The organism is Bradyrhizobium sp. CSS354, assembly GCF_029051725.1.
Lineage (GTDB): Bacteria > Pseudomonadota > Alphaproteobacteria > Rhizobiales > Xanthobacteraceae > Bradyrhizobium.
Window position 1 is genome coordinate 1 of record NZ_JAACFU010000029.1, and the last position, 51,301, is coordinate 51,301.

The window sequence follows — 51,301 nt, forward strand, 5'->3', positions numbered from 1 at the left end:
GTGGTGCGGGCGGAGCCGGTCGTCGCCAACAACCCGCCGCCGGCTCCGCCCGCACCACCGCCACCTGTGCTGCCGAAACCAGCCGACGCAGTGGCAGCACCGGCTCCGTCACCGAAGCCGCAGGTCGAGGCTGCCTTGCCGCCGGTACCGCCGCCGCCACCGCCTGTGAAACCGGCCGATCCCGTCACCGCTCCGAGCATGGAGAGCGGACCGAGTGCGGCCGTCCTGGCCGAGGACCCCACCATCAAGGGGCTGACCGCCAAGATCGCGGCCAATCCGGACGACGTGAACGCGCTTTACCGGCGCGGCCAGGTCTATGCCAGCAAGGGCGCCTACAGCCTGGCCATCAAGGATTTTGACGAGACGCTCCGGATCAACCCGAAGGACGTCGAGGCTCTGAACAATCGCTGCTGGACCCGCACGGTGGTCGGTGACCTTCAGGGCGCGCTGAAGGATTGCAACGAGGCCCTGCGGCTACGGCCGAACTTCGTCGACGCGCTGGACAGCCGGGGACTCGTCAACCTGAAATCGGGGGCGGTCAAGAACGCCATCGCCGATTTCGAGGCAGCCCTGAGGATCAATCCGCGCCTGACCTCCTCGCTGTTCGGACGCGGGATCGCCAAGCAGCGCAACGGCTCGGCCCAAGAGGGTGCGCTCGACATCGCCAATGCCAAGGCGATGGACCCGAACATTGTTCAGGAATTCGCAAGCTACGGAGTGCGTTGATATTTTTTGAATTGGGGCCGATGTGCCTCGAACCCGCGACGGCCCGGCGAAGACTAATCGAACGGATGCCGCAGGCCGTCCTTTCGGGGGGCTTATTGCGGGGATTTTGGAACTACGCGAGCTGGCTGCGCAGGAGGGACTGGCTATGAGATTGGCTGCAAAGGGACTTACCGCAATCCTGTCCATCATCACCGTCGGCGCCGCGCTGTCGCTGACGATCCCGCTGGCATTCGCGGGCGACGACGGCAACAGCAAGAACGTCACCGAGGACGAGATCGTCCGCGCGCTGGCGCCGCCGCCGAAGAAGCCGCTGACCCGGGGTCTGTCGATCGCTCCGCAGGCCGATCCCGTACCGAGTGCGACGGAGACCAAGCTGATCCAGTCCGTGCGCGGCCGCTCGACACGCTCGCTGTCGTCGACCGAGCGTGAAGAAATCGCGTCGGCGGCCAAGGACAAGCCGAACATCGATCTGGAAATCACGTTCGACTACAACTCGGCCAATATCAGCGCTAAATCGCTTACCTCGGTCCAGGCGCTCGGCCGCGCGCTGACCAGCCCCGACCTGAAAGGCTCGACCTTCGTGGTCGCCGGTCACACTGACGCCGCCGGCGGCGAGAGCTATAACCAGGATCTGTCGGAGCGCCGCGCGGATTCGATCAAGCGCTACCTGGTCGACAAATACAGCATCTCCGCGACCGACCTCGTCACCGTCGGCTATGGCAAGAGCAAGCTGAAGGACCCGGCCCAACCGATGGCGGAGGTCAATCGTCGCGTGCAGGTCGTCAACATGGAAAACAAGACCACCGCATCGAAGTGAGCACGACGTAATCCTTTGAAGTGACAAGTCGTGATGTGGTGTAAAGTCTCGCTTCCAGCGCGCGTCCCGCAACCTTGCGGGACGCTGCTTTATTTCAGGGAAACGCTCTCCATGGGCCGCGCGCGGATGGCCGTGAGCCTGGCCAGGACGATCCGGCGATGAACCTCTCTCAATATCTCAAGCCAGCCGGCACGGTGGTCTTCGTCGTCGCGCTCGGCGTCGGCTATTATCTGTTCGAGCACCGGCACCGCGCCGAGCCCAAGGAAACGCCGGGCGAGGCGCTGGTCATCGTGACCAAGTCGACCAATGCCTGCTTCTCCGACCTGGTCCGGGTGACCGGCTTCTTCGTGCCGCGCCGCGAAGCGGTGGTCGTCGCCGACCAGGAGGGATCCAGGGTCACCGACCTCTTCGTCACCGAGGGCACTCTCGTCACCGACAATCAGGAGCTGGCGCGCCTGACCGCCCCGCCCCAGATCCCGGGCCAGCCGCAGCGGCCCGGCCCGCAAGGTCCGGTGTCGCTGAAAGCCTCTGCGCCGGGCCTCATCACCGAGGTCCGCACCATCGTCGGCGCGCCGGCCTCGCCGCAGGCCGGCCCGATGTTCCGTATCGCCGTCAACAACGAGATCGAGCTGGACGCGCAGGTCCCGGCGGTGCACATGGCCAAGCTCAGCTCCGGCGCGACTGTGCGCATCAGCCGCGACGACGCGCCCGATCTGATCGGGCGGGTCAGGCTGGTCGCCCCCGAAATCGATCGCGCCACCCAGCTCGGCCGCGTGCGCATCAGCGTCACCAACAATCCCTCGCTGAAAGTCGGCGTGTTCGCCCGCGCCTCGATCGACGCCAAGCGAAGCTGCGGCGTCGCGGTTCCCAAGACCGCGATCGACCATCTCACCGTGCAGGTCGTCAAGGGCAACATTGTCGAGACGCGCAAGGTACGGGTCGGGCTGTCGTCGGACAGCGCGACGGAAATTCTGGAAGGCCTTAACGTCGGCGAAATCGTCGTGGCCGACGCCGGCTCTTCGCTGCATGACGGCGACCAGATCAAGACCATGTTCGCTGATGAACTCGATCGCACGCGGGTACGCTGATGGCTCTCAATATCTCGGCATGGTCGATTCGCAATCCGCTGCCGTCGGTGGTTTTTTCCATCATCCTCCTGATCCTCGGCTGGGTATCCTTCACCAAGCTCGCGGTGACGCGGCTACCCTCGGCCGACATTCCCGTGATCTCGGTCGCGGTATCGCAGTTCGGTGCGGCGCCCGCCGAGCTCGAATCCCAGGTTACCAAGACGGTTGAAGACGCCGTCTCCGGTGTCGAAGGCGTCAGGCACATCACCTCGCAGATCACCGACGGCCTGTCGGTGACGACGATCCAGTTCGCGCTGGAAACCAACACCGACCGCGCGCTCAACGACGTCAAGGACGCGGTGACGCGCGTGCGCTCCAACCTGCCGCAGAACGTCACCGAACCGCTGATCCAGCGCGTCGACGTCATCGGCCTGCCGATCGTCACCTACGCCGCGATCTCGCCCGGCAAGACGCCGGAGCAGCTCTCCTATTTCGTCGACGACGTGGTCAAGCGCGCGCTGCAGGGCGTGCGCGGCGTCGCCCAGGTCGAGCGCATCGGCGGTGTCGAGCGCGAGATCCTGGTTTCGCTCGATCCCGACCGCCTGCAGTCGATGGGGCTGACGGCCGTCAACGTCAGCCAGAGCCTGCGCGGCACCAATGTCGATGTTGCCGGCGGCCGCGCCGAGATCGGCAAGAACGACCAGGCGATCCGCACCCTCGCCGGCGCCAAGACGCTGAGCGACCTCGCCGGCACCATGATTCCGCTGTTCGGCGGCGGCGAGGTCCGGCTCGACGATCTCGGCACAGTGACCGACACCATCGCAGACCGCCGCACCTTCGCCCGCTTCAACGGCGAGCCGATCGTCGCGCTCGGCATCAAGCGCTCCAAGGGTGCCAGCGACGTGAAGGTCGCCGAGGCCGTGCAGAAGCGCATCGACACGCTCAAGGCGACCTACCCCGACGTCGATTTGAAGGTGATTGACACCTCGGTCGAATATACCAACGGCAATTACCACGCGGCGATCTCGACCCTGTTCGAAGGCGCCATCCTCGCCGTCGTCATCGTGCTGCTGTTCCTGCGTGACTTGCGCGCCACCATCATCGCCGCGATCTCGCTGCCGTTGTCGATCTTCCCGGCGTTCTGGGCGATGGACCTGCTCGGCTTCTCGCTCAACCTCGTCAGCTTTCTCGCCATCACGCTATCGACTGGTATTCTGGTCGACGACGCCATCGTCGAGATCGAGAACATCGTCAGGCACATGAACATGGGCAAGTCGCCCTATCGTGCCGCCCTGGAAGCCGCCGACGAGATCGGCCTCGCGGTGATCGCGATCTCGCTGACAATCATCGCGATCTTCGCACCCGCGAGCTTCATGTCGGGCATCGCCGGACAGTTCTTCAAGCAGTTCGGCATCACCGTCTCGGTGCAGGTGTTCTTCTCGCTGCTCGCGGCGCGCTTCGTCACGCCGGTGCTCGCGGCCTACTTCCTCAAACATAGCAATCATCAAGAGCCGCCGCCCGGCCGCGTGCTGCGGTCCTATCACAGGCTCGTGGCCTGGTCGGTGAAGCACTATTTCATCACGGTGCTGGTCGGCTTCGGCGTCTTCGCCGCCTCGATCTGGAGCATCACGCTGCTGCCGCAGGGCTTCCTGCCGGCGCAGGACAGCTCGCGCTCGCTGGTTGCCCTCGAGCTGCCGCCAGGCACCCAGCTCGCCTACACCGAAAAAGTCACCGAAGACATCGTCGCGCGCCTGCGCAAGCGGCCCGAGGTGAAGAGCATCTTCGTCGACGGCGGCCGCGTTCCACCGGGGACCCAGGAAGTCCGGCGCGCCGCTTTGATCATCAACTACACGCCCAAGGACAGCCGCGACATCACGCAGCGCGAGCTCGAATTCTCGATCAGCCAGGAGCTGGAGAACATCCCGGACATCCGCTTCTGGTTCCTCGACGAGAACGGCCTGCGCGCCATCTCGCTGGTCGTGACCGGCGCAGACGCCAACATCGTCAACAACGTCGCCAGCGAGCTCGCGACGCAGATGAAGCGGATTCCCACCATCTCCAACGTGATCTCGGAAACCACGCTGGAGCGGCCCGAGCTGCGCGTCGAACCGCGCGCCGATCTCGCCGCACGGCTCGGCGTGTCGACCGAAAGCCTGTCGCAGACCATCCGTGTCGCCACCATCGGCGACGTCGGCCCCGCGCTCGCCAAGTTCGACGTCGGTGACCGTCTGGTGCCGATCCGCGTGCAGCTCGAGGATGCCGCGCGCGGCAATCTGAAGACGCTCGAACAGTTGCGCGTGCCGCTCGGCGAGCACGGCGAGAAGGGCGGCGTGCCGCTCTCCGTGATCGCCGACGTCAAGCTCGACCAGGGTCCGACCAGCATCAACCGCTACGATCGCGAGCGACAGGCGACCGTCGCGGCCGATCTCGTCGGCTCCGCCGCGCTCGGCGACGCCACCAAGAAGATCTACGACCTTCCGGTCATGAAGAGCCGGCCGAAGGGCGTGAAGGTCTCCCCCTCCGGCGACGCCGAAAGCTTGAACGAACTGTCCGAAGGCTTTGCCACCGCCATCACGGCGGGCCTGATGATGGTCTACGCCGTGCTGGTGCTGCTGTTCGGCACCTTCCTGCAGCCGATCACCATTCTGTTCTCGCTGCCACTCTCGATCGGCGGCGCGATCGCGGCTCTGCTGATCACCGGCAAGCAGCTCACGACGCCGGTGTGGATCGGCATCCTGATGCTGATGGGCATCGTCACCAAGAACGCGATCATGCTGGTGGAATTCGCCATCGAGTCCATTCACGCGGGCACACCGCGCGAGGAAGCCATGATCGACGCGGGCATGAAACGCGCACGCCCGATCGTGATGACCACGATCGCGATGGCCGCGGGCATGATGCCAAGCGCGCTCGCGGTCGGCGCGGGCGGCGAGTTCCGCTCGCCGATGGCGCTCGCGGTGATCGGCGGCCTGATCTTCTCGACCATCCTGTCGCTGGTATTTGTGCCCGCGATGTTCATGGTGATGGACGATCTCGGCGCCCTGATCTGGCGCTTCGGCAAGCGGCTGGTCGTGCACAGCGAAGATGCGGAGGACGCCGGTCATCATGAAGCGGCGCCGGCGGGAGCGGCACCAGCGCCAAAAAGCATCGTGCACCCTGCGGCGGAGTAAATTCCGGGCGAGCGGTAGGGCGCACAAAAATGCATATTCCGAATGGCAAGAACGCCACCATCGAGATTCGGAAGATCGAAGACTACTGCCTAAGTCCCTCGCATCCACGCGGTCGGCATAAGGCAAGGGTCTTCCGCGATGCGCTCGATCTTCGACGTGGAGATGCCTCTTGGCTTCGCGACACCCTGCTTGAAGCTGCACCTACAGGCGACGCGGTCCAGATTGCGACAGATCGCTGGGGCAGCCATTGGCGCATGGATTCCTGCTCAGGCGACATCAGAAGCAGGCCGTGGTAAGAACCGCATGGATTGTACGAGCCGGCGAGGACCGGCCAACCTTCGTCACCTGTTGGGTTGTATGATGAGCGCAGTAAACAACAACGAAGATCGAGCGCCAGGGGCACTGGATGTTGTCGCGTTGCTGGCAAACCTTCCGGACCACCGGTTGGCGCGGGGGAACGTCGGCACGGTTGTCGAAGAACTCGACGGCACGACAGTGCTCGTCGAATTCAGCGACGATGATGGGCGGCCATATGCTGTCGCTCCTTGCCCCCGATCCGAGCTGCTTGTTTTGCACTACGTGCCGGAAGCAGCCTAGTTGCGTCCCTACTCGTTGCGCGCGATCGCCGTCAGCTTGGTCATGTTTCGCAGCAGGATGCGGCCGCGCTGGAGATCGAGGATCGCTTCCTTGCGCCAGGCCTGAAGCTGGCGGTTGACGCTCTCGCGGGCGGCACCGACGAAGACGCCGAGTTGCTCCTGCGAGATGTGCACCTCCGAACCGAAATCGGCGGCGAGCGCGCAGAGACGCCGCGCGAGGCGAACCGGCAGCGGCTGGAGCATGGACTCTTCCATGCGTTCGCTCTGCCAGCGGATGCGCTGGCACAGCAGCGCGATGATCTTGATCCCGACCTTCGGCTCGCGTTCGAGGAAAGCAAGAAAGTCTTCGCGCCGCAGCACGAACAGCTCGCTGGCTTCGCCCGCGGTCGCGTCCGCAGTGCGGCTCTGGCCGTCCAGCACCGCAACTTCCCCGAACAGGTCGCCGGGCCCCATGAAGTTCAGGGTCAGGCGGCTGCCGTCTGAGGCGCCGGTCTCGATGCGGACCTGGCCTCGGCGCACGCCGAACAGCGCATCGCCCGCGTCGCCCTTCTGGAATAGCACCTCGCCGTTCCCCAGATGCTGGGTGTGGCAGAGATTCGCCAGCCGCTGGAGCTCGTCTGCACCGAGATCGGCGAACATCGCATTCATCTTGAGGATGACCGCAAATTCGGCCTGCTTGCTCATTTCAATGTCCTTGTGAATTTGGTTGGCAAATCGCTTGGAACCATCGACATCAGGATCGCGTAAAACCGCGCCGGGGAAGTGTGCCATAAGTCACATAACTTTGCAGCACCCCCAGACTATTTTTACGTGCTTGGAGCCGCTTCCCGTCCCGGGATAAACTCAGGCGCAAAGGACGGGTGCAAATGACGGTCATGTGCCGGATTCGACGCCGATCGTTCGCCGCTGGAAAGTCGACATGAGAGCCGTAAAATTCGCCGGCGCGGCGGTGGCCGCAGTCGTCATCGTGATCGCACTCCTGCTCGTGGTCGGGCTCCCCTCGGGCTTCCTGACTTCGACGATTGCCTCGCGGGTCGAGAGCGCGACCGGCTATCGCCTGTCGATCGACGGCACGACCCGAATGAGCCTGTGGCCGACGCTTAACGTGACGCTGAACGACCTCACGCTTGCCGACCCCAAGGACCGCAGCGGCATCACGCGCCTGACCATCGACAGCGTGCAGGCCGACATGTCGCTCTCGAGCGTCTGGTCGGGCCGCCCGAAGATCAGCGAACTCGTCGTCACCCATCCCGTGTTCTACCAGCCACTGCTGCGCGAGCGCCTGCCGAATGCCGGCGGCACGTCGAAGCCGATCGCGCTCGATACCGATGGCGCCGCCATCGATCGCATCAAGGTCACCGATGGCGAGGTCGCATTCGCACGCGTGCGGGATCGCGTCGAGAACCGCATCAGCGCCATCAATGCCGATGCGATCGTCGGCCGCGACCGCAAGATCAACATCACCGGCACCGCACGGGTCGGCGAGCATCCGACCAAGTTCGACATCAAGGCCACCACGCCGGCGCCGCCAGCCGACCGGCCGACTATTCCGGTGGATTTCGCCATCGACATGCCGGACGTGCTGAAGTCCCGGCTCGCGGGTCATGCCGAGATGCGGCTGAGCGGCGATGTGGTGATGATCAACGGCGTGAGCGGCACGCTCGGCGATGGCGCGTTCAACGGCTGGGCCTCGATCGATATCGCGAGCAAGCCTCTGGTCAAGGTCGATCTCGACTTCCAGCGGCTCGCGATTCCGCTGGCGAAATCGCCGGAAGGCGCGTCCGGGCAGCCCTGGAGCGATGCGCCGATCGACGTGTCCGGGCTCAACTATGTCGATGCGCAAATCAGGATCTCCGCGCACGAGGCAGTGATCGGCGATGCACGCCTCGCGCCGCTGGCGGTCGATGCAAAACTCGCCGGCGGCGTGCTGAAGGCCGGCAGCGCCAATCTCGGCGCCTATGGCGGCCAGGTCTCGGGCGAATTGATCCTGGATGCGACCAGCGGCGCGCCGAGCTTTGCCATGCATTCCGACCTCGCCGGCGTGCGCGCGCTGCCGCTGCTGCAGGGCCTTGCCGAATTCGACCAGATCGACGGCAAGCTGCAGGCCAAGCTCGCGCTGCGCAGCGCCGGCACCAGCCAGCGCGCGCTGATGGCGAACATGCAGGGCACCGCCTTCGTCAATCTCCAGGACGGCGCCATTCGCGGCATCAACGTCGCACAGATGATCCGCTCGCTGACCTCGGGGACGCTGTCCGGCTGGCAGGCAAACCAGGACAACAGTCGGGAGCAGAGCACGGATTTGTCGCAGCTCTCGGCCTCGTTCCGGATCGACAAGGGCCAGGCGGTGACGACCGATCTCAACTTGACCGGACCGCTGGTCCGCGTGACCGGTGCCGGGACGATCGCCCTCGACACCAAGATGATGGGCTTTCGCGTCGAGCCGAAGCTGGTGATGACGACCGAAGGCCAGGGCCGCGCCGCCGAGCCGGTTGGCTTCGGCATTCCCGTGATGATCCAGGGCACCTGGTCGCAGCCGCGGATCTATCCTGACATGGCCGGCATGCTGGACAATCCGGACGCCGCCTATGCCAAGCTGCGCGAGATGGGCAAGGGGCTGTTCGGCGCTGATGGGGCCGGCCTCGGCAATATTTTGGGCAGCCTTGGTCTCGGAGGGACCACCGCGCCAGGTGGCGGCAATGCGGGGGGCACTGCCAATCCGCAGACCCAGCAGCCGGCACAGAACAATTTGCTCGGCGGCCCCCTGGGCGAGGCGCTCGGCAATTTGATCCAGCAGGGACTTTCCAGCGGCGCAAACGGCACTGGGACCGCCACTGGGAGCGCCTCCGGCACCGGCGCCGGCACTGCCACCGGCCGCAGCCGCAGCCTGCCTGCAGCGCCATCCACACTGATGCCGCAAGCCTCGCCGGCGTCCCCCGGCCTGGAGGACCCGCCGGCGGCGCAGCAGGACAGCCAGCCGATGAATGACGTGCTGCGGCAGCTCTTTAATCGATGATTGCAGGACCAAAGCGCTGGACTCCAAGCCCTCCCTTGCCAAGCCCATCCCCTTACCTCGGCTGGCCCGGCCGCGGCTTCCCCCAAACGGATGAGACTCCGACAATTCACCATCCTTCCGTCTGCCCCAGCGCCCACAGCGGGTAACCACACCGGCCGGTCACGCGGCTCCGACCAGTCCCTTCACAGTCCCTTGGACCAAATTGTGCTAGAAGGCTCGCAGGGTCCGTACGGCCCGTAGCGCCGGCGCCGATGGCGGCGCGAGAGGATCGGGATGGCAGGAGCGAACGACAAGACACGGTTTCTGCGCGAGGGTCTGTTCGCCAAATACGTCGTCTCTCTCGTCGGCCTCGTCGTGTTCGTGCTCGCCGTCAACGGCGCGATGGAGACCTGGATCTCCTACCGCGCCACCAAGACCCAGCTGACCGACGGTCTCGAGGACAAGGCGCAGGCTGCTGCGCGGCGGATCGAGCAGTCGATCTCGGAGCTCGAGCGCCAGATCAGCTGGGTGACGCGGGCGAGCCAGGACACGCTCGAGAAGCGCCGCGCCGACTACGCCCAGCTGCTGCACCAGGTCTCGGTCGTCAACCAGCTGTTCCAGCTCAACGGCGACGGCCGCGAGGTGCTCCGCGTCTCGCGGCAGTCGACCACGACCGGCAGCAATGCCGACCTCTCCCGCGACATGCGCTTCACCGACACCGTCACCCGCGGCGTCAGCTACGCGCCGGCCTGGTTCTCCGACCGAACGCCGTTCATGTCGATCTCGGTGGCGCATTCCGGCTTCAACGCCGGCGTCACCGTGGCCGAGCTCGATCTCAGCTTTCTCTCCGAGTACCTCTCCGACACCCAGGTCGGCAAGGCGGCCTTCGCCTATGTGGTCGATCCGCGCGGCCGCGTGCTGGCGACGTCCTCGAAAGGGCCCGAGATCGGCAAGGACCTCTCGAAGCTGCCGCAGGTTGCGGCCGCGGTCGCACCGGGCCACGAACCCGACAGTTCGGGCACCGACTTCAACGGCCATGCGGTGATGAGCGCGGCGAGCACCGTGCCGAAGCTCGGCTGGAGCGTGATGTTCGAGCAGCCGGCCACACAGGCCCTGATGCCGATCCGCGATCAGCTGGTGCGCATCGCGCTGCTGATCGGCATGGGCCTGCTGGTCGCGATCCTTGCCGGCACGCTTCTGGCGCGCCGCATGATCATTCCGATCACCGCGCTGCGTGACGGCGCGCACAAGCTTGGCGAGGGCGATTTCAGCCATCGCATCGAGGTGCACACCTCGGACGAGCTGGAAGATCTCGCCGGCCAGTTCAATCGCATGGCCGGCCAGATCCAGGAGACCTATTCGGACCTGGAGACCAAGGTCGAGGAGCGCACCCGCGATCTCGCGCAGTCGATCAACGAGCTCAAGGTGCTGGAGGAGGTCGGCCGCGCGGTCGCCGCCTCGCTCGATCTCAACGCCGTGCTGCCGACGATCGCCGCGCGCGCGATCGAGATCACCCATGCCGACGCCGTGCTGATCTACGGCTATGACGCGCAGGCGCGCCGGTTCAATCTGGTCGAGGCCAACGGCATCGACAAATCCGCCGACGGCGCCCATGTCACCATCGACGAAGGCGAGAATATCCTGAGCGATGCGGCCGGGAGCGGCGAGCCGATCGTGATTGCCGATCTCGACCAGGCCTCCGAGCAGCCGCTGCGCGACGTCGCGATCGATGCCGGCTTCCATTCGGTGCTGGTGGTGCCGCTGGTGGACCAGCAGGGCACGCTCGGCTCGCTGGTGGTGCTGCGCCGCGCCAGCGGCGAGTTCGCCCCAAGCATCATCGGCCTGATGCGCACCTTCGCCAACCAGGCCGTGCTGGCGATGCGCAATGCGCGGCTGTTCACCGAGGTCGACCACAAGGGCCGCGAGCTCGCGGCTGCGCACGAAACCGTGCAGCAGCAGGCCGCGAAGCTTCAGGAGCAGACCGAGCAGCTGCGCAACTGGAACCGCTCGCTGGAAGAGCGGGTCGAGAAACAGTTGGGCGAGATCGGCCGCATCAAGCGGCTCGAACGTTTCCTCGCGCCGCAGGTCGCGCAGCTGATCGCCTCGTCCGACGGCCACGACGCGCTGCTCGACAGCCACCGCCGCGAGGTCACCGTCGTGTTCTGCGATTTGCGCGGCTTCACCTCGTTCACGGAGGCGACCGAGCCGGAGGAGGCGATGAATGTGCTGCGCGAATATCACGCCGCGCTTGGCGAGCTGATCCACCGCTATGAAGGCACGCTCGACCGCTTTGCCGGCGACGGCGTGATGATCCTGTTCAACGCGCCGATTCAATTCGCCGACCACACCAAGCGCGCGGTGAAGATGGCGGTCGAGATGCGCGATGTCATTGGCCAATTGACCGAGAAGTGGAAGAACCGCGGCCATTCGCTCGGCTTCGGCGTCGGTGTCGCCATGGGCTACGCCACGCTCGGCCAGATCGGCTTCGAGCAGCGGCTCGAATATGCCGCGATCGGCAGCGTCACCAATCTCTCCTCCCGCCTCTGCGACGAAGCCAAGGCCGGCCAGGTCGTCGTCAGCCGCCGCGTCTACGGCATGGTCGAGCCCTGGGTCGAAGCCCGCGCGCTCGACGATCTCGTGCTCAAGGGTTTTAACCACCCCGTGCTTGCGATGGAGATTCTGTCGTGGCGCGAGGAGGTGGAGAACGTGGTGGATGCCGCCGCGGCGGCAAGGCGAAGAGGGTAGCCCAAACAAAAAAGTACGAAAACAACCCCATGCACAGTAGCCGGGGGCTGCAAGATCAATGGGTTACGCGGGTGCCGAAAATGGCCGGAAGCGGTTTGACTCGTCGGGCAAAACACCGGCAGGATGGCAGCATCCCCACGAACCACATCTCTCGTCCTCGCGACTAACGATCGCCTCCGCATCGAGGCGTTCGGATGGAGATGACCTGTGCCGTTTGCCTTGCCTTCGCGTGCGTATGATTTGCAGATGCTGGATCGTTCGGCCGATCGCGAACGCGATCATGGCTGGGTCTACGGTCTGCCGCCGGGCATCACGAGCGAACAATGGCCGCTCGATGCCGTCACCGGTTTTCCGCTGATGCACGGCTTCACCTTGAAACTGCCGGACGATTATCGCGTGCATGGCGAGGACATCGTCGCGGTGTCGTTCTTTGCCACGGCGCCCGATCACAATGACGGCGGGGCGCCTGACGATCCCGAGATTCGCGAGGCGGTGCAGACGCGCCCTTCGCATCCGCGCCTCTCGCGCATGACTGATGTCCTTGACTACGAGTATGCGGCGCTGCTGCTGACCAAGAGCGAATATGAGGGCGCGTTCGCGACGCCGCCCGCGCCGCTCGCGCTTGCAACGGCGGAGCGGCCGCGCTGGCTCGATGTCGGCGGCGCCAGCGCCTTCTTCGAGACCGCCGCGCCTTACGCGAAGAAGATGTTCGCCAGCCCTCCGCGCGTCGATCTGGCCGAGAACCTCGCGATCGCGTTGCAGCCGCGTGCGAGCGATCCCAATGCCGGCAAGGGTCCGCAGGACGAGCACACGCGCCAAAGCCCGCCGAGCGGCTATCAGCCGTACTATTATTATGTCGGCGGCGTGCCGAGCCGCGACAATTTCCGCCTGCACGATTGGGGCAAGGACCACGCCCACAACCATCTCGGCGGCACCATGCGGCCATGCCAGGCCTTGCCGGAGATGAGCCCGTTCTACGTCGAGTTCGAGGAATATTTCGGCGGCTACAATTTTGGCGGTGGCAACGCGCAGCTCGACTTCAAGGAGATGAAGTTCGACTGGGCCTGCGGGTGATTACACCCCGCGCTTCGACCCCATCGCCTCAAACCCAGCCTTCTGCTCGTCGGTCAGATCCGCCTCGAAATCGTCGAGCGCGTCGCTGACGCCGTTCACGGCTTGCAGCATCGTCTCGAGCCGCGCCTTCACAGCGGAAAGACGGGCCTGCGGTGTCGGTGCTGCCTGTGATGGACAGGCGCTCAGCGTTTCCATGGTGCGCAGCGTGGTGTCCTGGAGCACGTCGAGGCGGGCGCGGCCGGTGTCGTCGAGCTTGAGCGTTGAGGCGATCTCGGCCGCGGGCCATTGCTGCTGAATGAGCTGCTCGTATTGGCGCTGCAGCTTCTCGTCGTAGCGGGGATCGCTATCCGCCTGGCAGGCCGATGCCGCCTGCGGATTCTTTTCCTGGATCGCTGCGAGCGCGGCGCGGCGCTCCTTGGCGAGGCCATCGAGCTTGGCCCTCTGGTCGTCGTCGAGGAGATCGACGAATTTTGCGAGCGACGGCGCGACCGCGTCCGTTGCCTTGATCATGGCCTCGATGCGCTCGCGCATCAGGCCGAGGCGCTCCATGGCCGTCGCCGGGACCTGCGTTGGACAGGCGGCGCGGATGGTGTCGCGCGCAGATAGCCATGCGGTCGCGAGCTCGTCGAGCGCTGTGCGCTGCAATTCATTCGGCTGCACGGCAGCGGCGATGCGATCGACCGGCAGGCCCCCGGTGTCGCTGGCATCGCAGACCGTCTCCGCGGTCGGGACTCGCCGTCCGCGCCGGCCGTGCGGCGCGGTGTAGGCGGCAAGCTCGGTGGCCGCATAGGGCGCGAAGATCGCGGCATAGATGTCGCCATAGCCATAGAGCGAGAGGCTGGTCGCATCGCCGAGGATGATTGCGGTGGTGAGATCGTCATGCGCGAACGGCCAGAACACCGGGCCTACCCAGCCGTAGTTGCCGTCGGGGTGGCGCCACCAGCCCTGCGGACGGCGGCCGCCATGCCAGCCCGACAGCGCGGCCTGCGCCGTCATCGCGGCACGCATGACGTAGGGATTGGCAGGCTGCCCTCGTTCAACACCGCGAGGATCTTGCGACCTCAACGCTGCGGAGCGATATCGGCCGCCCCGCACCGCCATCCGGGCATGGCGCAGGCGCGACATGCCGATCATGTGGCCGACGGCAAAGCGCGCGACACCGAGCGGGCCGCCGCGGAAGCCGAACTGCGCCTCGGCCCGACCTGGCAACAGCGCCGCCAGAATCACGAGGGTTGCGCCTGATAGCGCCAGCCCCAAGCGTGATCTCGACTTGACCACTGACCTGTCCACCTTGGCCCTCCTCCGGCGCCAAGCGCGCATCGCGTCGCATCACAACGACGCGCGAGGGAACCAAATGTTCCGGAAGCGCACAGGGCAAAGCGTCGCAACGCGCACCGGCAGAGCCGATGCGGTGTCACTCCGTCTTCTGCGGCACCACGAAGGTCTGGCCGGGATAGATCAGATTGGGATTGTGGATCTTGGCGCGGTTGGCGTTGTAGATCACGGCAAAGCGGGCGCCGTCGCCATAAGCGAGCCGGCTGAGCGCCCACAGGCTGTCGCCGCGGGAGATCACCCGGCTGCCGCCTGCTTCCGCCGGTGCACCGCCGACGATTTCCGCCGGTGAGGCCGATGCAACGGTCGTGGCCGCGGGAGCCCGCGCCATCACCCTGGGTTTCGCTGCGCCCATCACTCGGGGCCGGGCCGCGGGCCTGTCCGATACCGATGCCACGACGTCCGACTTGTCGTCAGGCTTGTCGGCCTTCGCCTCTTGTTTGGTCTCCTGCTTCGTCTCTTGCCTCGCGACCGGTGCAGGCCGCGCGGGCGGCGGCGCGGCTTCGGCGATCACCACCGGCATGCTGCGGCCGGATTGCGTGACGGTGCCGTCAGGCGATTTCGCCCGCAGGGTCAGCTCATAGGAACCGGCAGGAAGCTGCGGCGGCATCATCACGAATTGGCCCGAGGCATCCGCAACCACCGTGTCGAGCGGCTTGCCGTCGCGCAACAGCTCGACCTTGGCGCCCGGCGTCGCCCGGCCAGCGATCACCGCCGCCTCGCCGTGATCGTCGACGCGCGCGACATCGAAACGGGGCCCGGTATCGGCAACCGCCGCCGGCGGCTTGACCGGTGCGAGATCGGCAAGCGCGGCCGTGACCTGCTTTTGCGTCTCGGCCAGCGCACTCGTCTTCGTTTCAGGGGCGGGGGACGCGGCCGGCGCCGGCGGCGCGTTTGCGGCTAGCTTGGGCTCTTCCGGCTTGAGTTCCGGCTTGGGTTCGACCTTGGCCTCCGGCTTGGCGGCGACCACGCTGTCGGTCTTCGCCCCGTTCGGCAGCAGGCGACGCAGCTCGTTGGGGCCGACCACCAGCACGGCACCGCCCACCGCGAGCAGACAGAATGCAATGAAGGCCTTGGATGCGGTCACCATCGGAAACGAACCTTGATCAGGAAGAACCTTGCAAATCAATCTAGCCGGCAAGTTGCGCCGTTTTGGCCACGGCAGCAAGACGGTCGATAGGATGATGAGCCGGCACGGGGATGAACCGACGCACCCCCGCCGGTGTCAAATGCTCAAGGCCGCATCGCGGCATTTTCTTGGGAATTGTCCGTGAACGCATTTTTCCGTCCCGCACAATGGCCTGTTGGGGTCGTGCTTGCCCTCACACTGGCCGCAACTCCGGGGCTCGCCGCTTCCAGCCCGCCGCCGGAGTACATGCTCACCGACAATGCCGATCTCGCCTTCACCTCGCCCGACGGCGCCACCAGGATTGAGCAGTACATGAAGGACGGCGGAGATTTCGAAGTCAAATGGCAGGTTTGGGCGAGGCGTGGTGAACAGATGACGGAGCTGAAGCCCGAGCAGGGCTACGGGGCCAGATTCCGCTTCACGCCCGACTCGCAATGGCTGCTCCGGATGCAGAAGACCGGTTCCGGCGAGCAGGATCTCTATCTCTATCATGTCGAGAAGGGCGCCTTCGTCAGCGCGACGAAGACCTCGCTCAGCGATTTGGCCTGGGCCTATTTCCACAGCCGGCCGGACACAAGGAAGATGAAGCTCGACTACCACATCTCGGCCAATCTCGTAAAAGGCACCGAAGAGGCCTATCGCGGGCTCGGCGTGCACTGGCCCGACAACCGTTACCTCGTGATCTCGCTGTCAGGCGAAATGGACAAGCACCCGAAGAACGTCGCCGTGAAGGGATTGGCCGACTGGCGCTGCCGCTATGATCTCAAGACCGGGACCTTCGACGTGCCGGCGATGTTCGCGAAGGCAAATGCAGAAGCGCTGAGATGGGAGATCCGACGCTGAGGGAACCAACCCTCTGATTCCGTTCCGATTCATGCTTTCCTAACCCTCGCTGGTAACTGGCTCTTGTCAGTTTTGCTGCATCTTGCATCCCACGGGAGGGCTGCATGGGCACATCGATCCGGTGGAGCGCGCGCATGCGCGCGTCGCTGCGCCGTTGGCGCGGCGCGCCACTGACATGGCTGATCGCAGGCGGTTTCGTGCTGATGGCCGCAATGGCGATCGGCACCGCGCTCACCGTCGACCGCTTCCGGCAGAATGCCATCGAAGGCGGCCGCGACAGCCTGGAGAGCGCGGTCCGGTTGCTTGCCCGCCATTTCGACCGCGAGTTCGAAGACTTCGCGGTGCTGCAGAAGAGCATCATCGCCGAGCTCGAAAGCCACGGCATCGAATCCGCCGACGTCTTCCGCAGCGAGATGGGCACGCTCGCCGTGCACGAGGTGCTGCGCGCCAAAGCCAGCGGCTGGTCGGACGTTGCCGGCGCCAATGTGTTCGACGCCAAGGGCGTGCTGATCAACTCGTCGCGGCGCTGGCCGGTCGCCGATGTCTCGGTCGCCGACCGCGGCTATTTCAATCGCCTCAAGAACGATCCGGCTTCGCAGGAAGAGGTCGAGGTGGTGCCCGGACGGTTGGGCAGCGGACCGGCGATCGTGTTCGCGCGCCGCGTCTCCGGCCCCCACGGCGAATTCCTTGGGCTGGTCTCGCGCGCGATCACGCCGGACCAGCTCGAATCCTTCTTCGCCTCGAGCGGGCTCGGCGAGGAATCCTCGATCGCGATGCACCACCAGAACGGCCAGTTGCTCGCGCGCATTCCGCACGTCGACGCGATGATCGGGCAGAACTTCCGCAACGGCACGCGCGAGCAGATGGCGGTGTTCGAGCGCACCTTCGTCACGACCCAGCTCGCAAGCCCGATCGACGGCAAGGACCGCATCGTCGCCGCTCGCCTCCTGACCGGCGAGCCGCTGGTGGTGGTCGCGACCAAGTCGCTGGATGCGACGCTGGCGACATGGCACACCCAAACGAAATTCTTCGTGACCGTCGCCGTGCTGTCGATCGGCCTGCTCGTGCTGACGCTCTATTTGATCTTCCGACTGATGACGCGCAGGCTCGCCGTGGAGAAGCAGCAGCTCGACACCGCGATGAACACGATGACGCAGGGCCTCCTGATGTTCGACCAGGATGAGCGGCTGATCGTCTGCAACCGGCGCTACATCGAGATGTACGGACTATCGGCCGACGTGGTGAAGCCCGGCGTGTATTTCCGCGACGTGATCCAGCATCGCCACGACACGGGCTCGTTCCACGGCGACGTCGATTCCTATTGCGACGGCATTTTGGGCAATGCCGGGCAGACGCAGAGCACGATCGTCGAGACCTCCGATGGCCGCCTGATCGAGATCAAGAACCAGCCCGGTGCCGCCGGCGGCTGGCTCGCGACCCATGACGACGTCACCGAGCGCATTCGCGCCGACGAGCGCATCGCGCATATGGCGCATTACGACGCGCTGACCGACCTGCCCAACCGCGTGCTGATGCGCGGCCATCTGGAGCGGCGCGTCGCGGAGCTTGCCCAGGGCAAGCCGTTCGCGATCCTCTATATCGACGTCGACGAGTTCAAGGGCGTCAACGATTCGCTGGGACACGAGGTCGGCGACGAGCTGCTGCGCCAGGTCGCGAACCGCCTGCGCGCCTGCATCAGCGGCAACGACATGGTGGCACGGTTGGGCGGCGACGAATTCGCCATCGTCAAGGCCGGCACCCGCGATGAGGCCGAGCTGACGGCGCTGGCCGAGCAGATCCTGAAGGCGCTGCGCGCGCCCGTAAACTACAATGGCCAGGAAATCCCGACCGGTGCCAGCATCGGCATCGCGATCGCGCCCGACCACGGCGACAATCTCGACGATCTGCTCAAGCGCGCGGATCTCGCGATGTATGCGGCGAAATCCGAGGGCCGCCGCACCTTCCGCGTGTTCGCGCCCGAATACGACGCCAAGGCGCGGCTGCGCCGCCAGCTCGAGTTCGATCTGCGGCAGGCGCTGCCCCGCGGCGAGTTCGAGGTGCACTACCAGCCGCTGGTCGATCTCGCGGCCAATGTCGTCACCGGCTGCGAAGCGCTGCTGCGCTGGCACCATCCGGAGCGCGGCATGGTCTCGCCCGCCGACTTCATCCCGGTCGCGGAAGAGACCGGATTGATCGGCGAGATCGGCGAATGGGTGCTGAGGCAGGCCTGCCTCGAGGCAGCCTCCTGGCCCGGCCAGATCCAGATCGCGGTCAACGTCTCACCGGTGCAGTTCCGCTCGCGGACGCTGGCGCTGAAGGTCGCCGCCGCGCTCGCCGAGTCGGGTCTCGCGCCCGGACGACTCGAGCTCGAGATCACCGAGACCGTCCTGATCCGCGACGACCAGGAGGCGCTGACGATCCTGCAGCAGCTGCGCGAGCTCGGCGTGCGCATCGCGCTGGACGATTTCGGCACCGGCTATTCGTCGCTGAGCTATTTGCATCGATTCCCGTTCGACAAGATCAAGATCGACCGCAGCTTCATCAGCGACATCGGTCAGTCCGAAGATTCCTCGCCAATCGTACAGGCGGTGGTGCACATGGCCGCCGCCCGTCACATGGCGACGACCGCGGAAGGCGTCGAGACCGAAGCTCAGCGCGAAGTGCTGCTCCAGCTCGGATGCAGCCAGATGCAGGGCTGGTTGTTCAGCCCGGCCGTGCCGGCGGCGAAGTTGAAGCAGCTGTTGCTGGCACAGGCAGTGGCGGCTTAGCCGCGCACCGCCGCACGCTTTGGCATAAAACATCTCCCTCCCCCGCCCGCTCACCGTGCGTTCGCGAAAGCGCCGGCCGGCTTGGAGCAGGATCAGACAAAGCATGGCGGTTTCAGGAAATACGCCCGGCAATCGCGGCGCCTAGAACACGCGCCGTTCCGTACAAATATGGACGACTGATCGAAACCCGAGCTGATCAGGAGGCGCCACACCATGACCGGGAACACCGCACTCATGCGCAATCCCTCGCACAAGGGCTTGCCGCCCGCACCCGACGCACAGCCTGACGACCGCTCGAGGTGCGAGCGGCGCGCCGCCGACGCGGAGATGGCGCGCGTGCTCAGGACCGAGCCGTTGCGCATGGCGCTCGACTCCTCCGGTGCCGGTATCGCGCACTGGAAGCATGATCCGCTGCACGACGTCGTCGAGCCCATGCGCCACCACGTGATCATGGCGCATAAAGGCGTGATGCAACGCATGGAGCGGCGGTCGGGAAAATCGATCGCAATCGGCACGTTTCGTCCGGGAGTCGTGAACATCGTTCCGGAAGGGTCGAGCTCCCGATGGGACATTCCGAAGCCCGTCGACGTCGTGCAGCTTTACCTTCCCGACGCAACGCTGCAGCGCGTCGCCGGCGAGGCCGGAAGCACCGGGCCCGCCGAATTGATTGAGCGAACGGCGCATCCCGACACGATCACGTCCCGACTGCTCCTGAGCGCGGCGGATTCGCTGGCGGGCCATGGCGTGCTTGATACGCTGTTCCGGCATCAGCTCACGGATCTTCTGGCGACGCGCCTTTTGGCTGCGCATGCGGGGGCGCCAACCACGTTCCAGCCGACCATGGGCGGGCTGGCGCCGAAGGTCCTGCTCCGTGCGATCGAACGATTGCGCTCCGATGGCGAAGCGGACGTCTCGCTCGATGCGCTGGCATCCGATGCCGGTCTGTCGCGCTTTCATTTCTGCCGGTCCTTCAAGGAGAGTACCGGGCTGTCGCCGCATGCTTGGCTGCGCCAGCACCGGCTCGAGCAAGCCATGAACATGCTGCGGGAGAGCGACGAATCGATCGTCTCGGTCGCCGCGGCGCTTGGTTACTCCTCGCAGACCGCCTTCGCCGCGGCATTCAAGAAGCTGACGGGCGAGACGCCGAGCGATTGGCGCAGGCGCGTGCGTTAACAGCAATCTCTCGACAGCGACGGCAATCGCGCTGGGGCAACGGCAAATCGGGTCGGCTACATCATGGCCATGTCCGGACTAATCGAGGGAGACCAGAGATGACCTGGAAAAACTTCGTCAGCCGACGGTTGATCTCATCACGCCGCCGAAGCCTTGCGACCGCGACCTTGTACGGACTCTCGCTGGCCGTTCGCTTCACATCGGCGACCGGCGAGGAAGTGGAAATTCCGGCCTACACCATGCACCCGGCACAGCCGCCCGTTTCCATCGTGATCCGCAATGGCCCCGGTCTTCCCTATCAGGACTGGAGTCGAAGTGAGCTGCAGCCCGTCGTCTTAGGCTACGGCCAGGCGCCGAGATCGCTGCCGGCTCGCTGCATCGCGCACTAAGACCAGCGATCCAACCCACCGCACGCGCCGACGCCGGACGCTGCCCTCAGCGCAGCAGCGCGGTCTTTCGAACAGCAACCAAGGAGAAAATCCATGCGACTCGTCATCATCGGGGCCGGCTTCGCCGGCATGTACGCCGCCCTTTCCGCAGCCCGGCTGCGCGACATCCGTGGCGCCTCGCCGCAGGATCTGCAGATCGCCCTCGTCTCACCGGAGCCGACGCTGGTGGTCCGTCCGCGACTCTACGAGTCGAAGCCGGAAACTCTGACGGCCCCGCTGCTCGACGTCCTCGAGGCGATCGACGTCCACTACATCCAGGGTAGCGCCGAGACGATCAACACCGAGGCCAGAACGGTGCAGATCACGCCCGCGAAGGGCCCGCGCAAGACGCTGTCCTACGACCGCCTCGTCGTGACCACCGGCAGCCGGGTGTTCCGTCCGAACATTCCGGGCCTCGCCGAGCACGGCTTCAGCGTCGATTCGCTCGACGATGCCGTTGCGCTCGACAAGCATCTGCATGGTCTCGCGAAGCGGCCCGCCGTGAACGGACGCGACACGGTCGTCGTCGCCGGCGGTGGCTTCACCGGGATCGAGGCGGCCACCGAGATGCCGGCGCGGCTGCGCGAAATCCTGGGCACCGACGCCAGGACTCGCGTCGTCATCGTCGAGCGCAACACTGCGATCGCACCCGACATGGGCGCGGGCCCCCGCCCCGTCATCGAGGAAGCCCTGCGCAACGTTGGCGTGGAGACACGGCTCGGCGCCGGTGTCGCGGCGCTCGACGCGGCCGGCGTCACCCTGTCCAGCGGTGAGCACATTGAAACCGAGACCGTGATCTGGGCGGCGGGCATTCGTGCGGCGCCTCTGACCACGCAGATTCCCGCCGAGCGCGACAATTTCGGACGGTTGCTGGTCGATCGCTGCTTGCAGGTGCCAGGCGTTCAGGGTGTCTTCGCGGCCGGCGACGCAGCACGCGCCGCCTGCGACGACGAGGGCAATTACGCACTGATGTCGTGCCAGCACGCCACGCGGATGGGCGCCTTTGCCGGCAACAACGCCGCGGCCGAATTGCTCGGCGTTCCGACCAGGCCCTACCACCAGAAGGCCTACGTCACCTGCCTCGACCTCGGCGAAGCCGGCGCGCTGTTCACACGCGGCTGGGAGCGCAAGGTCGAACTGGTCGGCGACGTCGCCAAGAAGACCAAGCGTGAGATCAACACCGTCTGGATCTATCCGCCGAAGGCGGAGCGCGCCCTGGCGCTCGCGTCGGCCGATCCGGAGCGCGTGACGAGCCTTTAGCGCACCAAGCGATCACGGCCGCGCTCTCCCCCGGCGGCGCAGCACGTTCAACAGACCAGCCGGAAGCCTCAACCCTCGAACAGGAAGACCAACATGAATCTGCACAACACCCCATTTCCCGTGTCGTCGGGACCCGAAGAGCTCGTTCCGTCGCGCTACGCGCTGAAGATCGGCGAGATCGACGTGCTGGTGGTCAGCGACGGCGTGCTACCGCTGCCGACCAAGATGCTCGCGCACAACGCCGACCCGGCGGTGCGGGCGACCTGGCTGCACGACATGTTCCTGCCGCAGGATGCTTTCGACTGGGCGCTGAACGCCGTCATGGTTCGCAGCGGCGGCAAGACCATCCTCATCGACGCCGGACTGGGCTCGGACCCGAACCTGAACTTGCCGCGCGCCGGGCAGTTGATCAGGCGTCTGGCGGCGGCCGGCATCGATCTTTCGGCGGTGACCGATCTGGTGCTGACCCATCTGCACATGGACCACATTGGCGGCCTGCTGGTCGACGGCGTGAAGGAGCAGCTGCGCAAGGACCTGCGGATCCACGTCGCGGCCGCCGAGGTCAAGTTCTGGGAAAAGCCTGACTTCTCCCGCACTGCCATGCCGGAAGGGTTTCCGGACGCGCTTCGATCGACCGCCAAGCGGTTCCTGAAGGAGTACGGCAGTCAGCTGCGGCTGTTCGATGACGAGCACGAGATTGCGCCTGGCGTCATCGCCCGTCGCACCGGCGGTCACACCCCCGGACACAGCGTGGTTCGCATGGCGGCCGGCGACGACGCGCTGACATTCGCCGGCGATGCCGTGTTTGCCGTCGGGTTCGAACAACCCGACTGGCACAACGGTTTCGAGCACGACCCCGAGGAGGCCGCGCGCGTTCGCATCCGTCTGTTGCGACAGCTTGCCGAGACCGGCGAGATGCTGGTGGCGACGCACCTTCCGTTCCCGTCCGTGGGCCGCGTGGCAGCCGACGGCGACGCTTTTCGTTGGGTGCCGGTGTTCTGGGACTACTGACCGCTTGCCGGGTGAGAGCTGAAGCAGGGCGCGGACTCGTGGCACCGATGAGTTCGCCCTTGAAAATAGGATCAATCATCGACCCTCGCGGTTGCCCCGCTGAGACGGCTGGAACCCGATCGGCGGGCGCCAGCCGGCATTGTGTCACGTGCAGCGGGCGGCTGTTCGTCTGCGCTCGTGCGCGCACGAGATCGAGCGAGGCGATATGGCGATCCCGGCATTCAGGATGATCACTCTCGTAGCGGTTGCTGCCATGATCGGCCCATCCGTGCAGGCCCGCGACGACGGTCGCTACGCGAACTCTCCCCTCAAGGGCTGGTTCGAGAGCCTGCGCAGCAAGGGCGGCGGTCCCTGCTGTGCCGACGCTGACGGCACGGCGCTGGACGACGTCGACTGGGACACGAGAGATGGACATTATCGCGTCCGACTTCTGGGCGACTGGATCGAGGTACCCGACGACACCGTGATCACCGAGCCGAACCGCGCCGGCCGCACCATGGTCTGGCCGTACTACATCAACGGCCGCGCCATGATCCGCTGCTTCATGCCCGGCAGCATGACCTGAGATTACGAATTCCGGTGTTCAGGGCGCGGCGCAGCATGGGCGGCTGATCAAAGTTGCGGGTCACTTCGCCTGCTTGGCCGCGTGGATCTCGACGAACTCGGAGTCGGGATGGGCGACGATGGTGGCGAACATGATGCCGCTGATGATCAGCGACCAGGCGGTGTTCCAATAAATCCAAAACACGTGCCAGCCTCCGTTTCGATCTGCTCCGCCCGCGGGATCAGGGTAACGGCAAGGCGAGGCTGCCGTTCCCGGTGCGCGGGCGGCCCGGGCGAGGTGCTATTTTGGTTTGGTCGGCGCGGAGTTGGGATCGGTTTGGCCGGTGTGGCGCTTTGCCACGACGTCCTCATCGCGCTCGCCCTGACGCGGGCGCGGCGGCGACTTGGGCTGGCCGGCCTGACCGCCATGCTTGCCGCCCATGTCGGGCTTACCTTCAAGATCGTTTTCACGGGGCATGCCGGTTCAATGCGCTCGCGCGGCATTGGTTCGCTTCGCCTGTGAACGAGTTCATAGGATCGCCGCGATTTGCAGTGCACGATCGCCAGGCCCGCTCCCCGGGAGCATTCTCATTCATATGACTGACGGATTCGGCCTGATGCGGAAACGACTCGTCGTCTGGACGATCCTGACCTGCGCGCTGCTCGCGGTCACCGTGTGGACCGTGCTCGGGCCGCCCGACACCCCGCCCGGGCCCCATCTGCCCTCCCGCACGGCGGCGATACGGTAAGCCTCCGACCGATACCATTTCGGCATCGATCGATCCCAATTGGAATTTGGTGCGGCGGGGCGGCTGCCGCTATCCTCGCCGGCAAAACGACAAATGCCGCACCGGCATCCAGGAGGGACCCCATGTTGAGACCGACCCGACGCATCAGATCCGGCGTACCCCGCGCCGCGATCGCCGCCACGCTTGCTTTCCTCACTCTCATTTCTGGAGTCCGCGCCGGCATGGCCGACACCTTCGCCTATGTCGGCAACGCCGACAGCAACGACATCAGCGTGTTCAAGATGGCCGAGAGCGGCGAGATGACGCCCGTGCAGACGGCCGCCTTCACCGGCGTCGAAAAGCCCGGCTCCTCGACGCCGCTCGCGATCACGCCCGATCATCGCGTGCTGATCGCCGGCGTTCGCTCGCAGCCGTTTCTCGCGGTGAGCTTTGCGATCGATCCGAAGACGGGCCAGCTCAGCCATATCGGCAACGGCCCGCTCGCCGACAGCATGGCCTATATCGCCTTCGACCGCGGCGGCAAATTCCTGCTCAGCGCCTCCTATGGCGGCAACAAGGTCGCGCTGAATCCACTGCTTGCCACCGGCGTCGTGGGCGAGCCGAAGCAGGTGATCCCGACCGGGCTGAACGCGCACGCCGTCCTGCCCTCGCCCGACAACCGCTTCGCGTTCGCGACCAATCTCGGCTCCGACCAGATCCTGGCTTTCGCGTTCGATGCCACGACCGGTACGCTCACGCCGAGCGATCCGCCGGCTCACAAGGTGCCGGAGAAATCGGGGCCGCGGCATTTCGTGTTCCACCCCAACGGCAAGTTCGTCTACCTCCTCCACGAACTGAATGGCGACGTCGCGGCGTTCGCCTATGAGGCGAAAGGCGGCGCATTGGACGAGATCCAGCGCACCACCGCGCTGCCCGAAGGATTTACCGGAAAGCCCTGGGCCGCCGACATCCACGTCACCCCCGACGGCCGTTTCCTCTACGCCTCCGAGCGCACCACCAGCACGCTCACCGCCTACAAGATCGATGCGACAACCGGCAAGCTGACCACGATCGGCAGCGTGCCGACCGAGAAGCAACCGCGCGGCTTTCATATCGATCCCAGCGGGCGCTACCTCGCCGCGGTCGGCGAGCTCTCCGACAGCATGACGGTCTATGCCATCGACCAGAGCAGCGGCGCGCTGACCAAGCTGAAATCCTACGCCACCGGCAAGAAGCCGAACTGGGTGGAGTTCTTGAGCCTGCCGTGAGGGGGAGCTGATACCTCCTCGTCGTCATGGCCGGGCCGGACATGACGAGTTGATTGGGCGGCGACCACCGGCGAACCTCTTTGCTTGTGCGGCGACTAATTCAACGGGCGGCATCGCGCCGCCCGTGCTGCTGCGGCATTCTCATCCGGCCGGCCCTTATGTGCCCTTGGCTCGCAGCGATCGCTTCTGCTAACGATGAGGCCGTCAAGGCCCCAACCGGAATGACCCATGCGTTCATTGCCTGCGCGTTCTGTTTCCAGACATCTCGTTGCGCTCACCGGACTGCTGTTGCTGTCCGCCCAGCCCGCTGCCGCCGCCGATGACGACGCGCCCAAGGGTCCGGCGGTCACGGTGCTGAAGGTCGCAAAATCCTGTTTCTCCGACATCGTCGAGGGCACCGGCACCATCATCGCGCGCGAGGCAAGCTCGGTGCGGCCGGAGCGGCCCGGCCTGAAGGTGACGGAGGTGCTGGCGGAAGCGGGCGACACCACCACCGCAGGCCAGGTGCTGGCGCGGCTGGCGCTGCCCGAGGGCGGCACGCTTCAGGTCACCGCCCCCGTGGCAGGCGTGATCGCCACGTCGACCGCGCAGATCGGCAACCTCGCCTCCGCCAAAGGCGAGGCGCTGTTCACGATCGTGGCGCGGAGCGAGTACGATCTTGTCGCCCTGGTCGCGACCAGCGATATGCGCAAGCTCGCGGTCAACCAGGTGGCGACCGTGCGCATCGCCGGCGCCGGGGACATCGACGGCAAGGTGCGCCGCATCGGCCCGACGGTCGAGCCGAACATCCAGCAGGGCGTGGTCTATATCGGCATTTCCTCACAGAAGCGGCTGTTGCTGAATGCGAGCGGCCGCGCGCTGATCAAGTCCGGGCAGAGCTGCAACGTCGCGGTGCCGCTGACCTCGGTGCAATATTCCTCCGCCGGCACCGTCGTGCAGGTGATCCGCCGCAACCGCGTCGAGACCAAGCGTGTCGAGGTCGGGCTGATGTCGGGCGGCAATATCGAGATTCGTGACGGCCTCAATGAAGGCGATATCGTCGTCGCCCGCGCCGGCGCGCTGCTGCGCGAAGGCGATCCGGTGCGCACCGTGATGGCCGCGGAAGCGGCGAAGTAGCAGGCGGTCTCGTAGGGTGGGCAAAGCGAAAGCGTGCCCACCAATTCTGTCAGCGATTTTGGAAAGATGGTGGGCACGCCGCGTTGCGCCTTTGCCCACCCTACAAGACCTAAGAAAAACTAGCCGCCGGCTTCGCCGAAATGGACGTCCTCGAGCAGCGAGGACGAGACGGACGGGACCTGGTCGCCTTCGCTGGCGCGGGAGATGGCAAGGCGGGTCTTGTTGAAGACGCTCTCGGCGCTGCCCTGCGCATTGAGGTTGTTGAGGAACTCGCTGACCAGCACGCTGTGCTCGCCCTTGCCGTCGTCGACGACCTTGCCGGGCGAAGCCGAGGAGAGGATCAGCGCATTGTCGGTCGCGCTGATCGGCGCGAGGCCGTGGCTGTAGGACCGGAAACGGCGCTCGTAGGGGTTGCGGCGGGAGGCGTCGACCACGACGAGCTTGGCCTTGGCGCCCTGCTCCTTCATCATGTCGAGAACGCCCTCGATGGAGATGCCCTGGCGGCGGACGTCGTTTTCCTTCCAGATCGCGGCATCGACCGGCAGCATGTAGCTCTCGCGGCCGGCCTGCACGCCGTAGCCGCCGAAGAACAGCATGACGACGGTGTCGCGCTTGATCCGGGACTTCAGGCGATTGACCGCGCGGACCATGTCGTCCTTGGTCGCGTCTTCCACCATGTCGACGTCAAAACCGTTCTTGCGCAGCGACGAGGACAGCGCGCGGGCGTCGTTGATCGACTGCGTCAGAGGCGCGGTGGCGTCGGGGTAATGTCCATTGCCGATGACGAGGGCGAGACGCGAGGCCTGGCCGATCGAGCCGGTGACCTGGTCGGTCGAAACGGCCTTGGCGGCATCGAGCGCCCGCATGTTGAGGGCAGCATGGGCGCCGATCACGAGCGAGACCGTGCCGATGAGGGCTGCGGCCACCGCGATCGTGCGTCGGGAAATGTCGAGCTGCGTTACATTCATCTCGCGTCATTCCTGTCAGTGCCAAAGACCAGCCAAGCACGCGCACACTGTTTGAGTAGCGCGATAGCGTCTTTGGGTTTGAGGGATTGGCCGGGGGTGTGCCCCCGAATTGCGCGCAATTTGCGGCGCCGCACCAAACAAACCCTTAACCGGATATCGCCTCCCCCGCAATAGATCGCCGAAAATTTGAGCTAAGCCACTGGAAACATGAGTTAATTTTCACTGCCCAATGTGTGATTTTTTTGCGTCCCCGTAGCCTTCCGGAGCCTGATTATGCAGGCTTCGTGCCGGCTTTTTCTGTGACCATCATCACATTTGTATTTCCTGCGAATCCGGGTAGCTTTTTCAACGACTTGCAGGGGGTGGCGCGCGGCTGGGAGCGTGCCGGCCGGCGCCCTCGGCCAAATTCCCGCGACCAGGTATTTCATGAGCTTTCAATATTTTGCCGGCGCCGCCTGCCGGGCGCTGACGGCGCGGAAGGACGGCCCCTCGCTTTACGACGTTTGCGATCCCGTATTGGCCGTTGCGGCCAGCGGCGATCCGCATCTGGCCAAGTTCTACAAGACCGCGCTCGGCAATCCCGCATTGCGGGTGCTGCTCCGCCGGGCCGGACTGCCCGAGCTGCGCGACGAAGGCAAACTGGCCCGGCTGCGCCAGGCGCTGGTGCGCGCCCGCGACGAGACCGAGCCCGATTGGGCGGCGGTCGGCCAGCCTGTCGCCGATCTCGTCGACAGCATCGCGCTGGATCATCCCAAGCCGCCGCCGGCCATGTTCACCGGCGCCACGCCGCAACAATCGCAGATCGACGGTGTGATCCGCGACTGCGCGCAGCATCTGCTGGGCTCGTACCGCAAAAATGGTTTTCTCCCGACCTACGCCGCGTTCAACCTGATCGGCGATCCCGATTTCCGCGGGCGCGAGCTGACCATGGCGCTCACGGGTCTCAACGCGCGCGGCTACAAGAACTCCTCGCTGCTGTTCAACCTCGCCCGTGTTTTCATCGCGCGAACGCCGGCGCGCGCCGTCGTCAATCCGCCCTGGCGAGGGGTTGCCGAACCGATGTGGGAGCCGGTGCAGATCCGCCACCGCTCGGCCTATTACGACGCGTTCTTCATCGAGGCGCTGTTAAGCTACGTCGACACAGGGCTGGCCTCGCTCGCCGACAAGATGGCGGCGGAGCGCGCGGTTGCCGACATGGTCGATTTCTGCGTCAACATCAGCCGCGAAGAGGTCGAGGGCATCGACGGGGCGCGATTCAACGTCATCACCGCGCTCGCGCCCGCACCGCATCCGCGCTTCTCGCGCTACTTCGCCCAGATCAAGCAGGACCTCGGTTTCGGCGTCTACGTGCCGGATTGCGACACCACGGCGTGCTCGATCTCCGCCGCGACGCAGGCCGGCTGCACCGATCCGATCCTCGACCAGCCGCTGCTGGATTTCTATGCGGGCTATCAGGTGCGGGCCGGCGTCAACGAGCCGCGCGTGACCGTGCCGATCAACGACAATATCGACTACGAGGGCGGGGTTGCGACCTGGATCGACAACCTCAAGGGCGAGCGGCCCTATGGCAACGATCTCGATCCGACGCTCAATCTCGACATTCTCGAGGTCAGCTTCCGCAACCTCGCGCGCTGGAAAGTATTGGAGACACCGGCGCGGCTCGCCACCGTTCATCGCATCATCGGCTTCCAGAAGCGGCTGGCGGCGAGCGGCGCCTTCGCCAATCCGCGCTCGCACATCTATTATCTGCCGGAGCTCTACAGCGCCTATTTCGGCCGCTGCTACGCCGCCTTCCTGGCGCTGCCGCTGGCGGCGCAGGCGATCATCGACCCCGACGGCGATTTCGATTTCATCCGCCACCGCGTGCTCTCCTACGTCAAGGGCGAGCTGATGGCCGCCGAGATGAACGTGTTCGACGCAGCGCTCGCCCTGATCGCGCTCGGCCATCTCGGCGCCGACCCGCGCGCCTTTGCGCCGGCGCTGAACGTGATCGTCACGAGCCTCGGCGAAGGCGGCCGCCGCGGCCCGTTCCGCGCCTATGAATGGAACAAGATGAAGACGCCGACGCGGATTTTGGTCGGCGGTCCGGAGGTCACATCGGCGTTCGTGCTGATGGGGCTGGCGGTGGCCAAGCGGGCGATGACGCGGGGATAGGTTTGGTAGGGTGGGTTAGCGAAGCGTAACCCACCACTTCTGCCGCCGTGGAGACGAAAGAGGTGGGTTACGCCTTCGGCTAACCCACCCTACAAAAACTTCGCCCGATGACGGGAAGTTGAAAGCCCAAGTGCCAGGCTTATGCTGGCCGGGCGAACAAAAGCCGACCACAATTGCGGGGTCTATCGCAATTTCCATCACACGCGGACCGGCATGTTGCGAAAATTCCTGATTGCGCTGTCATTGCTTGGCTTCTCCTTGCCCGGCTTGCCGTCGCCGGCTGAGGCCGCCGACATCACCGGCACCGCAAAGGTTCGCGCCGGCGACGCGGTGGTGATCGGCAACACGCGGATCAGGCTCGGCGGCATCGACGCGCCCGCGGTCGACCAGCTCTGCCTCAACAACAAGGGCGAGCGCTGGACCTGCGGCATCGCGGCCCGCGACGAGCTCGCCAAATACGCCGACGGCAAGAGCTGGGCCTGCCATGCGAGGTCGATCGACCGGCGCGGCCGCACCGTGGCGCGCTGCGATGTCGGCGGCGAGGACATCCAGAAATGGCTGGTGCACACAGGCTGGGCGCTGGCCTACACCCGCATGTCGCACGACTATGAGGCGGACGAGAAGGCCGCACGGGAGGCCAAAGCCGGGATGTGGCAGGGCGCCTTCATCGCGCCCTGGGACTGGCGCGTGCGCAACAAGAAGACCACCATCCTCGGCGCCACCAAGCCGCCCGACGGCGCGCATGCGATCCTGCTCGCTTCGGCCTCGGGCCCGGTCGCGCCCTCGCCGGACTGCACCATCAAGGGCAATGTCAACACCGCCGGCGAGTGCATCTATCACCAGCCGACCAGCCGTTGGTACACCCAGATCAAGATGAAGATCAGCAAGGGCACGCGCTGGTTCTGCTCGGTGGAGGAAGCCGAAGCTGCGGGCTGCCGCGAGACTAAGAGATAGCCCACGTCAGACCTGCGTTTTCCGGCCTTTTCTTGCACCGCAGCGCCGCGTAAAAGTGTAAATCAGCGACCCACCGATCCTGTTCTCAGGCAATAAGGACCAACAGCAATGACCGTTCGCGCGGGCCGGGAATTTCTGGCCATCCCCGGGCCCACCAATATGCCCGACGAGGTGCTGCGGGCGATGCATCGTCCGGCGATCGACATCTACTCCAAACAGATGACCGATCTGACCGAGAGCCTGCTTAGTGACATCTCGAAACTGTTTGCGACCAAGGGCAAGTCCTACATCTACATCGCCAACGGGCACGGCGCCTGGGAAGCGGCGCTGAGCAACGTGCTGTCGCGCGGCGATAAGGTGCTGGTGCTCGAGAGCGGCCGTTTCGCGATCGGCTGGGGCAATGCGGCTTCCCTGATGGGTGCCGAGGTCGAGGTGCTCAAGGGCGACTGGCGCCGCGCGGTACGGCCGCACGAGGTCGAGGAGCGCCTGCGCCGCGACAAGGAGCATACGATCAAGGCCGTCGTCGTCGTCCAGGTCGACACCGCGTCTGGCGTGCAGAACGACATCGAGGCGATCGGCAAGGCGATCAAGGCGAGCGGCCACCCGGCGCTGTACATGGTCGACACTGTCGCCTCGCTCGGCTGCATGCCGTTCGAGATGGACAAATGGGGCATCGACGTTGCGATGTCGGGCTCGCAAAAGGGCCTGATGACGCCGCCCGGCCTCGGCTTCGTCGCGGCCAATGCGCGCGCGCTCGAGGTGCAGAAGACCGCCAACATGAGCACGCCCTATTGGAGCTGGAGCGAGCGCGAAGGCAGCGAGCATTATCGCAAATATGCCGGCACCGCGCCGGTACATCTGCTGTTCGCGCTGCGCCAGGCGATCGACTTGTTGCACGAGGAAGGACTGGAGAACGCCTTCCGCCGTCACAGCCTGCTCGGCGAAGCCGCGCGCCGCGCGGTCGGCGCGTGGTCCGAAGGCCAGGTGCTCGGCTTCAACGTCGCGGAAGCCAGCGAACGCTCCAACACCGTGACCACGGTGACCATGAGCAACGGCCACGATCCGGCAATCCTGCAACGCTATTGCAAGGAGAAGTGCGGCGTCGTGCTCGGCACCGGCATCGGCGATCTCTCGGGACAAGCCTTCCGCATCGCCCATATGGGCCACGTCAACGCCCCGATGCTGCTCGGCACGTTGGGGGTGATCGAGGTCGGGCTGAATGCGCTGAAGATCCCGCACGGCAAAGGCGGGCTCGAAGCGGCGATCGCGTATCTCGGCGAAGAGGTGGCGGCGTAAACCTGTCGTCCCGGCGAAGGCCGGGACCCATACCGCGTGATCTATCGACAGAGCGCGGTCGCAGTACCGAGGACCGTTTCACTCCGAGTCTTCGCCAAACTCCTCCCTGGGGTTATGGGTCCCGGCCTTCGCCGGGACGACCCGGTTGCTTTAGCCGATACGCTTCAACCTGCGCCTTCAACTCATCCAGCGACGCAAGTGGCGCCTTCGGATCGACCCGATATTCCCCGTGCGCCAGCCACGACAGCACCTTCGCATCGACGATCGGCGAATGGTGGATGACGTCGCCGTAGTTGTCGAGGTCGTGCGTCACGTCCTTGATCGCCCGGAAATCGTACAGGCGCACATTGGGAAGCTGGGTCAGGCGCTGCGCCATGACGGCGGTGATGTCGGTGACGATCTTCAGCGTCGCAGGCGAAGCATCGCGCATCGCGACGAATTGCAGGATCGAATAGGGCGGGAAGTAGATGTCGAAGGTCACGTCCGGATGGCGCGCGATCAGGCCGACGGCGTCATGCTCGAAATGCCGCACCATGGCGTCGTAACGATAGCCTTCGCCGAGAAATCGGCTGCGTACGGGATCGGTGATATAGGCGAAGGCCGCGAGCGTCCTTTTCGCATTATAGGCGCGCGCGACGTCGACATCCCGCGGCAGCGCATAGATGTCGTCGACGTCTTCAAGCGCAAACTTGATTGGCAGAAAAGGCGCCGCCCGGGTCAGCGGCTGCCGCAACGGCGGAACCGACCGGAGCAATGCGAACAGGGATTCCTTCGCCATGGCCGCACTGAACAGATACGACGCGATGCCTTTTGCCGTCCCGCGATAGAGATCGGCAGAGAGATAGGGATCCGTCTCGATGTCGGCCGCATCGACAAAGATGAAATCGTCCATCTGCCAGATCACGCGCTTTGCGCCGCGGTCGATTGCCTGCTCCAGCACAAAGCCCTGCTGGCGCGAATTGGAGCCGGTCATCGCCAACTTCAGCGAGTGCACGCCAAGCGCATGGTCGATGTCGCTCTGACGGAAATGGATCGCGAGCGAGGTACCCATGAAGGCCGCGTCGAACGACTGGCTGCGGATCAGCCCTGCATTCTGCACGCGCGTGTCATCGGAATAGAACGGCGCGATGAGACGCGAGGGCCGGAACAGCTGCAGGGGATCGATGACATAGGTGAGCGCCGCCGCCCCGAGCACGCACGCGATGCTCGCGAAGAGAAGACGCCCTGGATGTGTGAACGCGCCCCGCATCAGAACCGGAAATAGATGAATTCGCTGTGGCTCTGGATGCCCAAGATCCCGAGCGCCAGCACCAGCGACGCGCCATACAGGACCAGCGGCCGCATCCGTCCGGCCATCAGGCCCTCGCCGACCCTGCGATTGGCGTGGTCGTACCCCATGAGTCCTTGCGTGTTCGGCGCCAGCCACACCAGCGCCGCATAAATTGCGACCATCACCGACGCCGCGATCTCCTCGCGCCCGAAGACGATGTTCGAGGGATCGGCCATCGCATTCAGAATCCGCATGGCCCAATCGACCCGTTCGGCACGGAAGAATACCCAGGCCACAACGACGGCGAGAAATGTCAGCGCGGCCCCGGCGACCCGAGTTGGGCGCGCGAGCAACTTCGGAACACTCGGCACCAGCGCGTTGAAGGCGTGATTGATGCAGAGATAGGCACCATGCAGCGCGCCCCAAATGACAAAAGTCCAGGCCGCGCCGTGCCAGAGCCCGCCGAGCAGCATCGTGAGCATCAGATTGACATAACGGAGCACGCGGCCGCGCCTGTTGCCCCCGAGCGGGATGTAGAGATAGTCGCGCAGGAAGTGCGACAGCGTCATGTGCCAGCGCCGCCAGAATTCGACGATGCTGGTGGCCTTGTAGGGCGAGTTGAAATTGACCGGCAGGAAGATGCCGAACATCAGCGATATTCCGATCGCCATGTCCGAATAGCCGGAGAAGTCGAAATAGAGCTGGAAGGTGTAGGCGAGCGCGCCAAGCCAGGCCTGATCAAAACTCGGCGCGCGCGCATCGAAGGCGAGCGCGACCAGCGGCTGGATGCCGTCGGCAAGGCACGTCTTCTTGAAGAGGCCGATTGCGAAGATGATGAGGCCGCACAGGATCAGATGCCCGTGCGGATGCTTGGTTTCCTCCCGTTCGAATTGCGGGATCATGTCCTTGTGGTGAAGGATCGGCCCCGCGATCAGATGCGGAAAGTATGTCACGAACAGCGCGTAATGCGGCAGTGCGTAGGCCGCGACCTGCCCGCGCCATGCGTCAACCAGGAACGCGATCTGGGTGAATGTGTAGAAGGAGATGCCGACCGGCAGCAGGATGTGGACCGCAAAGTGCGTGCCGGCCAGCGCGTTGATGTTCTCGGTGACGAAGCCGGCATATTTGAAGATGCCAAGCACGAGGAGGTCGCCGGCGACGCCGACGGCAAGTGCCACCTTTCGTTGCGACGGAGCAAGGTTCGCCACGATCAGGAGGTGGCCGATGCCATAGTTGAAGGCGATCGATATCAGCAACAGGGCGACGAACTGCCAGTTGCCGATGGCATAGAAGGTGAGCGAGGCCACCGCCAGCCAGATCACCGGGGCCAGATTGCTGCGCCGCCCGAGCCAGAAATAGCCAGCCAGCGCGGCAGGCAGGAACAGCAGGATGAACGGGTAGGAATTGAACAGCATCAGGCTGGACCGGCGGCGGGGATAGGGAGCCTAAAGCATAGAAGGGGCCGATCAACAACCCGGCGACTTGGCGCGGTCCTTGGCGCTGTAGCGCTGGCAATTCGCGGAATCGGGACGATATAAGGCAGGACGCATCTGAATGAGGATCGAGTGACACAAGCCAGAACACCTTCCCAGCCCCCCGTCGCCCCGCGCCGGCCGCATTCCTTCACGCGGCACGGGATAACCGTGACCGACGATTATGCCTGGCTGAAGGACGAGAAATGGCAGGAGGTGCTGCGCGATCCCGCGGTGCTCGATCCCGACATCCGCAAATATCTCGACGCAGAAAATGGCTACACCGAGAGCCTGCTCGGCCACACCGCAGCCCTGCAGAAGACGCTGGTGCGCGAGATGCGGGGGCGGATCAAGGAGGATGATTCCAGCGTGCCGTCGCCGGATGGTCCCTTCGCCTATTTCCGCAAATTCCGCGAAGGTGGTCAGCACGAGCTGTTCGGCCGCATGCCGCGCGATGGCGGCGAAGGCCACATCGTGCTCGACGGCGATGCGCTCGCCAAAGGCCATGAATATTTCAAATTCGGCGGCAGCCGGCACTCGAACGACCACAGGCTGCAGGCCTGGAGCGCCGACACCAAGGGCTCGGAATATTTCTCGATCCGCGTGCGCGACTGGGCGACCGGAAAGGACCTCGATGACGTCGTCGAGGAAACCGACGGCGGCGTAGTCTGGAGCAAGGACGCCACGTCGTTCTTCTACGTGAAGCTCGACGACAATCACCGGCCGATGCAGGTGTGGCGGCATAAGCTCGGCACTCGGCAGGTCGACGACACGCTGGTCTACGAAGAGCAGGATTCCGGCTGGTTCACCCATCTGCAGGAGAGCACCAGCGGCCGCTTCTGCGTCATCGCGGGCGGCGACCACGAGACCTCCGAGCAGCGGCTGATCGACCTCGCCCACCCCGACGCACCGCCGCGCCTGGTCGCGGCACGCGAGGAAGGCGTGCAATATTCGCTCGCCGACCGCGGCGACGAACTCTTCATCCTCACCAACGCCGACGAAGCCATCGACTTCAAGATCGTCACCGCGCCGCTCGCCTCACCCGAGCGCAAGAATTGGCGCGATCTGATCCCGTATCGTCCCGGCATCTACATCATCGATCTCGATCTTTATGCCGGCCACATGGTGCGGCTGGAGCGCGCCAATGCTCTGCCGTCGATTGTGATCCGCGACCTCACGACCAAGGACGAGCACGCCATCGCGTTCGACGAGGCGGCCTATTCGCTGGATACGATGGGCTCCTACGAATTCGAAACGACCACACTGCGCTTCGCCTATTCGTCGATGACGACGCCGTCGGAGGTCTATGACTACGACATGCTCAAGCGGACGCGCACCCTGCGCAAGCGGCAGGAGATTCCGTCCGGCCACAATGCGAGCGACTACGTCACGACGCGCATCATGGCGAAGGCGCATGACGGCGCCGAGGTGCCGGTGTCGATCCTCCACCGCCGCGGGCTCACTCTCGACGGCGCGGCGCCGTTGCTGCTCTACGGCTACGGCTCCTACGGCATGGCGATGCCGGCCTCGTTCAACGCCAACCGGCTGTCGCTGGTCGACCGCGGCTTCGTCTACGCCATCGCCCATATCCGCGGCGGCGCCGACAAGGGCTGGGGCTGGTATCTCGACGGCAAGCGCGAGAAGAAGACGAATTCGTTCGACGACTTCTCGGCCAGCGCCCGCGCGCTAATCGATGCGAAATACACCAGTGCAAAACGCATCGTCGGCCACGGCGGATCGGCCGGCGGCATGTTGATGGGCGCGGTCGCGAACCGTGCCGGTGAATTGTTCGCCGGCATCGTTGCCGAAGTGCCGTTCGTCGACGTGCTCAACACGATGCTCGACGACACGCTGCCGCTGACGCCGCCGGAATGGCCAGAATGGGGCAACCCGATCGAGAGCGAAAAGGATTTCCGCACCATCCTGTCGTATTCGCCCTACGACAATGTCGCGGCGAAAGACTATCCCGCGATCCTGGCGATGGGCGGGTTGACCGATCCGCGCGTCACGTACTGGGAGCCCGCCAAATGGATCGCGCGCCTGCGCGCAACGATGAGCGGCGGCGGCCCGGTCCTGCTCCGCACCAACATGGGCGCCGGCCACGGCGGCGCCTCGGGACGCTTCAACCGGCTCGATGAAGTCGCGATCGTCTACGCGTTCGCGCTGTGGGCGGCGGGAATGGCGGAGGCGGGGGTGTAAGCGACACCCTGCGCTGTCGTCCCGGCGAAGGCCGGGACCCATACCGCGTGATCTATCCGATAAAGATCGGTGTCAGTACCGCGCGAAAACACGACGACTCCAAGTCTTCGCCAAACTACTCCCTGGGGTAATGGGTCCTGGCTTTCGCCAGGACGACGACGGAGATTGTGGGACGAGTTGTCGTCCTTTACCTTCCGTTCGCCTTCCGCCATGCGGCGAAGTCGGTCAGCGTCTGCGGGTCGGTTGCCGGATAGAGACCGAAAATGCCGCGGCCCTTGTTGACTTCCTCGGTGACGAAGTCCTCGAACGCGGTCATCTCGAAGGTCTCGTTGGCGATCTCCTCAGTGAGATGCGCGGGGATCACGATCACGCCGTCGCTGTCGCCGAGAATGACGTCGCCGGGAAACACCGGCGCATCACCGCAGCCGATGGGAACGTTGATCTCGATGGCGTGATGCAGCGTCAAATTGGTCGGCGCGCTCGGACGGTGGTGGTAGGCGGGGATCCCGAGCTTGGCGATCTCGGCCGAGTCGCGAAAACCGCCGTCGGTGACGACACCGGCGACACCGCGCTTCATCAAGCGCGTGACCAGGATCGCACCGGCGGACGCGGCGCGTGCATCCTTGCGGCTGTCCATCACCAGCACGCTGCCTGGCGGGCAATCCTCCACCGCCTTGCGCTGCGGATGGGAGTGATTCCTAAAGACGTCGATGGTGTTGAGATCCTCGCGCGCCGGCATATAGCGCAGCGTGAAGGCTTCACCGACCATGGTCGGCTGGCCGGCACTGAGCGGGTGCACATCCTGGATCATCTGGATGCGCAGGCCGCGCTTGAACAACGCGGTGGCGACGGTGGCGGTGGAGACGGATTTGAGCTTGTTGCGGGTGGCTTCGGTAAGTTTGGTCATCTCGTGCTCTCTCTTGTCGTCATTCCGGGCCGATGCGAAGCATCGAACCCGGAATCTCGAGGTTCCGGGTTCGCTTCGCGCCCCGGAACGCCGGTGAAACTAGTAAATCGAGGGCTCGCCGATCGGCGCGCCGAAATCGGTCTCGAGGAAGTCGAAATCGCAGCCGTCATTGGCCTGCTTGATGTGCTTGGTGAACATCCAGCCATAGCCGCGCTCGAACCGGCGCTCGGGCCGCTTCCAGGCGGCGCGGCGCTTTTCGAGCTCGGCTTCCGACACATCGAGATTGATGGTGCGGGCGGCGACATCGAGCGTGATGCGGTCGCCGTTCCGCACCAGCGCCAGCGGCCCGCCGACATAGGATTCGGGGGCGACGTGCAAAATGCAGGCGCCGTAGCTGGTGCCGCTCATGCGCGCATCGGAGATCCGCACCATATCGCGGACGCCCTGCTTCACGAGCTTGGTCGGGATCGGCAGCATGCCCCATTCCGGCATGCCCGGCCCGCCCTGCGGCCCCGCATTGCGCAGAATGAGGATGTGGTCTTCGGTCACGTCGAGATCGGGATCGTCGACCGCCTTCTTCATCGATGGATAGTCGTCGAACACCAGCGCCGGCCCGGTGTGCTTGAGGAAGCGGGGCGCGCAGGCGCTCGGCTTGATGACGCAGCCGTCGGGCGCGAGATTGCCCTTGAGCACGGCGAGTGCGCCTTCCTTGTAGATGGGATTGTCGATCGAGCGGATCACGTCGTCATTGTGGACCTCGGCGTGCGCGATGTTCTCGCCCAGCGTCTGGCCGGTGACGGTGATGCAGTCGAGATGCAGATGCGGCTTGATCTGCCCCATCAGCGCCGGCAGCCCGCCAGCATAGAAGAAATCCTCCATCAGATAGGCGTCACCGCTCGGCCGCACATTGGCGATGACGGGCACCTTGCGGCTCGCAATCTCGAAATCGTCGAGGCCGATATCGAGACCGGCGCGGCGCGCCTGCGCGATCAGATGGATGATCGCATTGGTCGAGCAGCCCATCGCCATCGCCACCGCGATCGCGTTCTCGAACGCCTTGCGGGTCTGGATCGTCTTCGGCGTCAGATCTTCCCAGACCATCTCGACGATGCGGCGGCCGCATTCGGAGGCCATGCGGATATGGTTGGCATCGGCGGCGGGAATCGAGGAGGCGCCCGGCAGCGTCATGCCGATCGCCTCGGCAATCGCGGTCATGGTGGAAGCCGTGCCCATGGTCATGCAGGTGCCGTAGCTGCGCGCAATGCCGGCCTCGATGTCGAGCCAGTCCTTGTCGGAGATTTTGCCGGCGCGCCGCTCGTCCCAGTATTTCCAGCCGTCCGAGCCCGAGCCGAGCGTCTTGCCCTTCCAGTTGCCGCGCAGCATCGGGCCCGCCGGCAGATAGATCGCCGGAATGTTCATCGAGGTCGCGCCCAGCAGCAGCGCCGGCGTCGTCTTGTCGCAGCCGCCCATCAGCACCACGCCGTCGACCGGATGGCTGCGCAGCAGCTCCTCGGCGTCCATCGCCAGCAGATTGCGATAGAGCATGGTGGTCGGCTTGAGCAGCGATTCCGATAGCGACAGCGCCGGCAGCTCCAGCGGCAGGCCACCCGCCATCAGGATGCCGCGCTTGACGTCATCGACGCGCGACTTGAAGTGCATGTGGCAGGGCTGCGCGTCCGACCAGGTGTTGAGGATCGCGATGATGGGGCGGTCCTTCCACTCCTCCGGCGCGTAGCCCATCTGCATGGTGCGGGAGCGATGGCCGAACGAGCGGAGATCGTCGGGTGCGAACCAGCGCGCGCTGCGGAGCTGGTCGGGCGTCAGTTTCTTCTTGGTCATGATTGGGTGCCCCATTTCTGCACGGTGTTCCGCTCGATGGCGCGGAAGATCAGGTTCTCGACAAAAAGCCCGATGATGATCACCGTCAAGAGGCCGGCGAAGACCGCAGGTATGTCGAGGAGGTTGCGGTTTTCGAAGATGAACCAGCCGAGCCCGCCCTGCCCCGACGATACACCGAACACCAGCTCCGCCGCGATCAGCGTGCGCCAGGCGAAGGCCCAGCCGATCTTGAGGCCGGTCAGGATCGAGCCGAACGCGGCGGGGATGAGGATTTTCGCGACGTACGGCAATCCCCGAAGGCCGTAATTGCGGCCGACCATGCGCAGCGTGTTGGACACGCTCTTGAAGCCGGAATGGGTGTTGAGCGCAACCGGCCACAGCACCGAATGGATCAGCACAAACACCAGACTGCCGTTGCCGAGACCGAACCAGATCAAAGCGAGCGGCAACAGCGCGATCGCCGGCAGCGGATTGAACATCGCCGTGACAGTCTCGAGGAAATCGGTGCCGATGCGGGTCGAGATCGCGAGCACGGTGAAGATCGCGGCGAGCGCGATGCCGGCCGAATAGCCCATGAACAGCACTTTTAGCGAAGCCCATGCCCGCATGGGAATCGTGCCGTCCTTGACGCGATCGTAGAGCGTAAGGATCGTGTCGTGCAGGGTCGGAAACAGCAGGGGATTGTCGAGGGTGAGGCCGTAGGCCTCCCAGACCGCCGCGAGAAACAGGATGATGACGGTCTTGCGGACAAAACCGTCGTTCCACAACAGCTCGAGCACGCTCAGCTTGCGCTCGACTTCGGCTGCGCTGCGGGCGACCGGCGCCTCACGCAGCAGGATTCTGGCTTCGCCCATGAAAGGCTCCCCTCAATGCGCCGTTGCTTCGGCGGCGAACAGGAGATCATGAATCTCCTTTTCGAGCCGGCCGGCACTGCCGTCCTCATTGGCGACCTTGTCGACATCGACCACCTCGGCCTTGACGCGGCCGGGATGCGACGACAGCAGCAGGATGCGGTTGCCGATGCGGATCGCTTCCGCAATCGAGTGGGTCACGAACAGCACGGTGAATTTGGTCTCGCTCCAGAGCTGGAGCAGCTCGTCCTGGCAGGTTCGGCGCGTCAGCGCGTCGAGCGCGGCGAACGGCTCGTCCATCAGCAGGATGTCCGGCTCCATCGCCATCCCGCGCGCGATCGCGACGCGCTGCTTCATGCCGCCGGAGAGCGTGTGCGGATAGGCATCGACCACGCGGGTCAGGCCGACCTTCTCGATATAGGCCCGCGCCCGCGCTTCGGCATCCTTGCGCGACAATTTTCGCGCGGTCAGCAGCGGAAACATCACGTTGGCCAGCACGCTTTTCCAGGGCAGCAGCTGGTCGAACTCCTGGAAGATCATCATGCGATCGGCGCCGGGACCGTGGATCTCGCGATCGTTGATGGTCATGCGGCCTTCGCTCGGGCTCATATAGCCGCCGACGGCCTTGAGCAGGGTCGACTTGCCGCAGCCGGACGGCCCGAGCAGCACGAAGCGATCGGACTTGCCGACGGTGAAGCTCACCCTTTCCGTGGCGGTGACGACGGCGCTGGAGGTCTTGTAGCGCAGCGTCACGGAGCTGACGTCGAGCAACGCCATCAGTTGCCCTTCAGATCGTGCGCGACGGGGAGGTAGTAATCGGTCCAGGCCTTGGGCTGGGTCTTCAGCGTACCGGTCTTGAACAGATGGGCGGCGAATTTCATGGTGCCCTGCGGTTCGAGATTCCACTCCATCATGCCGGGCTCCTTCAGGAGATCGAGCAGCTCTTCCACCGAGGTCTTGTCGCCGGTGATCTCCTTGTAGATCTCGACCGCCTGTCGGGTGTCGCTGCGGATCAGATCCTGCGCTTCCTTGGTGGCATCGCGCACGGCCTGGATGATTTTCGGGTTGGCATCGGCGAACTTCGTGGTCGTGAAGAACTGCGCTTGGCTGAGCGGGCCGCCCATCACGTCAGGCGACGACAGCACGACATGCGCACCCGGCACGTTCTTCAGCTCGAGGAAGGTGAACGGCGGAATCGAGAAATGGGTTTGCACCTCGTGCTTGGCGTTGGACAGCGCCGCATAGGCGTCGGGATGGCCGAGCTGCACCGTGTTGACGTCCAGCTTCGACCATTGGTCCGCACCAAAGGCCTCGGCGGCGGCGATCTGGAGCACGATCGCCTGGGTCGAGACTTTTACCGTCGGCACGGCGATCTTGTCGCCGGGGCCGAAATCCCTGATCGACTTGATGTTGGCGTCGCGGCTGATTAGCGTCATCGGCTGCGCCGAGGTCGCGACGATGCCCTTGACGCCGCCGCGAGTGCGGTCCCACAGCAACAAAAGATTGCCGGTGCCGGTGTTGAGAATATCGACCCCGCCCGCGAGCAGCGCATCGGTCTGCGCACCGCCGCCGGAGAAGGTGACCCATTTGGTGGTGACACCGGCCACCCCGAGCTGAGCTGCGTGTTTTTCGATCAGCTTCTGCTTTTCCATGATGTGGCTCGGCATGTAGAAAATGCCGGGCTGGCGCGACAGCGAGATCTCGGACTTTTGCTGCGCCTTCGCGGGCGAGGCCGTCAGCGCCGTTGCGGCGATCAGGGCGATGGCCGTGAGGCCGCACTGCAATTGCTTGATCATTGTTGTTCGTTTCCTCCGGCCGCCATTGACGAGCGATCTCACTGATGCACTAATGCATTAGTGCATCAAAGGCAAGGCCGGCCGGAGCCCTTCGCATGGAAACAGCCCAATCCGCTGCCCGCCCGGGCGCGCGGCTCGACCGGGCCCGGCAGGCGGCACCGCAAGTGTTCGAGCGGCTGCGCAACGCCATCCTCGCGCTCGAACTGCCGCCGGGCTCGCCGCTGTCGCGCACGGATCTCGCCGCACAGTTCGGTGTCAGCTCGACGCCGATCCGCGACGCCTTGATGCGGCTGGAGGAAGAAGGGCTCGTCGACGTGTTTCCGCAGCACGCCACCGTCGTCAGCCGGGTCGATGTCGGTCGGGCCGAGCAGGCCCATTTCCTGCGCCAGGCGCTGGAGCTCGAAATCGTCCGGCTGCTTGCGCAGCAGCACAACGAAGCCCTGGTCATACGTCTCGACCACACGATCGCGCTCCAGCAGCAATTCGCCAAGGCCGGAGACTTCCAGAGCTTCATTGCCGGCGACAATGATTTTCACGCGCAGCTTTATGCCGCGGCCGGCAAGCAGGAGCTCTGGACGCTGGTGCGCAGTCGCAGCGGACATATCGACCGGCTGCGCCGGCTGCATCTGCCCTCACCCGGCAAGGCCCAGAACATCGTCCGCCACCACAAGCTGATCACGCGCGCGATCGAGGCCGGTGACGCCGATGCCGCGCAACAGCATCTGCGCAAGCACCTGTCGGGCACGCTGAGCGAGCTCGACACGATCCGAAGCCACTATCCGGAATACCTGACCGACTAGCCTATGGGGCCCGATTGTCGCGAGCGCTTGTGCACGTCACCGTGCATAACTTGGCGCAACCGATTCGCCTTTTGCGAGCAATTGTCGGATCGATGGCGAAGTGCTTGCAGGCCGGATGCAATCCGCGCAACAATTTCAGAGTTGATGGTTTGATTTGCGGTCGCTGGGAAACCCCACCCGGCCCGGAGGATACCAGACGTGGCCAACATCCTGATCGTGGATGACGACCCGGCCGTGCAGATGACGATTCGGCTGCTCCTGGAGAGGGCTGGTCATCACATCACCGTCGCCGGAGACGGCCGCAAGGGACTTGCGCTGTTCGAAGCCAGCCAGTTCGACCTGCTGTTTCTCGACATCTTCATGCCCGGCATGGACGGCCTGGAGACGATGCGCCACATCCGGGCGCTGCAGCCGGCGATTCCGATCGTCGTCATTTCCGGCCGTTCGTCCACGCCGGATGCTCATGCGGAGCCGGACTTCCTCAAGATGGCGACCAAGCTTGGCGCGGTGGCGAGCTTGCAGAAGCCGTTCCGCGCCGACGCGCTGCTCGCCGCGGTCGCCGGCTGCCTGGACGCGACGCTGACGGCATCGGTGAGGAGTCCGGATGTCAGCACCGGCCGCCGATGACAAGAACCTTCATTATGTTCCAACCGAGCACGGGCACGGCCATTCGGGAAGCGGTGCAAATATCACCATGACGCTCGCTACGCGGCTCGCAATCGCGATGATCCTGCTGGTGGCGGTCACCGTGGCCGCAGTCGGCTGGCTCGGCTATCGCAACATCACCCAGGCCGTCATTCCGCGGGTCCTGGAGCGGATCGAAGCCCAGTCGAGCCTGCTGGCCACCCATCTTGAATCCTACGTTGCCGGCGCTCGTGGCGATCTACTCGGTTATCGCTCCGCCGCTGCCATCAATGGCCTGATCCGCGCCCATGTCGGTGGAGGCATCGATGCCGTCGACGGCGTTTCGGAGCAAACCTGGCGCGAGCGCATCGCAGCGCGGTTCGCAGCCGAGATCGACGCGAAACCGAGCTACGGGCAATTTCGAATTATCGGCCTTGACGACGACCAGCGCGAGCTGGTCCGCGTCGATCGCGCCGGCCCGAACGGAGCAGCACGGATCGTCCCCAACGGCGAACTCGAACGCAAGAGCGAACGAACCTATTTCCAGGAGACGATTCGATTGGCGCCGGGCGACGTCTATGTTTCGCCCCTCGATCTCGCCACCCGGCAGGGAGGAACCACGGACCCTCACATTCCGACGTTGCGCGTCGCGACGCCGCTGTTCACGCCGGATAGCAAGCCGTTCGGCATCATCATCGCCAATATCGACATGCGTCCCGCGCTCGATCGAATCCGCTCGACCGCGAGCGCCGGGGGAGAGATCTATGTCGTGAACGCGCGCGGCGACTATCTGGTCCATCCCGATCGCGCGCGGGAATTCGGCACATTGCGCGGCAGCGCAAATGACTGGCGCCGTGACTTTCCGTTCTTTGCAGCGCGGGCCGGCCTGCCGCAAGGATCGGCGCAGCTTACGAGCGACGGGTCGGGCCGGCCGAGTGGAGCGGCAATCGCGCCCGCGCTGCTTGCCGGCAAGGAGTGGTTGGCAGTCATCGAGACGGCCCCCTCCTCCGTGTTCAGCCGCGTTCCGGCGGCCATTCAAAAAACCTCCTCGCTGGTTGGCCTGCTTGCCGTCCTTGCCGCAGCTTTGCTTGCGATGCTGCTGGCGCGCTCATTGACGCGGCCGATCGGGCGTTTGACCGCGGCAGTGGAGGCGATCGGCAGCGGACGGCGCGCCGACATTCCCGTCGATGCGAGCGGAGAGACAGGCGTGCTGGCGCGGGCCTTTGCCCAAATGGTCGAAGAAACGAGAGCGAAGACGGCCGCTCTTGAACGCGAGGTCGAGGAACATCGCCGCACCGAGGCCGCGCGAAGCCATCATGAAGCGCGCGAGCGCTTGTTCAGCGCCGCCGTCGAATCCTCCGACGATGCGATCGTGATGCAATCGCTCGACGCCATCATCACCGGCTGGAATGCCTCCGCCGAGCGCCTCTACGGCTATCCGGCGAATGAGGCGATCGGGCAATCCACCTCGATCATCGTCCCACCCGACAGACGCGAGCAAGGCAAGGACTATTTGCGGCGGATCGCCGGAGGCGAGCCGATCGAACGCTTCGAGACGGTGCGCCTGCGCAAGGATGGCACGCCGGTCGAAATCTCACTCAGCCTGTCGCCGATCAGGGGCCCATCGGGCGAGATCGTGGGCGCCTCCGGCACCGCGCGCAGCCTGACCGAGGCGCGTCGGGCCGAGCGGGCGCTGCAGCAGCAGCTTGAGGAACGGCGACAACTTTTCGACACCTCGCAGGATCTGATCATGGTGATGGACGCGCGCGGCCACATCGCGCAGATCAGTCCGAGCAGCGAGTCTATTCTCGGCTACCGGCCGGAGCAGATGATCGGCCGCAGCGGCGCCGATTTCATTCATCCCGGCCATCTCGACCAGTCGCGCGACGAGATGCGCGCGCTCAGGCGCGGCGAGCGGCTGAAGCTCGCCGACACCCGCTGCTTCCACAAGGACGGACGCGAGGTCTGGCTGTCCTGGCTCGGTAGCTGGTCCGACCACGCCCAGCGTTACTTCTTCGTCGGGCGCGACATGACCGAGGCGAGGCTCGCACAGGAATCCTTGCGGGAGAGCGAGCAGCTTGCGCGCAATATCGTCGAGACCTCCCTCGACGCCTTCACCCAGACAGACCACACCGGCGCCATCCTGAGTTGGAACTCGCAGGCCGAGAAGCTCTTCGGATGGACGCGTGAGGAGGCAATCGGCAAGAATGCGATCGAGCTTTTCGTCGCCCCCAGTGAGCGCGAAAGCGTCAGGGCCAGACTGAAGCTCTTTCTCGAATCCGAGCAACAATCGCTAGCCAATCCACGGCGCGAACTTTTGGTGCGGCGGCGCGACGGTAAGGAATTCAGGGCCGAGCTCAGCGTGACGGCGCTCCGGCGACGCGAAGGCGTTCTCCTCAATTCGTTCTACCGCGACCTGACCGACAAGATCGCGGCCGATGAACGCATCCGTCATGCCGAGAAGATGGAGGCGGTCGGCCAGCTCACCGGCGGAGTGGCGCACGACTTCAACAACATCCTCACCGTCATCACCGGAACGATCGAGATCCTGGCCGACGCGGTGGCCAAGGAGCCGGAGCTCGCGGCGATCACGAAGATGATCGACGAAGCCGCCGGCCGTGGCGCCGAGCTGACGCAGCATCTGCTGGCGTTTGCGCGCAAGCAGCCGCTCCAGCCGCGCGAGATCGACGTCAACGCGCTGATCATCGACACCGCGAAATTATTGCGGCCGACGCTGGGCGAGCAGATCCATATCGAATCGGTGTTTGAGGACGAGAACTGCGTCGCGACCGTCGATCCGAGCCAGCTCACCACCGCAATCCTCAACCTCGCGCTCAATGCCCGCGACGCCATGCCCGGCGGCGGCAAGCTGATCGTGGAGACGGGCGCGGCCTATCTCGACGAGGTCTATGCCAGCGTCAACGACGTCCCGCCGGGCCACTACGTGCTGATCGCCGTGAGCGACACCGGCAGCGGAATTCCCGCCAACATGCTGGCCCGGGTGTTCGACCCCTTCTTCACCTCGAAGGGACCGGGCAAGGGCACCGGCCTCGGGCTTTCGATGGTCTACGGCTTCATCAAGCAGTCTGCGGGCCATATCAAGATCTACAGCGAGGAAGACCACGGCACCACGATCAAGATGTATCTGCCGCCCGGCAAGACTCCGACGGCGGTCGGCGAGAGCGTGACGCCGGCGACCATCGAGGGCGGACACGAGACGATCCTGGTGGTCGAGGACGACCGGCTGGTGCGCGACTACGTGCTGGCACAGCTGCATTCGCTCGGCTACGTCACCTTGCAGGCTGCGAACGCCGCGGAGGCGCTCGCAATCGTCGCCGCCGGAAAACCGTTCGACCTCCTGTTCACCGACGTCATCATGCCCGGCAAGATGAACGGACGGCAGCTCGCCGACGAACTGCAGAGAACGCGTCCCGATCTCAGGGTGCTCTACACGTCTGGCTATACCGAGAACGCGATCATCCATCACGGCCGGCTGGATTCGGGCGTTCTGCTGCTGGCGAAGCCCTATCGCAAATCGGATCTGGCGCGGGCCATCCGCAAGGCGTTGAGCAGTTGATGTGAGGGGCCGTAGCCCGGATGGAGCACAGCGCAATCCGGGACGTGTCTTGCCGTGGACACGGATCACCGGATTTTGCTACGCTCCATCCGGGCTACTGACCGATAAATTTACGACGCGCGCTGGGCCGCGGTCATCACGATCCGGATCAGATCGGCGGCATTGCGCGCACCGAGCTTCTTCATGATGTTGGCGCGGTGGTCCTCGATGGTGCGCGGGCTGATGCCGAGCGTGCGGCCGGCCTCCTTGTTGGAGGCGCCGGCGGCGAACTGCTCAAGCACCTCGCGCTCTCTGCGCGTCAACGGCTCGCGTCCGGGGAAATGCAGCGAACCGAACTTCGGCGCCGCGTTCTCCGACTGCCTGCGTGCATAGGCACCGATCGCCTCGTCGAGCCGGCCGACGATCTCGCTGCCGCGGAACGGCTTCTCGATGAAGTCGAGCGCGCCGCTCTTGATGGCCCCTACCGCCATCGCGATATCGCCCTGCCCGGAGATCATGAAGATCGGTGCCGGATAGTCTTCGCCGTGCAGCTCATTGAGAATGTCGAGACCCGACTTGCCGGGAATGTGCACGTCGAGCAGAACCGCTGCAGGTGTGCGGCTTCGCGCGACGGAGAGCAATGCTGCGCCGTCCGCAAAACAGATCACCTCATAGCCCGCCGCCTTCAACACCATCGACAAGGTGTCGCGAACGGCAGCGTCGTCGTCGACCACGAAGATTTCACCGCGAGAGCTTTGTTCGGCCATGTGCCACACATCCGGTTGGCATGAAGGACTCGCGTCCGCCCCAACCGTTATGGCGTTCGGCGCGGATTCGGCCCACCGTATTTGTACGGGACATGAACATAACGCACAAGTAGCGGCAAGGCGCCTAATTGCAGAGGACGGGGAATATCCATGCTAAATTGGGCGCTACGCCGCCTCTCGTCGCAATGCCCGAAATCGAGAGCCGTGAGCTGATTGCGGCTGACCTTCGCATGCTGATCTCGCAGATCGAGACCAGTATGCGCCGGACCGCCACAGCCATGGATCAAGAACACGGCAGCGATCCGGAAGGTTCCGCCGAGTCTTCGTGCTCGATGATGTCACACCCCGGCATGCCACGGCGATCGCCGCTCTCGATGCCTGCCGGGCCGGCCTTGGCAACGCCCTGGAATGCCTGTCGGAAGCCGGCAGCACGGTGTAGATCGCGATCGCTGCGACGCGGCAACCGCATTCTTTCATCGCATGGCGGCCCGCGGCTCAGGCGCGGTGCCGCTCCACGATCGCGTCGGTGGCGACGCCACCCCAGGTGTGCATCGCCGGCAGGCCCATCGCGGTCTTGCCGAGATTGGCGAGGCTGATGCGCAATGCGGCCAGATCCAGCGGCTTGGGCAGGCTCTGGAGCTCGATCCCGACGGAACGGGCGAAGCTGCGGGCGGCGCTGCGGCGCTTGCCGTCCATGCCGCTGATGACGATCACGGCGCCGCCAAATTTCGCCTTGGCCATCTCGCCCAGCACGTCGATGCCGTCGCCATCCTCCAGCACGAGATCGAGTGTCACGCAGTCGAAGCGCGCAGTGCGGAGTTTGTCGATCGCTTCGGCCACGGACGGCGCCACGGTGACTTCGTGGCCGGCCTGCTTGGCCGCGACCGTGATCAGGCTGCGCTGCGTGGCGTCGTCGTCGACCACCAGAAGCTGAAGTGCGCGCCGCTCGGCGCCGTCGGGCAGGTTTGACGGGAGAGGTGAGAAAGAGCTTCTGGGCATTACCGTATCCTGAGATTGAGACCGGCAATGGATACCCGGTTCGCGCTTAGGCGACGTAAAGCCGCGACGGCAAATTCAGTCGGATGTTTCAGCAAATGTGAACCAATGTCGCGGAGCACGACGACGAGACGCACGTGAAGATCACGCCGCCTCGTCACGGCCACCGGCTGCGCCGCGCTTCTTCCGGTTCTTGCCACGCAGGAATTGGATGTCCATTTCGACGCCGTTGACGCGCACCAGTTCGCAGCGGCGATAGGCAAGGCCGGTGGACGACAGCAGCAGGAAGAACTCTTTCAGGTTCAGGCCCTGAATCGAGCCTTCCACCGTCAGGACGGCGTCGGTGTCGGAGATCGCGTTGAGCTTGCAGTCGCGGCGCCAAGTGCCGTCGATGGCCATGATGCAGACATCATAGCCGCGACTGAATGTCACGCGTTCCGCGCCCTTGCCATCCTCGGCCATGCCTATCGTCCTGCCATGACCGCTACGCGCGGCGCGGCGCCGGCGAGAGCCGGCTTGGCGGCCGCGGCACGCGGGTCGTTCGGCTTGTAGAGACCGCGCCGCTCCGGAATCGGTCTGAACGTGTCGGTCAGTCCGACCACCGTTTCGGCCGCGCCCAGCACCAGGAAGCCGTCTCCCTCGATCTGACGAGCCAGGCGGTTGAAGATGTTGATCTTGGTGTCCTGATCGAAATAGATCAGCACGTTGCGGCAGAAGATGACGTCGAAAGTGCCGAGCTGAGCGAAATCGTGCAGCAAATTGAGCTGCCGGTGCTGGATCATCGCCCGCAGCTCGGGATTGATCTGCCAGGTCTCGCCGGTCTGCTTGAAATATTTCATCAGCATCTGGATCGGCAGGCCGCGCTGCACTTCGAACTGGCTGTAGATGCCGGCCTTGGCCTTCTCGAGCACCTCCTGCGACAGGTCGGTCGCGATGATCTCGACGCGCCAGCCGGTCAGGGCCGCACCCATCTCCTTCAGGCTCATCGCCAGCGAATAGGGCTCCTGCCCGGTCGAGCCGGCGGCGCACCAGATGCGCACGCTGCGGCGGCCGGCGCGGGCCTTGATGATCTCCGGCATGATGGTGTCGCGGAAATGATCGAAGGGGACCTTGTCGCGAAAGAAGAAGGTCTCGTTGGTGGTCATCGCCTCGACCACGCTGGTGACGAGCGCGCCCGAGCCAGCGCCTTGCAGCTTCTGCACGAGCTCGCCGATGCCGGAGATGCCGGCCTTGCGCGCCAGCGGCAACAGCCGGCTTTCAATCAGATATTGCTTGTCTGCGGACAGATCGAGGCCGGAATGATCCCTCAGGAACTTACGCAGATACTCATACTCGGTCGGGGTCACGGATAGGCCTCTCGGAAGCTGTACTGGGAACACTCTGGCTGGAACACTCCGCCAGATAACTCAGACCATGGCTTGTCCGACCGGGATCAAGCCGACTTCAGCGAATTTGTCGGCGATGATGTCTTTGTCGAAGGGCTTCATGATGTACTCGTTGGCGCCGCCGCTGAGCGCCTGAGCGATATGAGCCACGTTGTTTTCGGTGGTGCAGAACACGACCTTGGGCTGGTCGCCGCCCGGCAGGCGGCGCATGTGGCCCATGAACTCGAAGCCGTCCATCACCGGCATGTTCCAGTCCAGCAGCACAGCGTCGGGCAGCTTGCGCTGACAGACCTCGAGCGCTTTGGAGCCGTCCTCGGCCTCCGTGACTTCGAATTCCAGGCCTTCCAGGATCCGGCGTGCGATCTTGCGCACGACGCTTGAATCATCGACCACCAAACACGTCTTCATTTTGGTTCTCCGGCTTCGATGTTTTTGGGGCTCACGCAGCCATCTGTACTTCGGTTTTGAGCTCGAGGACGCGGTCGACGTCGAGGACGACCATGAGCTGGCCGTCGAGACGGTGGACACCGCCGGCGAGCTTGGCCATGCGGGGATCGAGATTGACGGGGTTTTCTTCCATGCCGTCCTCGGCGAGCCGCAGCACTTCGCCGATCTGGTCGATCAAGAGGCCGTAGGATTCACCGCGCAGGTCGACGCCGACCGCCATCGGGATCTTGCCGT

Annotated in this window: 45 protein-coding genes; 26 read left to right on the forward strand and 19 right to left on the reverse strand. The window is 64.9% G+C overall.

Annotated elements, in window-relative coordinates:
* The 6 genes from GWG67_RS35730 to GWG67_RS39165 all read left to right on the forward strand — a co-directional run.
* The coding region (locus GWG67_RS35730; RefSeq protein WP_275174383.1) for a tetratricopeptide repeat protein at nucleotides 1-726 on the forward strand (726 nt) is incomplete at its 5' end.
* Nucleotides 727-871: 145 nt separating this feature from the next.
* The gene (locus GWG67_RS35735) at nucleotides 872-1,543 is read left to right on the forward strand and encodes an OmpA family protein (protein WP_275174384.1); all 672 of its coding nucleotides are present in this window, start codon (nucleotides 872-874) and stop codon (nucleotides 1,541-1,543) included.
* Between the two features lie 158 nt (nucleotides 1,544-1,701).
* Nucleotides 1,702-2,631 (forward strand): efflux RND transporter periplasmic adaptor subunit, encoded by a 930-nt coding sequence (locus tag GWG67_RS35740; protein ID WP_275174385.1) that lies wholly within the window; start codon nucleotides 1,702-1,704, stop codon nucleotides 2,629-2,631.
* Complete coding sequence (locus GWG67_RS35745) at nucleotides 2,631-5,780, forward strand: efflux RND transporter permease subunit (protein WP_275174386.1); 3,150 nt, start codon at nucleotides 2,631-2,633, stop codon at nucleotides 5,778-5,780. The genes GWG67_RS35740 and GWG67_RS35745 overlap by 1 nt, the downstream gene beginning before the upstream one ends.
* A gap of 29 nt (nucleotides 5,781-5,809) precedes the next feature.
* Nucleotides 5,810-6,076, forward strand: a complete 267-nt coding sequence (locus GWG67_RS39160) for a DUF6883 domain-containing protein (protein WP_369335509.1) — start codon at nucleotides 5,810-5,812, stop codon at nucleotides 6,074-6,076.
* Between the two features lie 64 nt (nucleotides 6,077-6,140).
* Nucleotides 6,141-6,377, forward strand: coding sequence for a DUF4926 domain-containing protein (locus GWG67_RS39165; RefSeq protein WP_083843118.1), 237 nt, complete (start codon nucleotides 6,141-6,143; stop codon nucleotides 6,375-6,377).
* Nucleotides 6,378-6,385: 8 nt separating this feature from the next.
* Here GWG67_RS39165 and GWG67_RS35755 read toward each other — a convergent pair whose 3' ends face one another.
* Nucleotides 6,386-7,060 (reverse strand): Crp/Fnr family transcriptional regulator, encoded by a 675-nt coding sequence (locus GWG67_RS35755; protein WP_007599026.1) that lies wholly within the window; start codon nucleotides 7,058-7,060, stop codon nucleotides 6,386-6,388.
* 235 nt (nucleotides 7,061-7,295) lie between these two features.
* Between GWG67_RS35755 and GWG67_RS35760 the strand changes: the two genes are divergently transcribed.
* The 3 genes from GWG67_RS35760 (at nucleotide 7,296) to GWG67_RS35770 (ending at nucleotide 13,187) form a co-directional block, all read left to right on the forward strand.
* On the forward strand, nucleotides 7,296-9,389 hold the full coding sequence (locus GWG67_RS35760; protein ID WP_275174388.1) for an AsmA family protein: 2,094 nt from the start codon (nucleotides 7,296-7,298) through the stop codon (nucleotides 9,387-9,389).
* A 273-nt stretch (nucleotides 9,390-9,662) separates the two neighbouring features.
* The gene (locus GWG67_RS35765; RefSeq protein WP_275174389.1) at nucleotides 9,663-12,113 is read left to right on the forward strand and encodes an adenylate/guanylate cyclase domain-containing protein; all 2,451 of its coding nucleotides are present in this window, start codon (nucleotides 9,663-9,665) and stop codon (nucleotides 12,111-12,113) included.
* Nucleotides 12,114-12,359: 246 nt separating this feature from the next.
* Nucleotides 12,360-13,187 (forward strand): hypothetical protein, encoded by an 828-nt coding sequence (locus tag GWG67_RS35770; RefSeq protein ID WP_275174390.1) that lies wholly within the window; start codon nucleotides 12,360-12,362, stop codon nucleotides 13,185-13,187.
* Here the strand turns inward: GWG67_RS35770 and GWG67_RS35775 are convergent, their stop codons facing one another.
* Together GWG67_RS35775 and GWG67_RS35780 are read right to left on the reverse strand one after the other, a co-directional pair.
* The gene (locus GWG67_RS35775) at nucleotides 13,188-14,507 is read right to left on the reverse strand and encodes a Spy/CpxP family protein refolding chaperone (protein WP_275174391.1); all 1,320 of its coding nucleotides are present in this window, start codon (nucleotides 14,505-14,507) and stop codon (nucleotides 13,188-13,190) included.
* Nucleotides 14,508-14,601: 94 nt separating this feature from the next.
* The gene (locus GWG67_RS35780; RefSeq protein WP_275174392.1) at nucleotides 14,602-15,609 is read right to left on the reverse strand and encodes a LysM peptidoglycan-binding domain-containing protein; all 1,008 of its coding nucleotides are present in this window, start codon (nucleotides 15,607-15,609) and stop codon (nucleotides 14,602-14,604) included.
* A gap of 180 nt (nucleotides 15,610-15,789) precedes the next feature.
* On the opposite strand from GWG67_RS35780, the gene GWG67_RS35785 reads away from it, so the two are divergent.
* The 7 genes from GWG67_RS35785 (at nucleotide 15,790) to GWG67_RS35815 (ending at nucleotide 23,696) form a co-directional block, all read left to right on the forward strand.
* Nucleotides 15,790-16,491 (forward strand): hypothetical protein, encoded by a 702-nt coding sequence (locus tag GWG67_RS35785; protein ID WP_275174393.1) that lies wholly within the window; start codon nucleotides 15,790-15,792, stop codon nucleotides 16,489-16,491.
* Between the two features lie 104 nt (nucleotides 16,492-16,595).
* Nucleotides 16,596-19,259 (forward strand): EAL domain-containing protein, encoded by a 2,664-nt coding sequence (locus tag GWG67_RS35790; protein ID WP_275174394.1) that lies wholly within the window; start codon nucleotides 16,596-16,598, stop codon nucleotides 19,257-19,259.
* Nucleotides 19,260-19,472: 213 nt separating this feature from the next.
* Entirely contained in the window at nucleotides 19,473-20,432 is a 960-nt protein-coding gene (locus GWG67_RS35795) for an AraC family transcriptional regulator (RefSeq protein WP_275174395.1), read from the forward strand.
* 98 nt (nucleotides 20,433-20,530) lie between these two features.
* Nucleotides 20,531-20,821 carry a hypothetical protein gene (locus GWG67_RS35800; RefSeq protein WP_275174396.1) on the forward strand — a complete coding sequence of 97 codons (291 nt, stop codon included), beginning with the start codon at nucleotides 20,531-20,533 and terminating at the stop codon, nucleotides 20,819-20,821.
* Nucleotides 20,822-20,914: 93 nt separating this feature from the next.
* Complete coding sequence (locus GWG67_RS35805; RefSeq protein ID WP_275174397.1) at nucleotides 20,915-22,120, forward strand: NAD(P)/FAD-dependent oxidoreductase; 1,206 nt, start codon at nucleotides 20,915-20,917, stop codon at nucleotides 22,118-22,120.
* A gap of 93 nt (nucleotides 22,121-22,213) precedes the next feature.
* Complete coding sequence (locus GWG67_RS35810; protein ID WP_275174398.1) at nucleotides 22,214-23,131, forward strand: MBL fold metallo-hydrolase; 918 nt, start codon at nucleotides 22,214-22,216, stop codon at nucleotides 23,129-23,131.
* A gap of 226 nt (nucleotides 23,132-23,357) precedes the next feature.
* Nucleotides 23,358-23,696 carry a hypothetical protein gene (locus GWG67_RS35815; RefSeq protein WP_275174399.1) on the forward strand — a complete coding sequence of 113 codons (339 nt, stop codon included), beginning with the start codon at nucleotides 23,358-23,360 and terminating at the stop codon, nucleotides 23,694-23,696.
* Between the two features lie 60 nt (nucleotides 23,697-23,756).
* On the opposite strand, the gene GWG67_RS35820 is transcribed toward GWG67_RS35815, so the two are convergent.
* Both GWG67_RS35820 and GWG67_RS35825 read right to left on the reverse strand, forming a co-directional pair.
* Nucleotides 23,757-23,879, reverse strand: coding sequence for a hypothetical protein (locus GWG67_RS35820; protein WP_275174400.1), 123 nt, complete (start codon nucleotides 23,877-23,879; stop codon nucleotides 23,757-23,759).
* Between the two features lie 96 nt (nucleotides 23,880-23,975).
* Complete coding sequence (locus tag GWG67_RS35825) at nucleotides 23,976-24,152, reverse strand: hypothetical protein (protein WP_157642977.1); 177 nt, start codon at nucleotides 24,150-24,152, stop codon at nucleotides 23,976-23,978.
* A 139-nt stretch (nucleotides 24,153-24,291) separates the two neighbouring features.
* Between GWG67_RS35825 and GWG67_RS35830 the strand changes: the two genes are divergently transcribed.
* From GWG67_RS35830 to GWG67_RS35840, 3 genes are all read left to right on the forward strand, one after another.
* Nucleotides 24,292-24,423 carry a hypothetical protein gene (locus GWG67_RS35830; RefSeq protein ID WP_275174401.1) on the forward strand — a complete coding sequence of 44 codons (132 nt, stop codon included), beginning with the start codon at nucleotides 24,292-24,294 and terminating at the stop codon, nucleotides 24,421-24,423.
* Nucleotides 24,424-24,545: 122 nt separating this feature from the next.
* Nucleotides 24,546-25,670 carry a beta-propeller fold lactonase family protein gene (locus tag GWG67_RS35835; RefSeq protein ID WP_275174402.1) on the forward strand — a complete coding sequence of 375 codons (1,125 nt, stop codon included), beginning with the start codon at nucleotides 24,546-24,548 and terminating at the stop codon, nucleotides 25,668-25,670.
* Nucleotides 25,671-25,898: 228 nt separating this feature from the next.
* Nucleotides 25,899-26,786 carry an efflux RND transporter periplasmic adaptor subunit gene (locus GWG67_RS35840; RefSeq protein ID WP_275174403.1) on the forward strand — a complete coding sequence of 296 codons (888 nt, stop codon included), beginning with the start codon at nucleotides 25,899-25,901 and terminating at the stop codon, nucleotides 26,784-26,786.
* A gap of 119 nt (nucleotides 26,787-26,905) precedes the next feature.
* Here the strand turns inward: GWG67_RS35840 and GWG67_RS35845 are convergent, their stop codons facing one another.
* The gene (locus tag GWG67_RS35845; RefSeq protein WP_275174404.1) at nucleotides 26,906-27,754 is read right to left on the reverse strand and encodes a caspase family protein; all 849 of its coding nucleotides are present in this window, start codon (nucleotides 27,752-27,754) and stop codon (nucleotides 26,906-26,908) included.
* A gap of 426 nt (nucleotides 27,755-28,180) precedes the next feature.
* Between GWG67_RS35845 and GWG67_RS35850 the strand changes: the two genes are divergently transcribed.
* From GWG67_RS35850 to GWG67_RS35860, 3 genes are all read left to right on the forward strand, one after another.
* Nucleotides 28,181-29,908: a hypothetical protein gene (locus tag GWG67_RS35850; RefSeq protein WP_275174405.1), complete on the forward strand. Its 1,728-nt coding sequence runs from the start codon at nucleotides 28,181-28,183 to the stop codon at nucleotides 29,906-29,908.
* A 213-nt stretch (nucleotides 29,909-30,121) separates the two neighbouring features.
* Nucleotides 30,122-30,862 (forward strand): thermonuclease family protein, encoded by a 741-nt coding sequence (locus GWG67_RS35855; RefSeq protein ID WP_275174406.1) that lies wholly within the window; start codon nucleotides 30,122-30,124, stop codon nucleotides 30,860-30,862.
* 108 nt (nucleotides 30,863-30,970) lie between these two features.
* Nucleotides 30,971-32,158, forward strand: a complete 1,188-nt coding sequence (locus GWG67_RS35860) for an alanine--glyoxylate aminotransferase family protein (protein WP_275174407.1) — start codon at nucleotides 30,971-30,973, stop codon at nucleotides 32,156-32,158.
* A 112-nt stretch (nucleotides 32,159-32,270) separates the two neighbouring features.
* Here GWG67_RS35860 and GWG67_RS35865 read toward each other — a convergent pair whose 3' ends face one another.
* Both GWG67_RS35865 and GWG67_RS35870 read right to left on the reverse strand, forming a co-directional pair.
* Entirely contained in the window at nucleotides 32,271-33,407 is a 1,137-nt protein-coding gene (locus GWG67_RS35865) for a hypothetical protein (RefSeq protein ID WP_275174408.1), read from the reverse strand.
* Entirely contained in the window at nucleotides 33,407-34,843 is a 1,437-nt protein-coding gene (locus GWG67_RS35870) for an MBOAT family protein (protein ID WP_275174409.1), read from the reverse strand. Before GWG67_RS35870 ends, GWG67_RS35865 begins: the two co-directional genes overlap by 1 nt.
* Before the next feature lie 150 nt (nucleotides 34,844-34,993).
* Between GWG67_RS35870 and GWG67_RS35875 the strand changes: the two genes are divergently transcribed.
* A complete protein-coding gene (locus GWG67_RS35875) occupies nucleotides 34,994-37,099 on the forward strand; it encodes a S9 family peptidase (protein WP_275174410.1) in 2,106 nt (701 codons plus the stop codon).
* A gap of 187 nt (nucleotides 37,100-37,286) precedes the next feature.
* Here the strand turns inward: GWG67_RS35875 and GWG67_RS35880 are convergent, their stop codons facing one another.
* The 5 genes from GWG67_RS35880 to GWG67_RS35900 form a co-directional block, all read right to left on the reverse strand.
* Complete coding sequence (locus GWG67_RS35880; protein WP_275174411.1) at nucleotides 37,287-38,006, reverse strand: ribonuclease activity regulator RraA; 720 nt, start codon at nucleotides 38,004-38,006, stop codon at nucleotides 37,287-37,289.
* 99 nt (nucleotides 38,007-38,105) lie between these two features.
* Nucleotides 38,106-39,845, reverse strand: a complete 1,740-nt coding sequence (araD, locus tag GWG67_RS35885; RefSeq protein WP_275174412.1) for an L-arabinonate dehydratase — start codon at nucleotides 39,843-39,845, stop codon at nucleotides 38,106-38,108.
* Entirely contained in the window at nucleotides 39,842-40,699 is an 858-nt protein-coding gene (locus tag GWG67_RS35890; RefSeq protein WP_275174413.1) for an ABC transporter permease, read from the reverse strand. Before GWG67_RS35890 ends, araD begins: the two co-directional genes overlap by 4 nt.
* Before the next feature lie 12 nt (nucleotides 40,700-40,711).
* Complete coding sequence (locus GWG67_RS35895; RefSeq protein ID WP_275174414.1) at nucleotides 40,712-41,473, reverse strand: ABC transporter ATP-binding protein; 762 nt, start codon at nucleotides 41,471-41,473, stop codon at nucleotides 40,712-40,714.
* The gene (locus GWG67_RS35900) at nucleotides 41,473-42,492 is read right to left on the reverse strand and encodes an ABC transporter substrate-binding protein (protein WP_275174415.1); all 1,020 of its coding nucleotides are present in this window, start codon (nucleotides 42,490-42,492) and stop codon (nucleotides 41,473-41,475) included. Before GWG67_RS35900 ends, GWG67_RS35895 begins: the two co-directional genes overlap by 1 nt.
* A gap of 95 nt (nucleotides 42,493-42,587) precedes the next feature.
* Between GWG67_RS35900 and GWG67_RS35905 the strand changes: the two genes are divergently transcribed.
* From GWG67_RS35905 to GWG67_RS35915, 3 genes are all read left to right on the forward strand, one after another.
* Nucleotides 42,588-43,292 carry a GntR family transcriptional regulator gene (locus tag GWG67_RS35905; protein WP_275174416.1) on the forward strand — a complete coding sequence of 235 codons (705 nt, stop codon included), beginning with the start codon at nucleotides 42,588-42,590 and terminating at the stop codon, nucleotides 43,290-43,292.
* A gap of 198 nt (nucleotides 43,293-43,490) precedes the next feature.
* Entirely contained in the window at nucleotides 43,491-43,919 is a 429-nt protein-coding gene (locus GWG67_RS35910) for a response regulator (protein WP_275174417.1), read from the forward strand.
* Complete coding sequence (locus tag GWG67_RS35915; protein WP_275174418.1) at nucleotides 43,897-47,493, forward strand: PAS domain S-box protein; 3,597 nt, start codon at nucleotides 43,897-43,899, stop codon at nucleotides 47,491-47,493. Before GWG67_RS35910 ends, GWG67_RS35915 begins: the two co-directional genes overlap by 23 nt.
* Before the next feature lie 110 nt (nucleotides 47,494-47,603).
* Here GWG67_RS35915 and GWG67_RS35920 read toward each other — a convergent pair whose 3' ends face one another.
* The 6 genes from GWG67_RS35920 to GWG67_RS35950 form a co-directional block, all read right to left on the reverse strand.
* Nucleotides 47,604-48,239 carry a response regulator transcription factor gene (locus GWG67_RS35920; RefSeq protein ID WP_007604420.1) on the reverse strand — a complete coding sequence of 212 codons (636 nt, stop codon included), beginning with the start codon at nucleotides 48,237-48,239 and terminating at the stop codon, nucleotides 47,604-47,606.
* Between the two features lie 495 nt (nucleotides 48,240-48,734).
* Nucleotides 48,735-49,238 carry a response regulator gene (locus GWG67_RS35930; protein WP_275174419.1) on the reverse strand — a complete coding sequence of 168 codons (504 nt, stop codon included), beginning with the start codon at nucleotides 49,236-49,238 and terminating at the stop codon, nucleotides 48,735-48,737.
* Nucleotides 49,239-49,379: 141 nt separating this feature from the next.
* A complete protein-coding gene (locus GWG67_RS35935) occupies nucleotides 49,380-49,697 on the reverse strand; it encodes a PilZ domain-containing protein (RefSeq protein WP_275174420.1) in 318 nt (105 codons plus the stop codon).
* A 2-nt stretch (nucleotides 49,698-49,699) separates the two neighbouring features.
* A complete protein-coding gene (locus GWG67_RS35940; RefSeq protein ID WP_275174421.1) occupies nucleotides 49,700-50,581 on the reverse strand; it encodes a protein-glutamate O-methyltransferase CheR in 882 nt (293 codons plus the stop codon).
* A gap of 60 nt (nucleotides 50,582-50,641) precedes the next feature.
* On the reverse strand, nucleotides 50,642-51,028 hold the full coding sequence (locus GWG67_RS35945) for a response regulator (RefSeq protein WP_027568377.1): 387 nt from the start codon (nucleotides 51,026-51,028) through the stop codon (nucleotides 50,642-50,644).
* Nucleotides 51,029-51,059: 31 nt separating this feature from the next.
* On the reverse strand, nucleotides 51,060-51,301 hold a 242-nt coding region (locus GWG67_RS35950), incomplete at its 5' end, for a chemotaxis protein CheW (RefSeq protein ID WP_275174422.1).

What these genes read in the sequence shown, in the direction of transcription:
- GWG67_RS35735 (WP_275174384.1), top strand. Translation starts at nt 872, where the DNA reads ATGAGATTGGCTGCAAAGGGACTTACCGCAATCCTGTCCATCATCACC.
- GWG67_RS35740 (WP_275174385.1), top strand. Translation starts at nt 1,702, where the DNA reads ATGAACCTCTCTCAATATCTCAAGCCAGCCGGCACGGTGGTCTTCGTC.
- GWG67_RS35745 (WP_275174386.1), top strand. Translation starts at nt 2,631, where the DNA reads ATGGCTCTCAATATCTCGGCATGGTCGATTCGCAATCCGCTGCCGTCG.
- GWG67_RS39160 (WP_369335509.1), top strand. Translation starts at nt 5,810, where the DNA reads ATGCATATTCCGAATGGCAAGAACGCCACCATCGAGATTCGGAAGATC.
- GWG67_RS39165 (WP_083843118.1), top strand. Translation starts at nt 6,141, where the DNA reads ATGAGCGCAGTAAACAACAACGAAGATCGAGCGCCAGGGGCACTGGAT.
- GWG67_RS35755 (WP_007599026.1), bottom strand. Translation starts at nt 7,060, where the DNA reads ATGAGCAAGCAGGCCGAATTTGCGGTCATCCTCAAGATGAATGCGATG.
- GWG67_RS35760 (WP_275174388.1), top strand. Translation starts at nt 7,296, where the DNA reads ATGAGAGCCGTAAAATTCGCCGGCGCGGCGGTGGCCGCAGTCGTCATC.
- GWG67_RS35765 (WP_275174389.1), top strand. Translation starts at nt 9,663, where the DNA reads ATGGCAGGAGCGAACGACAAGACACGGTTTCTGCGCGAGGGTCTGTTC.
- GWG67_RS35770 (WP_275174390.1), top strand. Translation starts at nt 12,360, where the DNA reads ATGCTGGATCGTTCGGCCGATCGCGAACGCGATCATGGCTGGGTCTAC.
- GWG67_RS35775 (WP_275174391.1), bottom strand. Translation starts at nt 14,507, where the DNA reads ATGCGCGCTTGGCGCCGGAGGAGGGCCAAGGTGGACAGGTCAGTGGTC.
- GWG67_RS35780 (WP_275174392.1), bottom strand. Translation starts at nt 15,609, where the DNA reads ATGGTGACCGCATCCAAGGCCTTCATTGCATTCTGTCTGCTCGCGGTG.
- GWG67_RS35790 (WP_275174394.1), top strand. Translation starts at nt 16,596, where the DNA reads ATGGGCACATCGATCCGGTGGAGCGCGCGCATGCGCGCGTCGCTGCGC.
- GWG67_RS35795 (WP_275174395.1), top strand. Translation starts at nt 19,473, where the DNA reads ATGACCGGGAACACCGCACTCATGCGCAATCCCTCGCACAAGGGCTTG.
- GWG67_RS35800 (WP_275174396.1), top strand. Translation starts at nt 20,531, where the DNA reads ATGACCTGGAAAAACTTCGTCAGCCGACGGTTGATCTCATCACGCCGC.
- GWG67_RS35805 (WP_275174397.1), top strand. Translation starts at nt 20,915, where the DNA reads ATGCGACTCGTCATCATCGGGGCCGGCTTCGCCGGCATGTACGCCGCC.
- GWG67_RS35810 (WP_275174398.1), top strand. Translation starts at nt 22,214, where the DNA reads ATGAATCTGCACAACACCCCATTTCCCGTGTCGTCGGGACCCGAAGAG.
- GWG67_RS35815 (WP_275174399.1), top strand. Translation starts at nt 23,358, where the DNA reads ATGATCACTCTCGTAGCGGTTGCTGCCATGATCGGCCCATCCGTGCAG.
- GWG67_RS35825 (WP_157642977.1), bottom strand. Translation starts at nt 24,152, where the DNA reads ATGCCCCGTGAAAACGATCTTGAAGGTAAGCCCGACATGGGCGGCAAG.
- GWG67_RS35830 (WP_275174401.1), top strand. Translation starts at nt 24,292, where the DNA reads ATGCGGAAACGACTCGTCGTCTGGACGATCCTGACCTGCGCGCTGCTC.
- GWG67_RS35835 (WP_275174402.1), top strand. Translation starts at nt 24,546, where the DNA reads ATGTTGAGACCGACCCGACGCATCAGATCCGGCGTACCCCGCGCCGCG.
- GWG67_RS35840 (WP_275174403.1), top strand. Translation starts at nt 25,899, where the DNA reads ATGCGTTCATTGCCTGCGCGTTCTGTTTCCAGACATCTCGTTGCGCTC.
- GWG67_RS35845 (WP_275174404.1), bottom strand. Translation starts at nt 27,754, where the DNA reads ATGAATGTAACGCAGCTCGACATTTCCCGACGCACGATCGCGGTGGCC.
- GWG67_RS35850 (WP_275174405.1), top strand. Translation starts at nt 28,181, where the DNA reads ATGAGCTTTCAATATTTTGCCGGCGCCGCCTGCCGGGCGCTGACGGCG.
- GWG67_RS35855 (WP_275174406.1), top strand. Translation starts at nt 30,122, where the DNA reads ATGTTGCGAAAATTCCTGATTGCGCTGTCATTGCTTGGCTTCTCCTTG.
- GWG67_RS35860 (WP_275174407.1), top strand. Translation starts at nt 30,971, where the DNA reads ATGACCGTTCGCGCGGGCCGGGAATTTCTGGCCATCCCCGGGCCCACC.
- GWG67_RS35865 (WP_275174408.1), bottom strand. Translation starts at nt 33,407, where the DNA reads ATGCGGGGCGCGTTCACACATCCAGGGCGTCTTCTCTTCGCGAGCATC.
- GWG67_RS35870 (WP_275174409.1), bottom strand. Translation starts at nt 34,843, where the DNA reads ATGCTGTTCAATTCCTACCCGTTCATCCTGCTGTTCCTGCCTGCCGCG.
- GWG67_RS35880 (WP_275174411.1), bottom strand. Translation starts at nt 38,006, where the DNA reads ATGACCAAACTTACCGAAGCCACCCGCAACAAGCTCAAATCCGTCTCC.
- araD (WP_275174412.1), bottom strand. Translation starts at nt 39,845, where the DNA reads ATGACCAAGAAGAAACTGACGCCCGACCAGCTCCGCAGCGCGCGCTGG.
- GWG67_RS35890 (WP_275174413.1), bottom strand. Translation starts at nt 40,699, where the DNA reads ATGGGCGAAGCCAGAATCCTGCTGCGTGAGGCGCCGGTCGCCCGCAGC.
- GWG67_RS35895 (WP_275174414.1), bottom strand. Translation starts at nt 41,473, where the DNA reads ATGGCGTTGCTCGACGTCAGCTCCGTGACGCTGCGCTACAAGACCTCC.
- GWG67_RS35900 (WP_275174415.1), bottom strand. Translation starts at nt 42,492, where the DNA reads ATGATCAAGCAATTGCAGTGCGGCCTCACGGCCATCGCCCTGATCGCC.
- GWG67_RS35905 (WP_275174416.1), top strand. Translation starts at nt 42,588, where the DNA reads ATGGAAACAGCCCAATCCGCTGCCCGCCCGGGCGCGCGGCTCGACCGG.
- GWG67_RS35915 (WP_275174418.1), top strand. Translation starts at nt 43,897, where the DNA reads ATGTCAGCACCGGCCGCCGATGACAAGAACCTTCATTATGTTCCAACC.
- GWG67_RS35920 (WP_007604420.1), bottom strand. Translation starts at nt 48,239, where the DNA reads ATGGCCGAACAAAGCTCTCGCGGTGAAATCTTCGTGGTCGACGACGAC.
- GWG67_RS35930 (WP_275174419.1), bottom strand. Translation starts at nt 49,238, where the DNA reads ATGCCCAGAAGCTCTTTCTCACCTCTCCCGTCAAACCTGCCCGACGGC.
- GWG67_RS35935 (WP_275174420.1), bottom strand. Translation starts at nt 49,697, where the DNA reads ATGGCCGAGGATGGCAAGGGCGCGGAACGCGTGACATTCAGTCGCGGC.
- GWG67_RS35945 (WP_027568377.1), bottom strand. Translation starts at nt 51,028, where the DNA reads ATGAAGACGTGTTTGGTGGTCGATGATTCAAGCGTCGTGCGCAAGATC.